General features: G+C 68.5%; 47 protein-coding genes and 1 pseudogene (1 of these 48 only partly in view). 29 read left to right on the top strand and 19 right to left on the bottom strand.

Annotated elements, in window-relative coordinates; translation table 11 throughout:
• Window positions 1-82 precede the first annotated feature (82 nt).
• The 9 genes from MX659_RS00540 to MX659_RS00500 all read left to right on the top strand — a co-directional run bounded on the left by MX659_RS00540 (window position 83) and on the right by MX659_RS00500 (window position 14,892).
• A complete protein-coding gene (locus tag MX659_RS00540; protein ID WP_267191541.1) occupies window positions 83-643 on the top strand; it encodes a hypothetical protein in 561 nt (186 codons plus the stop codon).
• Window positions 636-1,688, top strand: coding sequence for a 1-aminocyclopropane-1-carboxylate deaminase/D-cysteine desulfhydrase (locus MX659_RS00535; protein WP_267191540.1), 1,053 nt, complete (start codon window positions 636-638; stop codon window positions 1,686-1,688). Before MX659_RS00540 ends, MX659_RS00535 begins: the two co-directional genes overlap by 8 nt.
• Before the next feature lie 214 nt (window positions 1,689-1,902).
• Window positions 1,903-5,442: a helicase-related protein gene (locus tag MX659_RS00530; RefSeq protein ID WP_267191539.1), complete on the top strand. Its 3,540-nt coding sequence runs from the start codon at window positions 1,903-1,905 to the stop codon at window positions 5,440-5,442.
• A 17-nt stretch (window positions 5,443-5,459) separates the two neighbouring features.
• The gene (locus MX659_RS00525) at window positions 5,460-7,301 is read left to right on the top strand and encodes a GmrSD restriction endonuclease domain-containing protein (RefSeq protein ID WP_267191538.1); all 1,842 of its coding nucleotides are present in this window, start codon (window positions 5,460-5,462) and stop codon (window positions 7,299-7,301) included.
• Window positions 7,298-10,093 carry a DUF1156 domain-containing protein gene (locus tag MX659_RS00520; RefSeq protein WP_267191537.1) on the top strand — a complete coding sequence of 932 codons (2,796 nt, stop codon included), beginning with the start codon at window positions 7,298-7,300 and terminating at the stop codon, window positions 10,091-10,093. Before MX659_RS00525 ends, MX659_RS00520 begins: the two co-directional genes overlap by 4 nt.
• An 80-nt stretch (window positions 10,094-10,173) precedes the next feature.
• A complete protein-coding gene (locus tag MX659_RS00515) occupies window positions 10,174-10,479 on the top strand; it encodes a hypothetical protein (protein ID WP_267191536.1) in 306 nt (101 codons plus the stop codon).
• Window positions 10,480-10,501: 22 nt separating this feature from the next.
• Window positions 10,502-11,044, top strand: a complete 543-nt coding sequence (locus tag MX659_RS00510; RefSeq protein ID WP_267191535.1) for a type II toxin-antitoxin system MqsA family antitoxin — start codon at window positions 10,502-10,504, stop codon at window positions 11,042-11,044.
• Window positions 11,016-11,474, top strand: a complete 459-nt coding sequence (locus MX659_RS00505) for a protein-export chaperone SecB (RefSeq protein ID WP_267191534.1) — start codon at window positions 11,016-11,018, stop codon at window positions 11,472-11,474. Before MX659_RS00510 ends, MX659_RS00505 begins: the two co-directional genes overlap by 29 nt.
• Before the next feature lie 52 nt (window positions 11,475-11,526).
• Window positions 11,527-14,892 (top strand): Swt1 family HEPN domain-containing protein, encoded by a 3,366-nt coding sequence (locus MX659_RS00500; RefSeq protein WP_323745434.1) that lies wholly within the window; start codon window positions 11,527-11,529, stop codon window positions 14,890-14,892.
• Between the two features lie 46 nt (window positions 14,893-14,938).
• Here MX659_RS00500 and MX659_RS00495 read toward each other — a convergent pair whose 3' ends face one another.
• Entirely contained in the window at window positions 14,939-15,727 is a 789-nt protein-coding gene (locus MX659_RS00495) for a hypothetical protein (protein ID WP_267191533.1), read from the bottom strand.
• Between the two features lie 53 nt (window positions 15,728-15,780).
• Entirely contained in the window at window positions 15,781-17,445 is a 1,665-nt protein-coding gene (locus tag MX659_RS00490) for a coiled-coil domain-containing protein (RefSeq protein ID WP_267191532.1), read from the bottom strand.
• 268 nt (window positions 17,446-17,713) lie between these two features.
• Here MX659_RS00490 and MX659_RS00485 point away from each other — a divergent pair, with 268 nt between their 5' ends.
• The 10 genes and pseudogenes from MX659_RS00485 (at window position 17,714) to purE (ending at window position 30,093) form a co-directional block, all read left to right on the top strand.
• The gene (locus MX659_RS00485) at window positions 17,714-17,989 is read left to right on the top strand and encodes a hypothetical protein (protein ID WP_267191531.1); all 276 of its coding nucleotides are present in this window, start codon (window positions 17,714-17,716) and stop codon (window positions 17,987-17,989) included.
• A pseudogene (locus MX659_RS09120) lies at window positions 17,990-20,523 on the top strand (multicopper oxidase domain-containing protein); the annotation flags it as partial.
• Window positions 20,499-22,304: a cell wall-binding repeat-containing protein gene (locus tag MX659_RS09115; RefSeq protein WP_456154001.1), complete on the top strand. Its 1,806-nt coding sequence runs from the start codon at window positions 20,499-20,501 to the stop codon at window positions 22,302-22,304. The pseudogene MX659_RS09120 and the gene MX659_RS09115, both read left to right, overlap by 25 nt.
• Before the next feature lie 305 nt (window positions 22,305-22,609).
• Window positions 22,610-23,341 carry a C39 family peptidase gene (locus MX659_RS00475; RefSeq protein ID WP_267191529.1) on the top strand — a complete coding sequence of 244 codons (732 nt, stop codon included), beginning with the start codon at window positions 22,610-22,612 and terminating at the stop codon, window positions 23,339-23,341.
• 62 nt (window positions 23,342-23,403) lie between these two features.
• Window positions 23,404-24,693 carry a hypothetical protein gene (locus tag MX659_RS00470; protein WP_267191528.1) on the top strand — a complete coding sequence of 430 codons (1,290 nt, stop codon included), beginning with the start codon at window positions 23,404-23,406 and terminating at the stop codon, window positions 24,691-24,693.
• Window positions 24,694-24,867: 174 nt separating this feature from the next.
• Window positions 24,868-26,157 carry an adenylosuccinate synthase gene (locus tag MX659_RS00465; protein WP_267191527.1) on the top strand — a complete coding sequence of 430 codons (1,290 nt, stop codon included), beginning with the start codon at window positions 24,868-24,870 and terminating at the stop codon, window positions 26,155-26,157.
• Window positions 26,158-26,404: 247 nt separating this feature from the next.
• Window positions 26,405-27,679: a phosphoribosylamine--glycine ligase gene (gene purD / locus MX659_RS00460; protein ID WP_267191526.1), complete on the top strand. Its 1,275-nt coding sequence runs from the start codon at window positions 26,405-26,407 to the stop codon at window positions 27,677-27,679.
• A gap of 1 nt (window position 27,680) precedes the next feature.
• Window positions 27,681-29,021, top strand: coding sequence for a coproporphyrinogen III oxidase family protein (locus MX659_RS00455; RefSeq protein ID WP_267191525.1), 1,341 nt, complete (start codon window positions 27,681-27,683; stop codon window positions 29,019-29,021).
• Window positions 29,022-29,053: 32 nt separating this feature from the next.
• Window positions 29,054-29,629 (top strand): hypothetical protein, encoded by a 576-nt coding sequence (locus MX659_RS00450; protein WP_267191524.1) that lies wholly within the window; start codon window positions 29,054-29,056, stop codon window positions 29,627-29,629.
• 2 nt (window positions 29,630-29,631) lie between these two features.
• Window positions 29,632-30,093: a 5-(carboxyamino)imidazole ribonucleotide mutase gene (gene purE, locus MX659_RS00445; RefSeq protein WP_267191523.1), complete on the top strand. Its 462-nt coding sequence runs from the start codon at window positions 29,632-29,634 to the stop codon at window positions 30,091-30,093.
• 8 nt (window positions 30,094-30,101) lie between these two features.
• Here purE and MX659_RS00440 read toward each other — a convergent pair whose 3' ends face one another.
• Window positions 30,102-31,604 carry a cell wall-binding repeat-containing protein gene (locus tag MX659_RS00440; protein ID WP_267191522.1) on the bottom strand — a complete coding sequence of 501 codons (1,503 nt, stop codon included), beginning with the start codon at window positions 31,602-31,604 and terminating at the stop codon, window positions 30,102-30,104.
• A gap of 98 nt (window positions 31,605-31,702) precedes the next feature.
• A complete protein-coding gene (locus MX659_RS00435) occupies window positions 31,703-31,915 on the bottom strand; it encodes a DUF3221 domain-containing protein (protein ID WP_267191521.1) in 213 nt (70 codons plus the stop codon).
• A gap of 35 nt (window positions 31,916-31,950) precedes the next feature.
• Here MX659_RS00435 and MX659_RS00430 point away from each other — a divergent pair, with 35 nt between their 5' ends.
• Genes MX659_RS00430 through MX659_RS00415 form a run of 4 tightly spaced genes read left to right on the top strand, consistent with a single transcriptional unit; the run spans window position 31,951 to window position 35,489 of the window.
• The gene (locus MX659_RS00430) at window positions 31,951-33,174 is read left to right on the top strand and encodes an ornithine cyclodeaminase, nickel-pincer nucleotide-dependent (RefSeq protein WP_267191520.1); all 1,224 of its coding nucleotides are present in this window, start codon (window positions 31,951-31,953) and stop codon (window positions 33,172-33,174) included.
• A 30-nt stretch (window positions 33,175-33,204) separates the two neighbouring features.
• On the top strand, window positions 33,205-33,654 hold the full coding sequence (msrB, locus tag MX659_RS00425) for a peptide-methionine (R)-S-oxide reductase MsrB (RefSeq protein WP_407674459.1): 450 nt from the start codon (window positions 33,205-33,207) through the stop codon (window positions 33,652-33,654).
• 27 nt (window positions 33,655-33,681) lie between these two features.
• Window positions 33,682-33,957, top strand: a complete 276-nt coding sequence (locus tag MX659_RS00420; RefSeq protein ID WP_267191518.1) for a hypothetical protein — start codon at window positions 33,682-33,684, stop codon at window positions 33,955-33,957.
• Window positions 33,927-35,489 (top strand): PAS domain-containing sensor histidine kinase, encoded by a 1,563-nt coding sequence (locus MX659_RS00415; protein WP_267191517.1) that lies wholly within the window; start codon window positions 33,927-33,929, stop codon window positions 35,487-35,489. The genes MX659_RS00420 and MX659_RS00415 overlap by 31 nt, the downstream gene beginning before the upstream one ends.
• Here MX659_RS00415 and MX659_RS00410 read toward each other — a convergent pair.
• From MX659_RS00410 to MX659_RS00400, 3 genes are all read right to left on the bottom strand, one after another.
• Window positions 35,467-36,396: a LysR substrate-binding domain-containing protein gene (locus MX659_RS00410; RefSeq protein ID WP_267191516.1), complete on the bottom strand. Its 930-nt coding sequence runs from the start codon at window positions 36,394-36,396 to the stop codon at window positions 35,467-35,469. The genes MX659_RS00415 and MX659_RS00410 overlap by 23 nt on opposite strands.
• Before the next feature lie 233 nt (window positions 36,397-36,629).
• Entirely contained in the window at window positions 36,630-38,942 is a 2,313-nt protein-coding gene (locus MX659_RS00405; RefSeq protein ID WP_267191515.1) for a winged helix DNA-binding domain-containing protein, read from the bottom strand.
• A complete protein-coding gene (locus MX659_RS00400; protein WP_267191514.1) occupies window positions 38,939-39,595 on the bottom strand; it encodes a thermonuclease family protein in 657 nt (218 codons plus the stop codon). The genes MX659_RS00405 and MX659_RS00400 overlap by 4 nt, the downstream gene beginning before the upstream one ends.
• Window positions 39,596-39,686: 91 nt before the next feature.
• On the opposite strand from MX659_RS00400, the gene MX659_RS00395 reads away from it, so the two are divergent.
• Window positions 39,687-40,262 carry a flavin reductase family protein gene (locus MX659_RS00395; protein WP_267191513.1) on the top strand — a complete coding sequence of 192 codons (576 nt, stop codon included), beginning with the start codon at window positions 39,687-39,689 and terminating at the stop codon, window positions 40,260-40,262.
• Window positions 40,263-40,336: 74 nt separating this feature from the next.
• Here MX659_RS00395 and MX659_RS00390 read toward each other — a convergent pair whose 3' ends face one another.
• From MX659_RS00390 to MX659_RS00380, 3 genes are all read right to left on the bottom strand, one after another.
• Window positions 40,337-41,533, bottom strand: a complete 1,197-nt coding sequence (locus MX659_RS00390) for a radical SAM/SPASM domain-containing protein (RefSeq protein ID WP_267191512.1) — start codon at window positions 41,531-41,533, stop codon at window positions 40,337-40,339.
• 111 nt (window positions 41,534-41,644) lie between these two features.
• Window positions 41,645-41,857, bottom strand: a complete 213-nt coding sequence (locus MX659_RS00385) for a YgaP family membrane protein (RefSeq protein WP_267191511.1) — start codon at window positions 41,855-41,857, stop codon at window positions 41,645-41,647.
• On the bottom strand, window positions 41,854-42,411 hold the full coding sequence (locus tag MX659_RS00380; protein ID WP_267191510.1) for an O-acetyl-ADP-ribose deacetylase: 558 nt from the start codon (window positions 42,409-42,411) through the stop codon (window positions 41,854-41,856). The genes MX659_RS00385 and MX659_RS00380 overlap by 4 nt, the downstream gene beginning before the upstream one ends.
• A gap of 63 nt (window positions 42,412-42,474) precedes the next feature.
• Here MX659_RS00380 and MX659_RS00375 point away from each other — a divergent pair, with 63 nt between their 5' ends.
• Together MX659_RS00375 and dusB are read left to right on the top strand one after the other, a co-directional pair.
• A complete protein-coding gene (locus MX659_RS00375; RefSeq protein WP_267191509.1) occupies window positions 42,475-43,635 on the top strand; it encodes an RtcB family protein in 1,161 nt (386 codons plus the stop codon).
• Between the two features lie 17 nt (window positions 43,636-43,652).
• Entirely contained in the window at window positions 43,653-44,651 is a 999-nt protein-coding gene (gene dusB, locus MX659_RS00370) for a tRNA dihydrouridine synthase DusB (protein WP_267191508.1), read from the top strand.
• A gap of 16 nt (window positions 44,652-44,667) precedes the next feature.
• On the opposite strand, the gene MX659_RS00365 is transcribed toward dusB, so the two are convergent.
• The 3 genes from MX659_RS00365 to MX659_RS00355 form a co-directional block, all read right to left on the bottom strand.
• On the bottom strand, window positions 44,668-45,255 hold the full coding sequence (locus MX659_RS00365) for a TetR/AcrR family transcriptional regulator (RefSeq protein ID WP_267191507.1): 588 nt from the start codon (window positions 45,253-45,255) through the stop codon (window positions 44,668-44,670).
• An 87-nt stretch (window positions 45,256-45,342) separates the two neighbouring features.
• The gene (locus tag MX659_RS00360) at window positions 45,343-47,367 is read right to left on the bottom strand and encodes a YhgE/Pip domain-containing protein (protein ID WP_267191506.1); all 2,025 of its coding nucleotides are present in this window, start codon (window positions 47,365-47,367) and stop codon (window positions 45,343-45,345) included.
• A 158-nt stretch (window positions 47,368-47,525) separates the two neighbouring features.
• The gene (locus MX659_RS00355; protein ID WP_456154000.1) at window positions 47,526-49,139 is read right to left on the bottom strand and encodes a SulP family inorganic anion transporter; all 1,614 of its coding nucleotides are present in this window, start codon (window positions 49,137-49,139) and stop codon (window positions 47,526-47,528) included.
• A gap of 154 nt (window positions 49,140-49,293) precedes the next feature.
• On the opposite strand from MX659_RS00355, the gene MX659_RS00350 reads away from it, so the two are divergent.
• The gene (locus MX659_RS00350; RefSeq protein WP_267191504.1) at window positions 49,294-50,442 is read left to right on the top strand and encodes a DUF362 domain-containing protein; all 1,149 of its coding nucleotides are present in this window, start codon (window positions 49,294-49,296) and stop codon (window positions 50,440-50,442) included.
• Window positions 50,443-50,499: 57 nt separating this feature from the next.
• Here MX659_RS00350 and MX659_RS00345 read toward each other — a convergent pair whose 3' ends face one another.
• The 6 genes from MX659_RS00345 to MX659_RS00320 all read right to left on the bottom strand — a co-directional run bounded on the left by MX659_RS00345 (window position 50,500) and on the right by MX659_RS00320 (window position 56,256).
• Complete coding sequence (locus MX659_RS00345) at window positions 50,500-50,985, bottom strand: hypothetical protein (RefSeq protein ID WP_267191503.1); 486 nt, start codon at window positions 50,983-50,985, stop codon at window positions 50,500-50,502.
• Between the two features lie 26 nt (window positions 50,986-51,011).
• The gene (locus MX659_RS00340; protein ID WP_267191502.1) at window positions 51,012-52,232 is read right to left on the bottom strand and encodes an ABC transporter permease; all 1,221 of its coding nucleotides are present in this window, start codon (window positions 52,230-52,232) and stop codon (window positions 51,012-51,014) included.
• Complete coding sequence (locus MX659_RS00335) at window positions 52,229-52,975, bottom strand: ABC transporter ATP-binding protein (protein ID WP_267191501.1); 747 nt, start codon at window positions 52,973-52,975, stop codon at window positions 52,229-52,231. Before MX659_RS00335 ends, MX659_RS00340 begins: the two co-directional genes overlap by 4 nt.
• Complete coding sequence (locus tag MX659_RS00330; protein ID WP_267191500.1) at window positions 52,968-54,254, bottom strand: efflux RND transporter periplasmic adaptor subunit; 1,287 nt, start codon at window positions 54,252-54,254, stop codon at window positions 52,968-52,970. The genes MX659_RS00335 and MX659_RS00330 overlap by 8 nt, the downstream gene beginning before the upstream one ends.
• A 104-nt stretch (window positions 54,255-54,358) precedes the next feature.
• A complete protein-coding gene (locus tag MX659_RS00325; RefSeq protein ID WP_267191499.1) occupies window positions 54,359-55,033 on the bottom strand; it encodes a response regulator in 675 nt (224 codons plus the stop codon).
• Window positions 55,033-56,256 carry a sensor histidine kinase gene (locus MX659_RS00320; protein WP_267191498.1) on the bottom strand — a complete coding sequence of 408 codons (1,224 nt, stop codon included), beginning with the start codon at window positions 56,254-56,256 and terminating at the stop codon, window positions 55,033-55,035. The genes MX659_RS00325 and MX659_RS00320 overlap by 1 nt, the downstream gene beginning before the upstream one ends.
• A 471-nt stretch (window positions 56,257-56,727) precedes the next feature.
• On the opposite strand from MX659_RS00320, the gene MX659_RS00315 reads away from it, so the two are divergent.
• On the top strand, window positions 56,728-57,243 hold the full coding sequence (locus MX659_RS00315) for a flavodoxin domain-containing protein (protein WP_267191497.1): 516 nt from the start codon (window positions 56,728-56,730) through the stop codon (window positions 57,241-57,243).
• Window positions 57,244-57,431: 188 nt separating this feature from the next.
• Window positions 57,432-57,671, top strand: partial view of a PAS domain-containing protein gene (locus tag MX659_RS00310; protein WP_267191496.1) — the 5' portion only. It continues 144 nt past the right edge of the window; only the first 240 of its 384 coding nucleotides appear in the window; it begins with the start codon at window positions 57,432-57,434; the stop codon falls past the right edge of the window.

Raw genomic sequence — 57,671 nt, 5'->3', positions numbered from 1 at the left:
GCGGCGGTCTCCGTCTCTACACCCGCGTGATACCCTCTGCAAAGGAATCCGGGCAGCCGCCGGGCCCGCAGGGAAGGACGCGATGGGCGGCCTTTTCATCGGCATCGCCGCGATCGCCGGCGCGTGCGCGTACCTCGTCGGCTATGCGTTCATCGCGCCGCGTGAGTCCTTCGCGCGGACGCCCGCTGGCGGAGCGGTCGCAGGCGCGTGCGTGCTCGTTGCGCTCCTCGGGCCGCCGTCGGCCGCGGCGCTTGCAGGCGGCGGGCCGTGGTGGTTCCGCCCGGCGTGGATCGGCGCTGAGGCCGTCGGCCTGCTCGCCGGGATGCGGGTGTGGCGGATGCGACCGGGGCTTCTCGGGCGTCGAGGGCTCGCGTTCGACGAGTCGCCGGCGAGCCGCGCCGCGGTGGGGATGCAGCTCGCGGACTCGCTCGACGCCGCACTCGACGTGCTCGCGCGCGAGCGCGTGGGCGTGCGCGACCTCGAGCGGCTCACGCCCGCGCTCAAGCACGTGGCAGCGCGGTTCTGGCACCAGATGCCGGAGCGTCACGGCGACCTGTACGCGCTGGTCGCATCGCACGTGGAACCGAAGGTGGCGGCAATCGTGACAGGGGTGCTGTTGGATGGAGCAGGCCGGCGTGGGTAGGACAGGGCTTGCGAGGGTCTCGCTCGCGTCGCTTCCGACGCCGCTCGAGATGCGGCCGGACCTCGCGCGCGAACTCGGCATCGGCAGCCTGGCGGTGAAGCGGGACGACCTCACGAGCGCGGTGTACGGCGGCAACAAGGTCCGCAAGCTGGAGTTCCTGCTCGGGCAAGCGATCGCCGAGGGGCGCACGGCCGTGGTGACCTTCGGGGCGTACGGCTCGAACCACGCGCTCGCCACGGCCGTCCACGCGCGAGCGCTCGGCCTGGAGCCGCACGCGGTGCTCTCGCCGCAGGCGCCGGGCCCGTTCGCGCGCGCGACGCTCTTGGCGCACGCCGGCCTCGGGACGCAGCTGCACCCGGTGGAGAGCTGGGAGGGCGAGACGGAAGGCGCGCGGGTGGCCGCGATGCTGGCGGAGCGCGACGGCGTCGAGCCGCTCGTCGTCCCGATGGGCGGCACCAACGCGCGCGGCATCGCCGGCTACGTGGAGGCGGCGTTCGAGGTGGCCGAGCAGGTAGAAGCGGGCCTCGCGCCGAAGCCGACCGTCGTCTACGTCGCGGGCGGGACGCTTGGCACCGCGCTCGGGCTTGCCATCGGCTTCGCGGCGCTCGGCTGGCCGACGCGCGTCACGGCGGTGCGCGTCACCCCCGCTGAGATCGCGAACCTGCAGGCGGCCCGCCGGCTCGCCGGCGAGGCCATCGAGCTTTTCGCCCGCTTCGATAGGAGCTTCTCGGGGCTGCGGTTCGAGGACCTCGCGCTCGTGCTGCGCGAGGAGTGGTTCGAGCCGGGCTACGGCGTCGTCACGCCCGAGACGCTGGAGGCGGTGCGCGTGGGCGGCCGCCACGGCCTCAAGCTCGAGACGACCTACACCGGCAAGGCGTTCGCGGCGATGGCGGCGGATGCGGCCCAAGGAGCGCTGCGCGACGAGAGCGTGCTGTTCGTCGACACCTACAGCCTCGCGCCGCCGCCCGACCCGGGCCCGAAAGACGCGCTGCCGCCGGTGCTGCGCGCCTACGTCGACGAGTGCGAGCGGCAGTTCGGCGCTTAGGACGACCGGCGGGGCGCGGCCGCGAGCGGCTTCGAGACGGAGTAGGGCGCCGCACGCCGCGGTGCAGCGCGAGCGCGGCTCCCGCCGCTGGCTACGGGTACTGGAACCCGCCGGAGCCGGGCTCGCAGGTTGCGCGGAGCGGTCCCGATTCGTGTCGCACCCGTCGCATACAATGTGTGCGGGTCGGCGGAACGAGCGCTCTGGAGGAGGACACTTGGGGGCTCGTCTGGAAGATCTCACGCCGGGGACCCTGGTGAGCGGCCTGCTGCCGGGGTCTGCTGTCACTGTCGTCCACGCCGACTGGCACGGCACGAGCGCGCTGACGCTGACGTATCGGCTGTCTGATGGGTCGGTGAGGCAGCAGGTCTTGTACCGCGACGACGAAGCGCGTCTGTCGGTGGACGGCGAGAGCCCGCCGTTCTCGTTCGATGCCGACGGCGGGCTGTTCCGCCTTGGGCTTGAGGCGATGCGCATCCGGCTGGCGTACCTCTTCGATCCGATGGTCGCCGTGCACGCATCGCGAATCGAGCCGCTTCCGCACCAGATCGAGGCGGTCTACGGCACGATGCTGCCTCGGCAGCCGCTCCGCTTCCTGCTGGCTGATGACCCGGGCGCTGGCAAGACCATCATGGCAGGCCTGCTCATCCGCGAGCTCATCATCCGCGGCGACCTCAAGCGGTGTCTGATCGTCGCGCCGGGCAGCCTCGTCGAGCAGTGGCAAGACGAGCTCTCGGACAAGTTCGACCTCGCGTTCGACATCGTAGGCCGTGAGATGATCGAGAACTCGCGCACCGGGAACCCGTTCGCCGAATGGGACCACGTGATCGCCCGGCTCGACCACCTTGCTCGCAACGAGGACCTGCAAGCCAAGCTCGAAGCCACCGAGTGGGACCTCGTGGTGGTCGACGAGGCGCACAAGATGTCCGCGCACTACAGAGGCGACGAGATCACGCGCACCAAGCGCTACCGGCTCGGGCAGAAGCTCGGGCAGATAACGCGCCACCTGCTGCTGATGACCGCCACGCCGCACGCGGGGTCCGACGCGGACTTCCAGCTGTTCATGGCGTTGCTGGACGGCGATCGCTTCGCCGGCAAGCCCCGCGGCGACACGAAGACCGACGTCTCGGACATGATGCGTCGCCTTCTCAAGGAGAACCTGCTCACGTTCGATGGCCGGCCGCTGTTCCCTGAGAGGCGCGCGTACACCGTCCAGTACGAGCTCTCGGATGGCGAAGCGCGGCTGTACGAGGCGGTCACCACATACGTGCGCACGGAGATGAGCCGCGCCGATCGCCTGAAGGAGAGTGGAGATTCCAGGCGCGGCAACGTCGTCGGCTTCGCGCTCACCACCTTGCAGCGGCGGCTGGCTTCCTCGCCTGAGGCCATCCTCCGCTCGTTGGAGCGACGCCGAAAGCGGCTCGAGGAGCACCTCGCAGAAGCCGAGATCAGAAAGCGCGCAATCGCGCTGGAATCATTCGACCTCACCAAGACGGCCTACGAGCTCTCCGAGGAGGACTGGGCCGACATCGACGAGGAGCTCACCGACGCCGAATTCGAGCGGCTGGAAGAGGTCGTCGTCGACGAGGTCACCGCGGCGCAGACGGTCGAGGAGCTCAAAGCCGAGATCGAGAGCCTGAAGCGTCTCGAGGCGCTCGCTCGCGATGTGCGCCGCAGCGGCACAGACACGAAGTGGCAGCGCTTCTCCGAGCTTCTGACTGCCGACGAGGCCATGTTCTGGCCGGACGGCAGCCGCCGCAAGCTCATCGTCTTCACCGAGCACAAGGACACGCTCGAGTACCTTGCGGACCGCATCCAGACCCTGCTCGGCCGCCCTGAAGCGGTGGTGACCATCCACGGCGGGCTCGCGCGCGAGCAGCGTCGCCACGTCCAGGAGCGCTTCACGCAGGACAAGAACGTGTGCGTGCTCGTCGCCACCGACGCGGCCGGCGAGGGCATCAACCTGCAGCGAGCGCACCTGCTCGTCAACTACGACCTGCCGTGGAATCCCAACCGCATCGAACAGCGCTTCGGCCGCGTGCATCGCATCGGCCAGACCGAGGTCTGCCACATGTGGAACCTCGTCGCCAAGGGCACCCGTGAGGGCCTGGTGTTCCAGCGCTTGTTCGAGAAGCTCGAACGGATGCGAGCGGAGCTCGAAGGCCAGGTGTACGACGTGCTCGGCGAGGTGTTCGTGGAAAAGCCGTTGCGCGAACTCATCGTCGAGGCCATCCGCTACGGCGAGCAGCCGGAGGTGCGCGCCCGGCTCGAACAGGTCATCGACGAGGAGCTCCCGGAGAAGGTGCGGGATATCGTGCACGAGCGCGCCCTCGCATCGGACGTGATGACCGTGGAGGACGTGTACCGCGTGCGCGAGCAGATGGAGCTGGCGGAGGCGCGCAAGCTGCAGCCTCACTTCGTGGCCTCGTACTTCAAGGCCGCGTTCGAGCATCTCGGCGGGCGCATCGTGCACCGCGAGACGGGCCGCTTCGAGATCAAGCGCGTCCCCCAGGCCGTGCGTGAGCGCGACCGCCTCATCGGCACGCGCACGCCGATCCTCGCCCGATACGAGCGCGTCACGTTCGACAAGGACCTCGTCGCCGTGCCTGGCAAACCGCCGGCTGAGTTGATCGCGCCAGGCCACCCGCTGCTCGAAGCCGTGAGCGACCTCATCATGCAGCAGACGCGCTCAGCGCTCAAGCAAGGCGCGGTGCTCGTCGACGAGAGCGACCCGGGCGAGGAGCTGCGACTCCTGGTGACCCTCGAGCACAGCGTGCACGACGCGCGCCAGACTCCAAGCGGCGAGCCGAGGCTCGTGTCTCGGAGGCTCCACTTCGTGGAGATCGGCGCCGACGGTGAAGCGCGTGACGCTGGGTACGCGCCGCACCTCGACTACCGGCCGGCGGACGACGAGGAGCGCCGGCTCGTGCGGCCGCTCGTCGAGCGGAGCCCGTTCACGCGCGGCGTCGAGAAGCGTGCGATGGACTGGGCGATCGAACACCTAGCGCCGCAGCACATGGCCGAGGTGCGCGAGCGCACCGTCGAACGTGTCGAGCGGACGATGCAGGCCGTTCGAGAACGGCTCGTTGCCGAGATCATGTACTGGGACAGTCGCGCAGTCGAGCTGAAGGAGATGGAGCTTGCAGGCAAGAAGAGCCGCGGCGGCGTGAATTCAGGCAAAGCACGCGCACGGTGCGAAGAGCTCCAGGCGCGCCTGAAGAGGCGTATGGAGGAGCTCGAGCAGGAGCGCGAGCTCGCCTCTGCGCCGCCCGTCGTGCACGGCGGGGCGCTGGTGGTGCCGCGAGGCCTGCTTGCGACGCTGCGCGGCGAGGCGAGCGCCGAGGAGCCCGACCCGGCCGTCTTCGGCATGACGCGTGCGGAAGTCGAGCGCATCGCGGTCGACGCCGTGCTGGCCGCCGAGCGCGAGCTCGGGCGCATCCCCGAGGAACAGCCGCACGGCAATCCAGGCTTCGACGTGAAGTCGCGCGAACCCGACACCGGCCGGCTGCGCTTCATCGAGGTCAAAGGCCGCGTCGAGGGGGCGTCCACCGTGACGGTCTCCAAGAACGAGATCATCACGGCGCTCAACAAAGGGGACGACTACGTGCTCGCGCTCGTCATCGTATGCGCGGATAGAACCGCTCAGGTACGCTACGTGCAGAACCCGTTCCAGGGCGACCCGACCATCATCTTCGAGAGCGCAAGCGTCAACTACGAGCTGGACAGCCTGCTCGCTCGCTCGAGCGAGCCGAGGTAGCGAACGAAAGGAACCGAATGGGCGCTATCAAGCAGTTCCAAAGCCCGGACTACCTCTTGTCGGACCTCCTGCAGAGGGTCTCCGACGGGCGAATACAGCTGCCGGATTTCCAGCGCGAATGGGTTTGGGACGAAGAGCACATCATCGGGCTTCTCGCGAGCGTCTCGATGTCGTATCCGGTGGGCGCCATCATGATGCTGGAGACGGACGATCACCAGCAGTTCCGCCCTATCGCGCTGGAAGGCGCGATCTTCCCCGAAGGGACCCGGCCTGAGCAGCTCGTCTTGGACGGACAGCAGCGGCTGACCTCGCTGTTCCTGTCCATCAAGTCGGGTCGGCCTGTGCCCACCAAAGACGCGAAGAAGAAGCCCATCCGCCGCTACTACTACTTGGACATCGCGAAGTGTCTCGACGATTCGGTGGATCGCGAAGAGGCGATCTTCGGCGTGCCGGAGGACCGCGTGCTCAGGGACTTCCGCGGCCAGCCGATCGTCGATCTGTCCACCCGCGAAGCGGAGTTCGAGCTGGGCGCGTTCCCAGTATCGGAAGTGTTCGACGTCGCCGCGTGGAGACGCGACTACCAGAAGCATCACGGCTACGATCCTGAGAAGATTCGGCAGTTCGACGAGTTCGAAGCGGAGGTCATCGAGCGGTTCAAGCAGTACCAGGTGCCGGCGATCGTGCTCACGAAGGAGACGCCGAAAGAGGCGGTCTGCCAGGTCTTCGAGAAGGTGAACACCGGCGGCGTCGTGCTCACGGTCTTCGAGCTTCTGACCGCCACCTTCGCAATCGACAACTTCCGGCTGCGCAACGACTGGCAGAAGCGGTTCGGGGAGCTCAAGAAGCACCGTGTGCTGTCGAAGATCGAAGGAACCGACTTCATCCAGAGCATCACGCTGCTCACCTCGTACCACCGACGGAAGGACGCGCTGGCTGCCGGCGTGCCCGAGAACTCGGCTCCAGGCGTCGGCTGCAAGCGCAAGGACATGCTCAAGCTCCGGCTCGACGACTACCAAGCGTGGGCCGACAAGGTGCAGGAAGCGTACGTGCGGTGTGCGCTGTTCATGCACGAGCAGCACATCTACGACGCCCGCGACGTGCCGTACCGCACGCAGTTCGTGCCGATGGCGGCCATCTTCGCCGAGCTAGGCCACGAGGCGGACACCGATGGCGCGCGTCGCAAGATCGCCCGTTGGTTCTGGTCGGGCGTGTTCGGCGAGCTCTATGGCGGCACGATCGAGTCGCGGTTCGCGAAGGACCTGCCGGAGGTCGTCGCCTGGATCCGCGGCGGCGACGAGCCCACGACCGTCAAGGATGCGATGTTCAGCCCCGGGCGCCTTCTCACGATGCGCACGCGTCAGAGCGCTGCGTACAAGGGCTTGTCGGCCTTGCTGCTCGCCGAGGGCTCGCTCGACCTCCGCACCGGTGCCAAGATCGAGCTCCACAGCTACTTCGACGAGAGCGTGGACATCCACCACCTCTTCCCGCAGGCGTGGTGCCGCGCCAACGGCATCGAGCCCGGCGTGTGCGACAGCATCGTGAACAAGGCCGTCCTCACGGCTCGCACGAACCGCATGATCGGCGGCAGCGCACCGAGCGAGTACCTGCCGAGGATGGAGAAGAGCGCGGGAATTCCGTCCGAGCGGATGGACGAGCTGCTCGCCTCGCACCTGGTGGACGCTCGCGCCATGCGGGCAGACGATTTCCACGAGTTCTTCGAAGCGCGCAAGCAGGCGATGCTTTCGCTCATCGAGCGCGCTATCGGGAAGCCGGTGATCCAAGAAGCGGTCGCCGAAGAGCCGAACGGCGTCACTGACTTCGAAGACGAGTCCGAAGCCGAGTTCATGGAGGACCTGTGACCGAACCCGCCTATCGCCGCAAGCTCATCGAGGTCGCTTTGCCGCTGGAGGCGATAAACGCCGAGAGCGCGCGGGAGAAGTCCATCCGCCACGGACACCCCTCCACGCTCCACCTGTGGTGGGCGCGCCGCCCCTTGGCTGCGTGTCGGGCGGTGCTCTTCGCCTCGCTCGTGGACGACCCCTCATCGCACCCGGAGCGCTTCCCCACGGAGGAGGCGCAAGCAGCCGAGCGCGAGCGGCTCTTCCGCATCATCGAGGAGCTCGTGAAGTGGGAGAACTCCGGAAACGAGCGCGTGCTCGCAGCCGCGCGCGAGGAGATCGCCCGCTCCTGCGACGGCGCGCCGCCTCCCGTGCTCGATCCGTTCTGCGGTGGCGGCTCCATCCCGCTCGAGGCGCAGCGTTTAGGGCTCGAGGCGCACGGGAGCGACCTCAACCCGGTGGCGGTGCTCATCACGAAGGCCCTCATCGAGATCCCGGCGCGCTTCGCGGAACGGCCTCCTGTGCATCCTGAAGCGCACGCTGGGCGGCTGGACACCGGGCAGTGGCGCGGCGCAGCGGGGCTTGCCGAGGACGTGCGATGCTACGGAGCGTGGATGCGCGACGAGGCCGCCGCGCGCATCGGGCACCTGTACCCGAAAATCTCGCTGCCGCCCGAGCACGGCGGCGGCGAAGCGACCGTCATCGCCTGGCTCTGGGCGCGGACGGTGCGCTGCCCGAACCCCGCGTGCGGCGCCGAGATGCCGCTCGCGCGCTCGTTCTGGCTTTCGAAGAAGAAAGGCAAGCAGGCGTGGGTGGAGCCCATCGTCGACCGCGCAGCCAAGACCGTGCGCTTCGAGGTGAGGACAGGCGAGGGGGTGCCGCAGGACGGGACGGTCGACCGCCGCGGCGCGCGCTGCATCGTGTGCGGCTCTCCGGTCCCCTTCGACCACGTGCGTGCGGAGGGCCGTGCGGGGCGCATGGGTGCTGCGCTTATGGCCATCGTCGCTGAAGGCTCGAGGGGGCGCATCTACCTGCCGCCGAGCGAGGAGCACGCGCGCATCGCGAGGAGCGCGCAGCCGACGTGGCGGCCGGACGCTCCCTTGCCCGACAACCCTCGAAACTTCAACACGCCGAATTACGGCCTCGACAACTACGGCAAACTCTTCACCCCGCGGCAGCTTGTGGCGCTCACGACGTTTTCTCACCTCGTGGGCGAGGCGCGCGAGCGCGTGCGTGCGGACGCCATCGCAGCCGGCATGCCCGACGACGGTGTGGGCCTTGAGGCCGGCGGCTCCGGCGCCACCGCCTACGCGGATGCGGTGGCGACGTACCTGGGGTTTGCGGTGGACAGGTGCGCCGACGGGTGGTCGAGTCTCACCAGCTGGAGGCACAGTGTTGAGGCTACGCGTGGTACCTTTGCGCGACAAGCATTGCCTATGGTGTGGGATTACGCAGAGGCAAATCCGTTCAGTAGTTCGTGCGGAAACTGGTCGGGTGCCGGCGTTGATTGGGTCGGAGAAGCAATCGGGATGACTCCGGCGACATCTGCTGGCTTCTCCCGTCAGCTCGACGCGACGGCCGCCATCGACGGCGTCGAGCGTCCCCTCATCTCCACCGACCCGCCCTACTACGACAACATCGGCTACGCCGACCTCGCGGACTTCTTCTACGTGTGGCTCCGCCGCTCGATCGGGGATGTCTACCCGCAGCTCATGAGCACGCTCCTTGTCCCGAAGGCCCAGGAGCTCGTGGCCACCCCGTACCGGTTCGACGGTGACAAGCGGAAGGCCAAGGAGTTCTTCGAGAAAGGGCTCGGCCAGGCGTTCGCGCGCATGCGCGAGGCGCACGACGCGCGCTTCCCGCTCACCGTCTACTACGCCTTCAAGCAGTCCGAGGAGGGCGACGGCGACGCGGGCGCCGCCTCCACCGGCTGGGAGACGATGCTCGAAGGGCTCATCCGGGCCGGCTTCTCCGTCCTCGGCACCTGGCCCATGCGGAGCGAGCGCGAGGGTCGAACGATATCGGTAGGCACCAACGCCCTCGCCTCCTCGATCGTGCTCGTCTGCCGGCCGAAGCCCGAGGGCGCCCCCATCGCCACGCGCGGCGAGTTCGTCTCGGCTCTCAAGCGCGAGCTTCCCGAGGCGCTCAAGCGCTTGCAGGAGGGCAGCATCGCGCCTGTGGACCTCGCGCAGGCGGCCATCGGCCCGGGCATGGCCGTGTTCACGCGCTACGCCAAGGTCGTCGAGTCGGACGGCACCGCCATGCGCGTGCGCGACGCGCTCGCACTCATCAACCAGGTCCTCGACGAGGTCTTGGCCGAGCAGGACGCCGATTACGACCCTGCCACCCGGTTCGCGGTCGCCTGGTTCGAGCAGCGCGGCTTCGACGAAGGCCCCTTCGGCGAGGCCGAGGTGCTCGCCAAGGCCAAGGGCGTGTCAGTCGACGCGCTCGCGCGCGACGGCTTCCTTCAGGCCGCTGCCGGTAAGGTCCGCCTGCTGCGCCGCGCGGAGCTTCCGGACGACTGGGACCCGGCCACCGACAAGCGGCTCACGGTGTGGGAAGTGGCCTCGTACCTCGTGCGCGCGTACGAGGAGGGCGGCGAGAGGGCCGCGGCCGACCTGCTCGCTCGCGTGGGCGCAGCCTACGGCCAGACCGCGCGCGAGCTCGCGTACCGCTTGTTCGCGGTGTGCGAGAAGAAGGGCTGGAGCTCAGAGGCGCTGCCGTTCAACGCGTTTATCGTGGCGTGGCCGGAGATCTCGAGCCTGGCGGCGTCGAGCGGAGGCGGGGCGGTGCAAGAGGAGCTCGAAGTCTGAGGGGTGGAGGGCGCACACACAGGACGAGTGTTGCGCCGATGGTAGCATCGTGCTACCTTACGTGAGTGGCGGGAGTACGGATGGCGGCTCGCTACGATCCAAGGGAGGTCGTTCGGCTTGCGCGCGAAGGCAAGGTCACGGCCACCAAGCACGTCGTCCGATGGCTCGCGAATCACGACTATGACGTGAAAGAGACGCTCGTCGAAGTGCTTTCGAGCCTTGAGTCGGCTGGCCGTTACGTGAAGTCGTGCGTGCTGAAGAATGACGAGACTGCCGATGTCTACCTGGTCGAGCTCGAGGAGGAGTGGTACTTGAAGTTCTGGGTCGACGAGGACCAGCTTGTGGTTGACGTCTGGTCGTGTTGTTGGGACGGCGCCGTCCATTAGACGGTATAGAGAGGCGAGTGCGATGTATCCGAAGAAGTGTGCTGAGTGTGGCGGGGAGGTCGTCCTCTCCACGGCACCTATCGAGATCGAGGTGCGCGGCGAGCTCGTGCGCGTGCCTGGCATCGAGCACGCCGTGTGCGCTTCGTGCGGCGAAGAGTACCTGTCGCTCGATGCGGCCGAGCTGCTCCAGAAGGAGGCGGTTCGTCGAGTCAGGACGACGCGAGGGCTGCTCACGCCTGAAGAGATCCGGTCTCTTCGTCACTCGCTGGCGCTCTCTCAGGCAGACTTGGAGAAGCTGCTCGGCGTCGGCCCCAAGACGGTGGTGCGGTGGGAGAAAGGCACGGTGTTCCAAAGCGCTACCGCCGACCGTCTCATGCGTCTGATCGCGGCGCATCCCGAGCTCGTCGCCGAGCTTCGAAGCGGAGCGCTGTACGACGCGGGTAGTGGCGCGTCTTCATGGCGGGGCGATGATCCTCTCGGCGGGGATTGGGAGCGTCAGCCAGTACGGGGCGCTCATCTGAGGGTGGTGACGACGGGTGGCCACGACTGCGCCGCTGCGGCTTGATGTCTTCCTCATCGACCGGCTCGAAGTCGTCGCAATCGCTGGCTTCAGGCGCAAGCGCGGGGACATCGATGTCGACATAGACGTACAACCGCAGTACTTGAGGAAGATCGACGACGATCGACATCACCAGATCGTCCTCGACGTCCGCTTCAAGCCGGCGAAGGCCAATTCTGCGCCGTACAAGGGCCGCATCGTTGGGCGCGGCTTGTTCACTATCACCGAGAGTCTTGATGAAGCAGATGTCGCCCGCTATGTGCTCCACAACGGCTCTGCGATCTTGCTGGGTCTATTGCGGGCGCAGGTCGCGCAAACGACCGCTCTCGCCCGTTGGGGGCAGTTCCTCATCCCCCCGATAAACCTCGTGGACACGTTCGCCAAGGCGGCCGCTTCATCGGAGGACGCAAGCAAGCACGCCGGCGGGCAGCAGTGACAAGCCGGTGACCGTCTGCGGCGCGCCGATGAGGGCGGCTATGGATCGATAGGTGCGGGGCCGCATTTCTGGGATGCTGGAAGGAGTCGAAGTCGAGATGGCGCTTTCGAACCGCGACAGGGTAGGCAGGGGGCTTGAGCTCCTGGCGCAGGGACTGCGCCCGTTCTTCTTGCGCGAGATGTCAGCGACGGCGGGCCCTGACTGGTACGACCGCATCGACGTGCAGGGCAAAGAAGGCTCCTCCGAAGCCGAATTCCGGGATGCGTACGTCTTGCTGAAGGCGATGTGGGACTACTGGAATCCGGTTTTCGGCAAGGTGCTCGGCCACGCCGAACGTTCGCTCGTGAGCGAGCTTCGGGACGTGCGCAACCGCTGGGCCCACAACGAGGCCTTCTCCACGGACGATGCCTACCGCGCGCTCGACAGCATGCAGCGGCTCTTGGCGGCGGTCTCCGCTCCGGAGCAGGCCGAACTCGATCGGATGAAGCAGGAGGTGCTCCGCCTCCGTTACGAAGAGCAGGCGCGTCGCGAGAAGCAGAAGGCGGTGCAGACGGCGATCGAGGGCATGCCTGCCGCCGGTCTCACCTCATGGCGCCTCGTCGTCAAGCCGCACCACGACGTCGCCACCGGTCGGTATCAGTCTGCGGAGTTCGCCGCCGATCTCGCGCAGGTCCATCGCGGCGAAGGGGCGGACGAGTACCGCGACCCCGTCGAGTTCTTCCGCCGCACGTACCTCACCGAGGGGCTCAAGTCGCTGCTCGTCCGCGCGGCGGAGCGCCTGTCCGGCACCGGCGGCGACCCGATCATCGAGCTGCAGACGAACTTCGGCGGCGGCAAGACGCACTCGTTGCTCGCACTGTACCACCTGTTCTCGGACGCGCCAGTGGAAAAGCTGCTCGGCGTGCACGAGCTGCTCGGAGAGAAGGGGATCGAACGGCCGGCGGGCGTGCGCCGAGCGGTCATCGTCGGCACAGCCATCTCGCCGGGCCAGCCGTCCACGAAGCCCGACGGCACCGTCGTGCGCACGCTGTGGGGCGAGATCGCCTGGCAGCTGGGCGGCGCTGAGGGGTACGCGATGGTTGCCGAAGCCGATTTGACCGCCACGAACCCCGGGGTCGCGCTTACGGAGGTGCTCAGGCGGTATGCGCCGTGCGTGATCCTCATCGATGAGTGGGTCGCGTACGCTCGTCAGTTGTACGGCAACGCGAGTCTGCCCGCGGGCACGTTCGACACGCACTTCACCTTCGCCCAGGCGCTCACCGAAGCGGTGAAGGCGACGCCCGGCGCGCTGCTGGTGGTATCCATCCCGGCTTCAGATGCTGTGCGTGACGTGGAGGGCGTGTCCTCGGCAAGCGCTGCCGAGATCGGCGGCGAAGGCGGCTACGAGGCGCTCAGGCGGCTCAAGAACGTGGTCGGGCGGACGCAGTCGCCGTGGCGACCTGCCACCGCGGAAGAGAGCTTCGAGATCGTCCGCCGGCGCCTGTTCGAGGACATGACCGACCCCGAAGCGTTCAAGAAGCGGGATGCCGTGATCGGCGCGTTCATGGACCTGTACGCGGCGCAACGCGACGAATTCCCGAGCGAGTGCCGGGAGGCCGAGTACCGCCGGCGCATGGAGATCGCGTACCCGATCCACCCCGAGCTGTTCGATCGGCTGTACTCGGACTGGTCGTCGCTCGAACGCTTCCAGCGCACCCGTGGCGTGTTGCGCCTCATGGCGGCGGTGGTGCATGCGCTCTGGGTCGGCGAGGACTCCAGCCTCCTCGTGATGCCGGGGACGGTGCCGATCCACGTCGAAAGCGTGCTCAACGAGCTCACGCGCTACCTGGAAGACAACTGGAAGCCGATCATCGAGCGAGACGTGGACGGCCCCAACGCGCTGCCGGTGAAGCTCGACCAGGAGAACCCGGGTCTTGGGCGCTTTTCGGCCTGTCGCCGGGTCGCGCGCACCATATACCTCGGCTCGGCGCCGACGGTGGGGACGAAGCATCCCGGCCTGGACGACAAGCGCGTCAAGCTCGGCTGCGTCCAGCCGGGCGAGAGCCCTGCCGTCTTCGGCGATGCTCTGCGTCGTCTTGCGGACAAGGCGATGTATCTGGCGACCGACGGGTCCCGGTACTACTTCACAGTCCGGCCGACGCTGAACCGGCTCGCGCAGGATCGCGCCGAGGCGCTCAAGCCCGCGGACGTCCAGGCCGCGATCATCAAGGAGCTCAAGAGCGTGTTCGCTCAGCGAGGCGACTTCCACGGCGTGCACGTCGCTCCCGAGTCGACGGGCGACGTCCCGGACGAAACCGACGTGCGTCTGGTGGTGCTGGGCCCAGCGCATCCTCATTCGGCGAAGACCGAGTCTTCGGAGGCGCGCGCTCGCGCTATGGAAATCCTCGCGAATCGCGGCACCTCACCCAGACGCTACCGCAACGTGCTTGTGTTCGCCGCTCCCGACCGCTCGCTTCTTGAGCCCGTTGAGTCGGCCGTTCGGCTGCGGCTGGCATGGGAGGCTATCCAGCAGGATGCGGAGGAGTTGAACCTGGGGGCCGCAGAGCTGCGGCAGGTGGAATCGCGTACGAGAGAGCTCGCTGAGACGGTGCGGCATCAACTCGTTGAAGCGTGGCAATGGGTGCTCGTGCCGACTCAGCCGGACCCGCGTGGCGACATCGAGTGGCAGCAGATCAAGGTGTCAGGCGATGGTCCGATGGCGCAGCGGATCTCAGACAAGCTCGCGCGCGAGGAGCAGCTGGTGACGCGCATGGCGGGCACGGTGCTTCGCATGTGGCTCGACCGGATCCCGCTGTGGAAGGGCGACGGCATCCAGGTGCGAGAACTCGCAGAGCTCTTCGCTCAGTACCTCTACCTCCCGAGGCTGCGAGACCGGAACGTTCTGTTCGAAGCGGTGCAAGACGGCGTGCGATCGCTGAACTGGGCGAACGAGACCTTCGCGTACGCCGAGGCGTTCGACGAGACAAGTGGCGACTACCGGGGCGTTCATGCAAGCGAGACCGTGAGCATCATGGACAGCGGACACGTCGTGAAGCCGGAAGTGGCTGCGCGGATCGGCCGAGGCATCGAGGTGCCGTTGGTGAGCCAGCCGGGTGCCGGCGAGCAAGACGCTCTTTGGGGTTCTGGCACAGCGACGGCGCCCGCCGACGAAAGCAGGCCCGGGGCGCCCGCAAGTGCGCCGTTGCCCAGGCGGTTCCACGCGACGGTCTCGATCGATCCCCTCACGCCGGCTGGCAGTGTGTCCACGGTGGCGGATCACGTGCTCAAACACCTGACAACCCTGCCAGGAGCCGTGGCGCGCGTCGAGCTGGACATCGAGGTCGAGGTGCCGGGAGGGATACCCGAAGACGTGCAGCGCACGGTCTCCGAGAACGCGAACACGCTCAAGTTCAGCGATCACGGCTTCGAGACGGAGTAGGGTGCCGCACGCCGCGGTGCAGCGCGAGCGTGGCTCCCGCCGCTGGCTACGGGTACTGGAACCCGCCGGAGCCGGGCTCCATCACGCCTGAGGAGCCTGCCGCGCCGGAGCCGTCCTTCGCGCTGATCCAGTAGTTCTCGAGGAGCGGCGAGCCCGTCGTCGCGAGCGCCATCTCGATGAGCGAGGCGCGTACGTCGCCGTTCCACGACGGCAGCGACGTGGTGACGACCAGGCGCGTGCCGCCGGAGCCCGTGTCCACCGAGATCGACTCGATGGCGTCGTACCAGTCCTCGTCGGGCCCCAGCTTCACAAGGCCGCCGGGGCCGTAGACCTTCGCGAGCCACGCCTTCATCCCTTCGGGCGTGGTGGGCGCGGGCGGCAGCGCGAACGCCTCGGCCATCGTCTTGCCGCCGCTGCTGTACAGTGGGGTCAGGGTCTTGTCGCCGTCCAGCAGCGCCACGTTCGGTGCGGGCTTGAAGCTGTCGTACGCGCCCAGTGCCTCGTTGATCGCCTGCTGCTTCCGGTTCGCCTCGTCGAAGACTGCGGGGTCGGTCTGCCCGATCAGCTTCCAGCCGGTGTGGATGACGAAGACCGGGGCCCCGAGGTAGGTCTCGAGCGTGACGTCGGTGATGTTGCCGAGCCAGTCAGCGCCCGGATTGTCGCGTTCGAGCGCCGCCTTCAGCCCCTCGGGCGAGTCGATCTCCTTGTAGTCGCCGGCGCTGGAGCCCCCAGGCGAGCTCGTGCCTGCGCCGCTGCCACCACCCCCGCACGCAGCGGTCAGCGCCAGGACGACAGCGAGGGAGAGAAGCACGGAAGCGACGCGCGTGGCCCGCATGGCGGCCTCCTCTTGTCCGAGGGCTCTGCGAGACAAGCGTACCACGGGGCCCGCTACTGCGTGCGGTCGATCGCCTCCATGTATTCGACGAACCTCTCGATCTCGATGGTGGCGACAAGGGCGTCCCGAGACACGCGCGCGACCTGCGCGTCTCGCCACACGTGCTTGTAGTCGGTGCTGACGACCAGGTAGCGCGCCTGCGGGTTCCCCTCCTCGATGATCCGGGCGATGGCCCCGTCCGCGCCGCCGTTCGTCGTATGGCAGTACCGCACGACGAGGTTCGGGCTGTGGGGCTCGACGCTGTCCCCGTGCTTGCTGTCGAAGCACAGGATGACGCGCGTGTCCGGATTGAGCTCCCCCAGCCGTCGCGCGAGGCGTTCTGCAGACTGCACGAGGAGGGGCCGCTGCTCTGGCTCTTCGTGCTTCTCGAACCGCCGGCGGATCATGTTGTGCCCGTCAATCACCACGACGTCCGCGACCTCCTTCCCGAAGATCGCTTGCTCCAACTCCTCGAGGCGTTGGCGTTCTCGCTCGCGCCACGCGGCCTCCATCTCCTCTTGCTTCCGGCGCGCGGCAGCGGCTTGCTGCTTGCGTTCCTCGATCTCGCGCAGCGCCTCGTTCCGCCGCTCTTCTTCCTCGCGCTTGCGCTCCTGGTATGCCGCGACGCCGCGCTTGAGCCGGTCGAGCGTCGATATCGTCCGCTCCAGCGACGACAGCTCCTCCAACAGCACGGAAAGCCCGGTCTCCTCAACGAGCGCCTCGATCTGCTCACGCCGTGACCGCTCGTCGCGAAGCTCCGCCTCGAGAGCGTCGGCCCGCGCCTCGCTTGCTCGCGCGGCGTCTTCCGACGCGGAGAGACGCTCCAGCAGCACAGCGCGCTCCTCTTCGAAGAGGGCGGCCTGGCTCTTCAGCTTCTCCTCGAGCGTCGTCTTGCCCCGTTTGAGCTCCTCAAGCTGTCGTTTGAGCTCCCGGTTCTCGACGCGGGCTTCGGCGTGCGGCGACGAGACCTCGCGCAGCTTCTCGGAAAGGTCCGCCGCCAGCCTCTCGGCGTCGGCCTTCTTCGCAGTGAGGTCTTCGGCTTTGCGCGTGAGCGAAGCCACCTGCTTCTTGGCTCGCTCGAGCTCCCTTCGCACGAGCTTCAGCTCATGCGTGGCGGCTTTCATCTTTTGGCGGAGCTGCTCGAGCCCGTCGCCAGATGCAGTCGCGCCCTGCTGATCCGCGGTCTGCTGTTCGCCGAAGGAGTCCATCAGCGCACACAGCGCGAGGTCGAACGCCTTCTTGCTGCGGCACTCGCCCTTCGCGTACGCCTCGTACGTCCTGAGGAAGGCGGGAATGGGACCGACAGCGCCCAGCATCGCGCGCACGTCGGCGACACCCACACGCGGGTGAGCCGCTCGGATCTGGCCGAGGTCGGGGCTCGCCGCGGCCAGGACGACCAAGGCGGTGCCGTTCTCGCACGCTTCGAGGAAGGAGTCCCGAAGCTTCTTGTTCTTCCAGAATCGATCCGGCGGCGTCCCGTGCAGCCCGAGCAGCTCGAGCGCCAATGCTCCGAGCGGCGCCCGCCACGCGGCGTCCGCTCGCGCCGCTGCGAGCAATCGCTCGCATGCCTCTCGCGGGACCGGCGGCGCCTTGAGCGGCGGCTTCGCCGTCTCCGGCTCGACCGCCCGACCGTTGTCGCGGCCGGCCGGCTTTCTACGAACGCGGCGTCGTGCACCCACGGAGTCCCCCTTCCCGGTCGTCGGGCCTGCAATACGATGATTGCACACGGGACTGACACGGAGCGCGTCTCAGTCGAGCAGGCCGTTCGGACGCTCTCGCCCGCCGTTCAGCGAGAACGGGTCGTCTGAAGGCGCGGCCCCGTTACTCCCCGGCCCGAACCTGGGTATGAACACGCAACCGCAGCGGCATCGCCGCGTGGGTGCAAGCCAGGATCGTTCGAAAGGCGGTGCCGGTATGCGCAACCCCTCCCGTCAGCGACGCAGCCTCGTGTTCCTTCTCTTGGTCTTCGCGATCCTTGCCTCGTTCACGGCGAGCGCCTGGGCGGCCGTAGACCGCGGAGTCCCCGTCTCGCCGTACACGACGAAGGCGTTGCGGGTTCGCCAGGCGATGGACCGTCGCTTCAGCCAGGCAGAGCGAGAAGCGGCGGCCGAGCGGCTGAAGCAGATGGCTGCCTCCCGCGGCCTGAAACCGTCTGACATGATGCCGATGCCCGGTCCGGGCGATCCGCCGGACTACTTCGGCATGACGCCGAACTGGGCGTAGTCGCCGCCGCTCAGGAAGTTCGTCGACGGCCTTCCGGGCCTCGGCCCCGAGAACGCCAACAACCTGGGGCAGTACCTCCCCGTGGCGAAGCCCGACACCATCACCTACCCGGGCTGCGACTACTACGAGATCGAGCTTCGCCAGTACACAGAGCAGCTGCACTCCGACCTCCCGCCGACGACGTTGCGCGGATACGTGCAGGTCAACAAGGGGACGGACGAGCACGGGCGCAACCATCGAGCCGGACCCGATCCACTACTTCGGTCCCATCATCTTCGCGCGGAAGGACCGTCCGGTCCGCGTGAAGTTCACCAACAAGCTCCCCACGGGCGAGGGCGGCGACCTGTTCATCCCGGTGGACACCACGTACATGGGCGCAGGCTACGGGCCGCTCGGCATGATGCCCGGAGACCCGATGTACACGCAGAACCGCGCGTCGCTCCACCTGCACGGCGGGAAGACGGTGTGGATCTCGGACGGCACGCCGCATCAGTGGGTCACGCCCGCCGACGAGAACACCCCATATCCGAAGGGCGTGAGCGTGTACAACGTCCCGGACATGCCTGATCCCGGGGACGGGTCGATCACGTTCTTCTACAGCAACCAGCAGAGCGCCCGGATGCTGTGGCTGCACGACCACTCGTACGGCATCACGCGGCTGAACGTCCTGGCAGGCGAAGCGGCCGGTTACTTCCTGACCGACGAGGTCGAGCAGGATCTCATCGAGCGAGGGCTCATACCCGAGACCCAGATCCCGCTGGTGATCCAGGACAAGACCTTCGTCGACGCGAGCACCATCGCGACGACGGACCCGACGTGGGCATGGGGGTCGACGCCGGGCACCCCGCACACCGGCGACCTGTGGTTCCCGCACGTGTACATGCCCGCGCAGAACCCCGCGATGCCTGACGGCGTGAACCCGATGGGCCGCTGGCACTACGGCCCGTGGTTCTGGCCGCCCACAGTCAACATCCCGCATCCGCCGGTCCCCAACCCGTACTACGACCCAGTAAACGCGCCGTGGGAGTACGAGTTGATGCCGGGAGTCCCGTACGTCTCGAGCGGCATGGAGGCGTTCAACGATACGCCGATCGTCAATGGGACCGCCTACCCCGTGCTCGAGGTGGATCCGAAGGCGTACCGGTTCCGCATCCTGAATGCGGCGAGCGACCGGTTCTGGAACCTGCAGCTCTACCTCGCCGACCCGAACACGATCTCGTGCGACGGGCGGCGCAAGACCGAAGTGAAGATGGTGCCCGCGAAGCCCACGCCGGGGTGGCCCGCTAACTGGCCGACCGACGGGCGCGAAGGCGGCGTGCCGGACCCGGCCACCGCTGGTCCTGACTGGATACAGATCGGCACGGAGGGCGGTTTCCTGCCCAAGGTGGCGGTGGTTCCGCAGCAGCCGATCACCTGGGTGACCGACGTGACGCTCTTCAACGCCGGCAATGTCGACAAGCACTCGCTGCTGCTCGCGCCCGCAGAAAGAGCGGACGTCATCGTCGACTTCTCGAAGTACGCGGGCAAGACGCTCATCCTCTACAACGACGCGCCTGCAGCGTTCCCCGCCGGCGATCCGCGCTACGACTACTACACGGGAGCACCGGACCTGCGCGACACCGGTGGCCACGACACACCGCGGGTCGGGTTCGGCCCGAACACGCGCACGATCATGCAGATCAAGGTACGTCCTGAAGCGCCGGCTCCGGAATTCGATCTGGCTGCCCTTGAGGACGCGTTCAGGCACACGGACGATCACGACAGCGTCTTCGAGCGCGATCAGAACAAGATCATCATCCCTGACGCACGCTACAACGAGACGTACGGGCGGTCGTTCCCGACAGACCAGTACGTGCGTATCTACCAGACGACGCACAAGTTCAAGAACCTTGACGGCGTTGAGACGACCTTCGCGCTCCAGCCGAAGGCCATCCAAGACGAGCAAGGCGAGACGTTCGATGAGTACGGCCGCATGCGCGGCAACCTCGGCCTCGAGCGGCCGACGGGGGTCCCGGGCGCTCCGAACTTCATCCTGTACGGGTTCATCGATCCGCCCACCGAGGTCGAGCAGGCCGTCGACGTCACCATGGAGGCGCTCACGCCGATCGCCGGTGACGGGACGCAGATCTGGAAGATCACGCACAACGGCGTGGACACCCATCCGATGCACTTCCACCTGTACGACGTCCAGCTCATCAACCGCGTAGGATGGGACGGCTTCCTGCGGTATCCGGACGACACCGAGCTGGGATGGAAAGACACGGTCCGCGTCTCGCCGCTGGAAGACACGATCGTCGCGCTGCGGCCGGTCGCGCCGCGCATCCCGTTCGGGGTGCCCGACAGCAGGCGTCCGCTCGATCCCACGCAGCCGATAGGCGGCATGATGGGGTTCTCGACGGTCGATCCGGTGACGGGGCAGCCGTACGAGATGCCGGTCCAGAACGAGGTCCGTGACTTCGACTGGGAGTACGTGTGGCACTGCCACATCCTCAGCCACGAAGAGATGGACATGATGAGGCCTGTCACGGTGGCCGTGAAAACGTCGCTCCCAGAGACCCCGACGATCGACTCGACTGCCGTGGTCTCGCCAGGGGCCGTGCGGCTCACGTGGCTCGATGCGACGCCGCCTGATCTCGAATCGACGTGGGGCAATCCCGCGAACGAGATCGGGTTCCGCGTGGAGCGGGCGCCGGTGGACGCGTCCGGCACGGTGGGCACGTTCGAGGAGATCGGGCGGTCGCTCGCCAACCATCCCGCCTTCTCCGATCCGGGCGTGTCGGTCGGCAACACCTACGCGTACCGCGTCATCGCGTTCAACGAGTCGGGAGAGACGACGTCCGAGCCGGTGACGATCGGTCCTGTGGTCGACGACACGACGCCGCTCACGACGTCGAACGTGGACGACCTGTGGCACCCCGGCCCGTTCTCGGTGTCGCTCGAGGCCACCGACACGCTGACGGGCGTCGCGGCCACCTACCTGGCCGTCGACGGCGCCGCTCCGCAAGCGTACGTCGCGCCTGTGGACGTGAGCGGGGAGGGCACGCACACCGTCGAGTTCTGGTCGGAGGACGCGTCTGGGAACGTCGAGGCCACGAACACCGTTGCGCTGCTGATCGACGACACGCCGCCGACGACGGTCGATGATGCGAGCAGCGCGTACGTCGGGGAGGCCGTCGTGCACCTCAGCGGCGCTGACGCGCTCTCTGGCGTCGCGTCGACGTGGTGGCGGCTCGACGGCGGCGCGGCGTCGAAGGGCGGATCCGTGGAGACGGAGGCCAAGGGCGCTCACCTGCTCGAGTATTGGTCGGTCGACGCGGCCGGCAACGTCGAGCCGACGCGGACGGCGTCCTTCACGGTCTTGCCGGCACCGACTGCGTACACAGCGTTGGAGGGCCCGCGCCGTGTCGAAACGGCACTGGCGGTCTCAAGGTCCTCCTTCCCGACCGGCTCGGTCGACACCGTCGTGGTGGCCAGCAGCTATGCCTGGTCCGACGCTCTCGTTGGCTCCTCCCTCGCGGGCGCGTACGAATCGCCGATACTGCTGACCTCGCCCTTTGCGCTGTCTCCCGGCGTCGCCGAGGAGATCGCTCGGCTCGGGGCCTCGCACGCCGTGCTCCTCGGCGGCCCCGGTGCGGTCAGCCCCGCAGCGGAGAGCGCGCTCAAGGCGGTTCTGGGCGACGCGAACGTGCGGCGCATCGGTGGCGTCGACCGGTACGAGACGGCACGCTTGATAGCTGCCGAGACCCTGTCGTTCTACGGGTGTGCGTGGGACGGCACGGCGATCGTGACCACCGGAGGGAACTTCCCGGACGCGCTGTCTGCGGCCCCGCTTGCGGCGGGCAAAGGGTGGCCGATATTCCTGGCCTCGCCGACAGGGCTCCGGTCTGCTGACCTGCACGCGATGCAGGCGGCAGGCGTCGACACCGCCATCATCATCGGCGGCACCGGAGCCGTGCCAGCGAGCGTGGCGTCTGCGCTCCAGGGAACGCTCGGAGCGGCCGTGACGCGGCTCGGCGGCGCTGACCGCTACGAGACGTCCGCGCTGGTGGCGGGGCACGCCGTTTCAAACGGGTGGCTTTCGTGGCGGCGCCTTGGTATCGCCACGGGAGAGAACTTCCCTGACGGGATATCGGGCGGCGCTGCGCAGGGGCGTCTGGGCTCGGTTCTGCTGCTCACCCCGTCTACGAGCGTCCGTCCGGCGACGCGCGACGCGCTGATCGCGAACAAAGACGCGATCGAGGAGGTCCGCTTCTTCGGAGGCGCGGGCGCGTTGAGTCCGGCCGTTCGGACGACGATCCAGGGACTTCTCCACTAGACGTCCACAATCGCGGTGGCACGCGCGGGTCCGTTCGATGCGAGCGGGCCCGCGCTGCATCGCGCGGGTCGGCGATCCGGCGGGCCGCCCCGGAGCACAGCCGGCGCAGCGTCGCCGTCACTGCTGCGGGCGTTGAGTTCGCGGCAAGGTCGCGTTAATGCCTCCCTGGTAGCGTCGCCTCGGGCTCGGTGCGCGTGAGGGGCGTGCCGAGCGCAGGGGAACCTCGACGGGCCCTCGAGCGAGCCGGGCGCTCCTCGTCGGCGACGCCTCGGGAAGCAGGATCACCGAGACCGAAGGGGGACACGATGAGACTCAACAAAGCTGCGGTCGCAGCGGCCGTTGCCATCGCGCTTCTGGCGCATCCGGCGCTCGCGCTCGCGGACACCGGCGATGGGCGGACGGACACGAAGAACGTCGTCAGCGCGGCAGATGTCGCGATCGAGCAGCAGTACCAGGCGTGGCTGCGGCGCACAGGCGGGAAGACCGCCTCGGCCGTTCAGCCGACCGTGATCGATGCTCCGTACCGCTACTTCTGGACGCCGAGCCACCGGCAGGAGACCAACTACTACTGCGGCCCTGCGACCGTGCAGATCATCGCAGACTACTGGGGCGACTGCCCGTCGCAGGACGACATCGCGAGGTTCCTGGGCACCGACGTCAACAAGGCCACGGACTTCTCGCTCGTGGACGACGCGCTCAGGTACTTCACGGGACGCCCGTACACGTACGTCACCTGCACCAGCCTGAGCGACGTGTACACCCGCATCGCCTACGGGATGCAAGTACGTGGCAATCCGGAGGCCACGGACGTGCGGATCGACGCAGACGTGTGGCCCAACTACGTGTATGACCACGCAGGGCACATCATCCCGCTCGAGGCGTTCGACTGGCGGAGCTACACGGTGCGCGTGAACGATCCATACGACGAGCGGTACTATCGTCCGGGCGGCGGGGACACCTACGGACACAAGACGTATCAGCGGAGCGTCGTCGGGTCGGGCATCATGGCGCATCCGAGGCACGCGATCGTCTACTGACGGCAATCGGGTGGGTCGCTGGGCTCCAGCGGCCCACCCCGACACGAGGGGAGAACGAGGGGATGGAAGCAGGAGCCGGGCGTTCGTGCAGGAAGGCGAGCACGCGTCGGCGGAGCGCGGTCGGCATTGCGGCGGCCGTCGCGCTGGCGGTGCTGGTGGGCGCGGCAGGGTGCGCGAAGGGGACGGCGGCATCGAGTCCACCGACGAAGCCGAACGCGAGCGCGACGCAAGCGGCGGCCGAAGCCGAGCGCCCCATCGAGACATCAGAGGTTGCGCCGCCGCCGATGTCGGTGAAGGACTGGCCGATGCCGGGCCGCTGGAACCTCTGCGGGCTCAGCGACCGGTTCGCGGCGTTCACGGGAACGGAGACGACGCTGTTCGGCGACGCGCCGATCCTGCTGCTCGACCTGCAGACCGGGAGGCGCGCTGTGGTCCGCGCGCACGCGGTGAACCGGGAGAAGCTGTACGGCGTCGTGGGGCTGCGGTGCTCGGATCGATGGATCGTGTGGGAGGAGCTGCGCGGCAACGAGCAGAAGGAGCCGTACGATTGCCAGTGGAAGCTGTACGCCGCCAAGATCCAAGACGGCGGCGCGGCCGTGAGCGAGCCCGTCCTTCTGGATGAGAGCATCACGTCCATCCAGAACCGTCCCCTGTTCGCAGTCATCGGCGACGAGGTGTTCTGGATGACGAACAGCGCCCCGAGCGGTCACCAGGACGGGACGCTCTGGGGCTCGCGCATCAAGGCCCGGCGGCTGCCGGACGGCGAGGTGCGCACGGTCTTCGAGTCCGACACGAACATCGCGACGATGTCGGAGAGCGAGGGGCGCCTCGTCATCAGCCAGCACGTGGACAACAAGGGAGAGGCGGTCGTCGTCAAAGTCATCGATCCGGCGAACGGAGCCGTGCTTCGCGAGTACGATCCCCGCAACGGCTCGTCGCGCATCGCGCACTTCCCGAAAGTGCACGGGAGCGCTCTGACGTGGGCGGTGCTCGATGAGCCCGACTCGGACCAGACCACGCTGCTCTACGCGGACGAGACGACCCGCGGGGTGCTCGAGGGCGACGGCATCGACCCGGTGATGGTCGGACCGTACGTGTTCTACGAGACGCTTCGCGTCGAGCGGACCGCCGGCGGCGAGCCCCGCGAGATCCAGCGCATCCGTGGGTTCGACCCGGCGCACAAGACGTGCTTCACGCTGTACGAATCGAGGCCGGCGACGGACGGCACTTGGCAGATATGGCTGGCTCAGGGGTATGACGCCAAGCGGTTCGTGATGGTGAACGACACATCGGGTGCCGAGGCGGGAGCAGGTGACAAGACGATCGTGCGAGTGTGCGAGGTCGAGCAGTAAGCGTGTGCGTGGCGCGCCGGCACGGCGCGCCACTAGCGCTCAACCGCCCCTGCTGGCATACTTGCCACGCGCCCGCCACAGGTGGGCGAAGCGGTCCGTCGGGTGGGCGTGGCCGCACGGCCTGGGAGCGGCTAGGGTGTCCGCGGGGCCGAGCACGCACGGGAGTTACCACGCATGCCAGGCATCGTGCTCGTCGGCGCTCAGTGGGGCGACGAAGGCAAGGGCAAGATCACGGATCTCCTCGCTGACGACTTCGACTACGTCGTCCGTTTCCAGGGCGGCAACAACGCGGGGCACACCGTCATCCACGCAGGCCGCACGCTCAAGCTGCACCTCATCCCGAGCGGCATCATGTACCCGCACATCACGCCCGTCATTGGCAACGGCTGCGTCATCGACCCGAAGGTGCTGCTCGAAGAGATGGACCGCCTCGAGGCCGACGGCATCTCCACGCACCGGCTGCTCGTATCGTGCAACGCGCACCTCATCATGCCGTACCATCGCGACCTCGACGGTGCGAGCGAGCGCCGGCTCGGCAAGCTGGAGATCGGCACGACGCGCCGCGGCATCGGTCCTGCGTACCAGGACAAGGCCTCCCGCATGGGGCTCCGCGTGCAGGACCTGCAAGACCCGCACATCTTCGTGAAGAAGCTCGAGGCGGCGCTGCCGGAGAAGAACGACATCCTCGAGAAGGTCTACGGGCTGCCGACCTACACGGTCGAGCAGATCGCCGAGGAGTACCTCGCGTACGCAAAGCGCATCAAGCCGCACATCGCAGAGACGAGCACGGTCATCAACCGCGCGCTTCGCGCCGGACAGTGGGTGCTCTTCGAAGGCGCGCAGGGAACGCTCCTCGACCTCGACCACGGCACCTACCCGTTCGTGACCTCGTCGAGCCCGACGGCAGGCGGCGCGTGCACGGGCACCGGCGTCGGCCCGAAGGCGATCGACCGGGTGCTCGGCATCGCCAAGGCGTACATCACGCGCGTCGGCTCCGGGCCGTTCCCCACCGAGCTGCACGACGAGACGGGCGAGCTTCTGACGCGCGTCGGCGGCGAGTACGGCACCACCACCGGCCGGCAACGCCGCTGCGGGTGGTACGACGCGGTGATCGTGCGGTACGCCGTGCAGGTGAACGGCCTTACAGACCTCGCGATCACGAAGCTCGACGTGCTCTCCGGGCTCAAGACCATAAAGGTGTGCGTGGCGTACGAGCACGACGGGCGCCGCTACAACGACCTGCCGTGCCACCAGTCGATCTTCCATCACGCGCGACCCATCTACGAGGAGCTGCCCGGCTGGGACGAGGACATCTCCGGCTGCCGCACGTTCGAAGAGCTGCCGAAGGCCGCGCGCGACTACATCACCTTCCTCGAAGACCTCGCCGAGGTGCCCATCTCGATCATCGCCGTCGGTCCGAGCCGCGAGCAGACCATCATGCGTCGCTGGGAAGGGCGCATGTAGGGCCGGGGCGTAGGGTCGGGGGCGGGGTCCGCCGCGAGTTCCGCAGCCGGGGGAGAACGACAGGCGGCGTCGTGGTGACGCCGCATGTCGTCCGAGGGGCCCCGGCGAGGACTGTCTGAGCGCCGGATCCCCCGCCCCCGCCCCCGCTCGCCGCTGACGACCGCGGGTGCGTCGCGTGCTCTGCTAAGATACCCGTACCGCGCGGCGCACGGTGCCGTGCGAGCCGTGGTCTTCCAAGGAGGTCCCCATGCGCGTCCTCGTCGTTGGCGGAGGCGGTCGCGAACATGCGATCGTCAGAGCGCTTGCCGAATCGCGTCACGCCCCTGAGCTCTTCTGCGCCCCAGGAAACGGCGGCACGGCCGAGATCGCGATGAACGTGCCGGTCGACCTCGAAGACCCCGGCAACGTGCTCGAGGTCGTGAACCGCATCGGCGGCGTCGATCTCGTGGTCGTCGGACCAGAGGCCCCGCTCGTCAGCGGGCTCGCGAACCTGCTGGCCGCATCCGGCGTCCCGTGCTTCGGGCCGAAGGCGTCAGCGGCCGAGCTGGAAGGCTCGAAGTGGTTCGCCAAGCGGCTGATGCTCGAGCACGGGATCCCCACCGCGCCGGCCGAGATGTTCGAGAACCGCGAGGACGCGGGCGCGTACCTCGCGGAGCACGGCGCGCCGATCGTCGTGAAGGCCGACGGGCTCGCCGCCGGCAAGGGCGTGACCGTCGCGCGCGACCTCGAGACGGCGATGCACGCCATCGAGGAGTGCTTCTCGGGAGCGTTCGGCGATGCTGGAGAGGTCGTGGTCCTCGAAGACCTGCTCGAAGGCCAGGAGTGCTCCTTGCTCGCGTTCACGGACGGCACGACGGTGGTGCCGATGGTGCCCGCGCAGGACCACAAGCGCGTGCGCGACAACGACGAGGGGCCGAACACCGGTGGCATGGGAGCGTACTCCCCGGTGCCGACCGTCGATGACGCCACGCTTGCCGAGATGACCTCCATCCTCGAGCGCACCGTGGCGGCGCTCCGCGAGCAGGGCATCGTGTACCAGGGGGTGCTGTACGGCGGATTCATGCTCACCGACGACGGCCCCAAGGTGCTCGAGTTCAACGTGCGGTTCGGCGACCCCGAAGCGCAGGTGGTCCTGCCGCGGCTGAAGACCGACCTGCTTGACGTCATGCTCGCGGTCGCCTCAGGGACGCTTGCCGACGTCCCGATCGAGTGGCGCGACGAAGCGGCGCTCACGGTGGTGCTCGCGAGCGGCGGCTACCCGGGCTCGTACGAGAAGGGCAAGCCGATATCGGGAATCGACGCGGCCCAAACGGTCCCGGGCGTCACCGTGTACCACGCAGGCACGAAGCGCGGGGACAACGGCACCATCTACACCGACGGCGGCCGGGTGCTCGACGTGACGGCCGTGGCTCCGACGCTCGCCGAGGCGCGCGAGCGCGCCTACGAGGCGGTCGCGAAGATCTCGTTCGAGGGCATGCAGTACCGCACCGACATCGGCGCACGCGCGCTTGCGGAGGCGTGACGTGCTCGCTGAGAGGCTGCTCACGCGCGCAGTCGAGTACGCGCAAGGGGCGTACTTCGCCGCTCGGCCCACGCCGGTGCCGTCGCTCCCTGAGCCGCGCCCCGGGCTGACGTACCTGCTCTACGCGCACGTGCCGTTCTGCGAGCGGCTGTGCCCGTACTGCTCGTTCAATCGCTTCCCGTTCGAGGAAGACCGCGCTCGCCGGTACTTCCGCAACCTGCGTGACGAGATGCGCATGGTGGCGGACCTCGGGTACGACTTCGCCGCGCTGTACGTGGGCGGCGGGACGCCCACCATCCTCATCGACGAGCTCACCCAGACGATCGACCTCGCGCGCGAGCTGTTCTCGATTCGCGAGGTCTCCACGGAGACGAACCCGAACCACCTCGTCCCGGAGAAGCTCGAGCCGCTGCGCGAGCGGGTCCAGCGCTTCAGCGTCGGCGTCCAGTCCTTCGACGACGGGCTGCTGAAGCAGATGGAGCGCTACGACAAGTACGGTTCGGGCGAGGAGATCCTGGCGCGGTTGCAGTCGATCGAGGGGTACTTCCACTCGCTCAACGTCGACATGATCTTCAACTTCCCGAGCCAGACAGAAGCGCACCTGCTGAGCGACGTCGAGATGCTGAAAGAGAGCGGCTGCAACCAGACGACCTTCTACCCGCTCATGGCGTCGCGTTCCGTGGAGGTGGCGCTGCGCCGGACGGTCGGCATGGTCGACTACTCGCGCGAGGCGCGCTACTACGCGCTTTTGTCCGAGGCGCTTTCCGACACCTTCGAGCACGCAACGGCGTGGACGTTCTCGCGGACGGGCGGCGGGATGATCGACGAGTACATCGTCGATTACGAGGACTACGTGGGCATCGGCTCGGGCGCGTTCTCGTACCTCGACGGTCGCATCTACGTGAACACCTTCTCGCTTCGCGACTACGACGAGGCGATCAGCGCCGGGCATCAGGCGGTGTCGCTCGGCTGCCGGCGCGCGACCCTCAAGGACCGCATGCGGTACCGGTTCTTGATGGAGCTGTTCGGGCTTGCGCTCGACAAGCGCGCGTTCGCGCGCGACTTCGGGGTGAGCGTGGAGCGCGGTCTGCCGCTCGAGATGGCGTTCTTCCGGGCGGTCGGCGCGTTCGAGCGCGACGACGACGAGGTGCTGACGCTTACGCCGAAGGGCCGCTATTTCACGGTGGCGATGATGCGCACGATGTTCGCGAATCTGAACAGCCTGCGCGACCGCGCGCGGGCCGCGCTCGCGCCAGACGAGCGCCAGCTGCTGTTCGGCGACGGCGCGCCAGCGTGCCCGGCGGGCGGCACGGACGAGACGCTCGGCACGCCGGCGCCATGAGCGCTGCAAGGGGATCGTACGGAAGGGAAGCGGTGAGAAAGCTCGTCACACTCGTAGTCGCGCTCGTGACGCTGATCGTGGCGGCCTCCGGCTGCGTCGATCAGACGCGCGCGGCGAACGAGGCGATCGCCCGCGCGAACGCGAAGGCAAGCGAGTACGCAGCGATCGACAGCGAGGTCACGAGGCTTCTCGACGAGGCGTCGTCGGTCGACTTCACGCCAGAAGGCGTCACGCCTGCGCTCGCGAAGCTCGACGAGGTGCGCGCGAAGATCGAGCAGCGCCAGAAGGTCGTGAGCGCGATGCGCGCGGAGTTCGCTTCCATCTCCTCGCTTCGCGTGAGCGACGAGGTGAAGCGGTACGCGACGATGCAGGTCGCCATCACCGACCTGCTCGCGCAGGCCGACGAGCAGGCGCTCGACCTCATCGACGCCACCAAGGCGTTCTATGAGCGCATCGCCTCCAAGACCGCTGACACCGAGGAGGGCGCGGCGCTCGCCGAGCGGCTTACGCAGGCAAGCGAGAAGATCGAGCAGCTGAGCAAGACGATCGCGCAGAAGCGCGCGGAGGCGGACGCGTACTTCGAGGAGCACCTGGCGGGAGGGAGATGATCATGAGCGAAACGCCGCTTGTCGGGATCGTCATGGGCTCGCAGTCGGACATGGCGGTGATGGAGGCGTGCGCGGCGCAGCTCGCGGAGTTCGGCGTGCCGCACGAGGTCGTCGTCGCTTCGGCGCACCGGCAGCCGGAGAAGGTCCGCGCGTGGGCTTCATCGGCCGTCGAGCGCGGGCTTCGCGTCATCATCGCTGCGGCCGGCAAGTCCGCGCACCTCGGCGGGGTCATCGCCGCGCACACGCCGCTTCCCGTCATCACTGTGCCGATGAAGACGAGCGACCTCGGCGGGATCGACTCGCTTTTGTCGATGGTGCAGATGCCCACCGGCGTTCCGGTCGCCTGCGTGGCCATCGACGGCGCCCGCAACGCCGCGATCCTCGCCACGCAGATCCTCGGAACGGGGATGCCGGAGTACCGCGAGCGCATCGCGGCGTACAAGGCGGCGCTCGCAGAAGGCTAGCCGAGCGGCTACTGCGGCGGGCGCACGGGCTCGAGCGCGAGTGCGATCGCGGTGCGCACGGTCGGCGTGAGCGCTGCGTCGCCGCCGAGCGTGAGCGGCGTGCCGATCTCAGCGCTGGTCTTCGCGAGCAGTGTCCACAGCTTGGGATACATCCGGTTCGTCGGCGTGAGCAGGAGCACGCCGTTGCGCGCCCCGGCCATCGCGCCGCCGGCGAGCGCGTCCGGGAATGTCTGGCCGGTGGCGATCGCGGGAGCCGCGTACGAAAGCCCGCACCGCTGCACTCCGAGCGCCGCCACGCGAAGCGCGGTGTCGTAGCGGTCGGGGCCTGCCACGCGCGTGACCGGGACGGCCAGATCGAGCGCCTCGGCGGCCGCGGCGGCCGTCTGCGTGGCGACGACGGCCTCGCCGCCGAGGACGTACACGCGCTGCGGGCGTGCCGTGACGAGCGTCGCCGACGCCTCTTCGGACAGCGCGTCCGGCCGGGTCAGCACAATCGGCCACCGGCTCGCATACGCGAGGGGAGAGGCCGAGAGCGCGTCGGGGAAGTCCTCGCCGGTGCACAGGAACGCCGCAGCCGGAGCTCCTGCCAGGCGCACGGTCTCGGCGGCGACGGCCTGCGCGGTCGCGTACCGGTCGCGTCCCGCGATGCGGCGGACGGACGTGACGCCTGGAACGGCGTTGAGGGCCTCGACGACGCTCGTCGCGACAGCGGACGGGCCGCCCACGACGACGACGCTGCGCGCGCCGAGCCGCTCGATCTCGCCGGCGACAGACGCCGGCAGCCGGGTGCTCGCTGACAGCAGCACCGGCCCTTCGAGCGCCCCTGCGAGCGCCGATGCGCTGAGCGCGTCAGGCCAGGTCTCGCCGCTTGCGACGACGACGACGCGCGCGCCGGCCGGGAACGCAGCTTTCGACGCAGCAACGGCCGTGTCGTACCGGTTGGCGCCCTCCACGCGCTGGATGTACGGCTCGTAGTCGATGCTGCCGGTGACGCCGTTGCGGCGGTACGGCACGTACGGCTGGTCGGCCGGCCAGCTCCAGTACGGGTACGGGGTCACGCGGACGACGGTTCCATCAGGCGTCGGCGTGGAGTTGCGGGACGCTGAGGAGCTCATCTCGTACGCGTAGTACAGCGTGCGCTCGGCGTTCGCCCACCCCCCGAAGAGCACGGCGTGGTTGTCGTAGCTCACGAGGGCATCGCCGGGCTGGAGCAGCTCGCGAGGCACGGCCGTCGAGATCAGGTGCAGCGTGCGCGTCGACATGCCCGGATGCGAGGTGAGCCAGGTCATCGACACGAAGCCGGAGCAGTCGCACCGCCAGCCCGTCGAAGCGGTGGCGGTCGCTCCGTTGTCGTCACGGTAGAAGGTCTGGCTGTAGGGGATCGCGAGACCGACCCACCGGCGCGCGCGGGCCATGACGTCGCTGCGCGAAAGCGCGGATGCTGGCGCGGGCGCAACCAGGGTTGCTGCGAATGCCACGGCGACACAGGCCGCGAGGGTTCTCCGATTCATGCTGCGTCTCCTCGCTTCGCTCAGGGACACAGCATACTCTATCGGCACGCGCCGGGCGGGGCTTCAGCCGGCGGTGACCGCCGTCACACGGCAGGCGCTCACTTCGCGGTGCGGATGACGACCGCGGTGGCCCACGCCTGCAACGGGTACGATTCGGCGACTTGGCCCGTCGTCCACACGTCGAGCGTCTGTCCGACGGCGATGTCCGAGAAGGCGGCTCGCTCGTAGGCGCCGCCGACCTCCCGCACTTTGAGACGCGCTTCGGGTGACGAAGGTTCGTGCGCTAGCCAGGAGACGTCGCCTTCCTGCATGATGGTACCCGCTCACTGCATAGGGAGGACGCGAGATGCCGCACAGACCGTATGAAGACGTGCACGTCGAGGGCCACCTCATCGACTCCGGGATCATGTCGCAGATCATGGACGCCATCGTCGCGCTGGGCGGGGAGTTCGAGACCCTGTCGTTCGAGGTCGGACGCACCAACGAGGACGTATCGCGCGCGGAGCTCCGGATCTCGGCGGCAAGCCAAGCTGAGCTCGACGAGATCATCACGGCGGTGCAGCCGTTCGGCGTCGAGCCGCTCCACCCGACAGACGCGGCGTTGGCTCCGGCGCCGAACGACGGCGTCTTCCCCGACGGTTTCTACGCCACCACGAACTTGGAGACCGCGGTGCGCGTGGGCGGACGCTGGATCCGCGTCGAGCATCCCGAGATGGACATGGGCATCAAGGTCGATCCGGGCCTGCCCCACGCCGAGACGGTCGCGCTTTCTGACGTCCGGGAAGGCGACCTCATCGTCGTCGGCCACGACGGCATCCGCGTCCGGCCGCTCGAGCGGCCGCGCTCAGGGCAGGTCTTCGAGTTCATGAACTCGGCGGTGTCGTCCGAGAAACCGAAAGCGCAGGTCATCGCCGAGATCGCACGGCTGCTCGACGAGGTGCGTGCGCAGGGGAGGGACGTGATCGCCGTCGTCGGGCCGGCCGTCGTGCACACCGGTGCGGTGGAGCACCTGGCGCGGCTCGTCCGTTCGGGACACGTCACGGTGCTGTTCGGGGGCAACGCGGTGGCGGTGCACGACATCGAGGCCGCGCTCTTCGGCACCTCGCTCGGTGTCTCGCTGAAAGACGGCGTTCCTGCCGTGGGCGGCCACGACCATCACCTTCGGGCCATCAACACGATCCGGGCGCTTGGCGGCATCCGCCAGGCGGTGGAAGCGGGCGTGCTCAGAAGCGGCCTCATGCACACGCTCGTCACCACAGGAACGCCGTTCGTGCTCGCGGGGTCCATCCGCGACGACGGGCCGCTTCCCGACGTCATCACCGACACGGTCGAGGCGCAGCGGGCGATGCGCGCGCACTGCCAGAAGGCCGGCGCGTGCATCATGCTCTCGACGATGCTGCACTCCATCGCTACGGGCAACATGCTTCCGGCGAGCACGACGACGATCTGCGTCGACATCAACCCCGCCGTCGTCACCAAGCTCTCCGACCGCGGAAGCTTCCAGACCATCGGCGTGGTGACCGACGTCGGGCTGTTCTTGGAGCAGTTGGCAGACGACCTCGGCGCGTGACCCCGAAGTGGGTATGTAGCCCGTATGGACATGTCATCGTGGCGCCCAAGCCGGCGCAACCAGGATCGCGACGAGATCGTCGAGCGCACCGAAGACGAGTGGCGGAAGCTCCTTTCGCCCGAGGAGTACCGTGTGCTCAGGGAGGCCGGCACCGAGCCGCCCTTCTCTGGCGAGTACGTGGATCTCGACGCCGAGGGAACCTACCGGTGCCGCGCCTGCGGCAACCCGCTCTTCTCCTCGCAGGCGAAGTACCACTCCGGTTCTGGCTGGCCGAGCTTCTTCGAAACGCTCTCGCCAGACGCGGTGCGCCTTCGCAAGGACACGAGCCACGGGATGACGCGCACCGAGGTGCTGTGCGCCCGGTGCGGGTCCCACCTGGGGCACCTGTTCACCGACGGACCCAGGCCGACCGGCCTCAGGTACTGCATGAACTCGCTTTCACTTTCCTTCGAGCCCGCGGAAGCCGACAATACGGAGTGATGCGGTCGCCGTCGGAGGGGACGTAGCGTGGCTCAGCCGAGCGAAGTCGTCGACCTCGTGGTCGCGCTGTTCTTGGCGCCCATCATCATCTCGGGTCTTCGGGGGTTGTCCTCCCCGGCCCGCGGGCTGATCGTCGCGTTCGTGTGCTGCCTGCTCGTGGCGCTGACCGCGACCATCGCGGAGGGCTTCGTGCTGTACGACGTCTTCAACACCCTCGAGCACGCGATGTACGCGGCCGCGGGTCTCATCGCTGCGGCTATCATGATCGTCGCGTGGCGATCTCCGGGGGCGTGGCGGGAGTGAGCGCAGAGCCCGTCATCGTCGCGTGCGACGTCGTGGCGTTCTTGGGGTTCTTCGCGGCGTTCGCCGCCGCTTCGCGCATGCCCGTCCCAGACGTCGACGTGCGCGCGGCCCGCGTCATCCGCGGCCTTGTGCTCGCAGCGCTCGGCGTCTACGCGTTCACGGCCGTCTCGAACGTCTTGGAGCACGCCCGCATCACGGCCGCGCTCGATCCGTACGAGGACTACATCGAGATCCTGGTATTCCCGCTCATCGCGTACGCGCTGCACGAGGCGCAGGTCGCAGTCGAGGCGTTCCGCCGCACGCAGGCGGAGGAGAGCCTGGAACGAGAGCACGCGTTTCTCAGCACGGTCATGCGGATCTCGCCGGTGGGCGCCATGATCGTGGATCGCGACGGCAGGATCACCTTCGCCAACCAGACCGCCCAGGACCTGCTCGCGCTGCGGCAGCTCGATGACGGGACATTCGGATTCGAGGCGGAGATGCGGTGCGCACCGATGCGGCCCGGACAGGCGCATGCGCTCGACCTCGTCTCGCTGGGCACAGGAGCGGTACTGAACGCAGTGCTCTGCGCGATCGATGTGGGAAGCCGGCACCTGGTGGTCTCCGTCTCCTCGACGCCTGTCCCGCCGACGGGTCGGGAAGGGTCGGCTTCCCCAGGCACGCTCGTGCTGGTTGAAGACGTGACGGAGCGCGAGACGGCGCGCCAGGAGCTGTTCGACGCGCAGGTGCGCTACGCCGAGGCGCTCGAAAGCGCCGTTGACGCGCGGACCGGCGAGCTGCTGAAGGCCAACGAGGAGCTGCGCGAAGCGGCACGGGCCAAAGAGTGTCTGCTGGCGAACGTCAGCCACGAGCTCAAGACGCCGCTCAACGCCGTGATCGGGTTCTCTGACGTGCTCGCAAGCGGGCTTGCAGGACCGCTCACTGAGGAGCAGTCCAAACAGGTCGCGATGATCCAGGAGGCCGGTCGACAGCTCCTGGATCTCGTGGAAGAGCTTCTGGAGGCCCAGCGGCTGGAGTCGAGCGAGGCGATCATCGAGGCCGTGCCCACAGACGTGGCGTCGCTTGCGCGGTCGACGGCCGAGATGCTCATGCAGTTCGCGTCAGCGAAAGGGCTCGAGCTGCGCGTGGAGGCGCCCGAGCGCCTGGAGGCGACGACCGATGGGCGTCTGGTGGGGCAGGTGCTGCGGAACCTCGTCTCGAACGCCATAAAGTTCACGAACCACGGCAGCGTCATCGTCCGCGTCGAGGACGCAGGCGACCGCGTCCGCATCGTCGTCGAGGACACCGGCATCGGCATCCCCGAGGCCGCGTTGCCGCGCATCTTCGACGCGTTCGTGCAGGTGCCTGGCTCGCGCGGGGAGAAACCGGAAGGTACCGGGCTCGGCCTTGCCATCTGCAAGCGCATCGCCGAGGCGCTGGGCGGCACGATCGTGGTCGAGAGCAGTCCCGGCGCCGGCTCCACCTTCACGGTCGAGCTGCCGAAAGGCCCCGGAGGGAGGGCTGCGAGCTTCACGCCGTCCCAGAACGCGTGAGATCGCACGCAAGGTTGGCCGCCGCGCTGCGAAGCGCTTCGAGGGCGGCCGAGATCGCAGGGCGCTCGGCGCTGCCGTTCCGGACGACGGCGTGCACGTGGCGGCGCATCGGCACGTCGACCGGCTCGCGGACGACGACGCCAGGGTAGTCCGCGAACAGCGCGGTGGGAACCACGATCGCGACGCCGAGACCCGCTTGGACTGCGGCGAGGATGACCTGGTAGTCGTTGCTGTGGAGGTCGACTCGGGGGTCGAAGCCTGCGTCGTTGCAGATGCGGACGACGACCTCCAGGAACGACGAGCCGTCGTGGCCGACGATCCACTGCTCCTGCGAGAGGTCGGCCACGCGCAAGTCGCCTGCGGTGCGCGGGTGGTCCGCTGGCAGCGCGATCGAGATCGGCTCGCTGAAGAGCAAGAAGCGCTCGGTGGCAGGATCGAGGCGCTCTGGCAGCCGGTCGAAGCTGTAGGTCACGACGACGTCGAGCTCACCTGCCTTGAGCATCGGCAGGCTTTGCTCGGGCTCGAGGTCCACCATGGACACGGCGAGGTCGGGGTGTTCGGCCTTGAGCTTCGCCAGCGCTGGCACCAGCACCGCACGCGCAGCGGTGGGGAAGGCGCAGGTCCGCAAGGGACCGAGAAGCCCGTGCGCGTAGGCGTCGAGGTGCGCTTCTGCGCGCTCGATCTCCGCGAAGATGCGCTCGGCGTCCTCGACGAGCGCTCGACCCGCGGGCGTGAGCTGCACCCGCCGGCCGACCCGCTCGAGGAGCGGCACCTTCGCTTCGCGCTCCAGCAGCGCGAGCTGCTGCGAGACCGCGGACGGCGTCAGGAACAGCGCGTCGGCCGCCGCGGCGATGGTGCCGCGGGCCGCGACTTCGCGCAAGAGGCGGAGGCGGTTGACGTTCAGCATCGTAAGTGCATCTTACGATAAAGCACACAAAGAGTGAATGGAATTCATGCTTGCTCCGTCCGATACTACGCAGTGAAGCGTTCTTCGAACGCGACGTGTGCGGGCGTCCCTCCCCTCCCCCCACCCCGCGCCTGCACACGGCTTGCGCGCGGCACCGCCTGAGAACCTGCCGTGCGATGCGCAGCACCCGGCCCCTCCCGGGTGCTGCATCGTTTCTGCGGGCATGCGAGCGTTCACGTGGAAAGCGGGTGCGCAAGCACGTGGAGGGGAGCGTCGCGGACCTCAGGAGCGTCCGACGTCCAGCTCGGGGCGCCATTCGCACCGAACGCCAGCGTGAGCGCTTCGGCGCGCGCTTCCACCGCGCGGCGCTCCGCTTTGCTGAGCGCAGAAGCAGCGTGCAGAAGCAGGGCGCCGTCAACCGCGAGGTCCCAGACTCCGCGCACGGTGCCGTCGACGAGGATCGCAGGAGCCGAGCGTCCGCGTGCGTCGAACACGAAGCGACGCACGGCGTCCGGTACGAAGAGCGATCGCTGCCTGCGCGAGGCGAGGAGGGCGTCGCCTGCCGGGAGAAGCGCGACAGCGGGGCGTGCGGCGATGGCTGCCGATTCGAGCTCGTCGGCGTCGGCGAGGTGGACGAACGCGGGCTGGTCGAAGCCCTCGACGCTGACGAGAACGAGCTCGTCGCCGAGGTCGTGCAGCGCTTGGGCCGCGCGTCGAGGCCCGAGGCCGGTCCACCACGCGACGTCGGCCTCGGTGACGGGCGCGTACGCTCGGACGTACGCCCGCACCAGGTCTCGGGCGGCCGCGTCTTCGTCGAGCGCGTCCAGGCGCACGCCAGGAAGCGCGTGGTCGAAGCGCACGTACCGGGTCCGATGCCCGAACGGACCGTCCTCGGGCAGGTCGCGCAACGCGAGCCCCTCGTTGCACATATGCGCGAGCACGGCCGACAGGTCGACGTGCGGGCGCAGCCGTTCGCGGATCGCGCGCACGCTGAGCGACCCTTCTGCGAGCGCGTCGAGCACCTGACCCGCGACGATTTCGTAGTGGCGGGCGCTCACGCCGCGCGATCCTAAGAAGCGCGCCGAGTGGTGGCGGACCGCACGCCCGGTCGCCGCAGCGACCACGGGGAGCGCATCGCTCCTGACGACGTGCAGGACGCCGCGCATGCAGCGGAACAACACGAGCGAGCGGCGGTCGTACAGCGCCTCCACGGTCTGGTCCAGTGCTCGGATGCCGAGACGGTCGGTGGCAGCGATGTACGGCCCCCGCGGTTCGAGGACGGGAATCGCCACGGTGTCTGCCACGAGCGTCTCGGGGGTCGCCTGGATCCACGGCGTGCCGATGTGCTGCCGCTGGAGCTGCCGAGCGATGACGGAGGCCGAGGGGTACGCGGGGCGATGTGCGAGCACGGCACACGCGAATCGGTCGCGCTCGGACGCAGACTCGCGCGCGGGCGCCTTCGACTCGACGACCTCGGCGGCGGCGATCTCGTCCGCGAGCTCCATGAGGGGTTCGAGAGCCGCTCGCACGAGGGCGCTTGCGAGCGGGGAGGGCTCGCCCTTCCTGCCGATCGACAGGTCGCGGAAACCCGGCGTGACGCGCACGGGCACGACGCGGCCGCTGCTGTCGGTGTTCGCGTCGATCAGCGCGGCGGCGAGCTCGACCACGGCCTGGCGGCTCGCAGGGTCGCCGGCTCGAGCCGACCAGACGTCCGAGAACGGCGCGACGGCCTCGATCACGCCGAGCGCGTCGTACCACAGGTGCGGCCAGCGGACGGTCACGAACTGGTAGCCGTGTCCGAAGCCGCTGGGACGCGCCTCGGCGCGCCGACGCCACGCTGCCAGGAGCGAGCGTGCGGCATCTTCGGCGAGCGCAGGCCGCTCGGATGCAGGAAGCGCGGCGAGCGCGCGAAGCGCAAGGACGGTGGCGTGCGGGCACATCTCGCAGTCGCGCGAGCTGAACAGCCGCAGGCGTCCTGCACGCGCCTCGCAGCACCATGCGCGCCCGAAGTCCGATCGGCGCATGTCGATGAGCATCTGCTCGAGGGCGCGCTCGACGCGCGCGTCATCGCGAAGACCGAACCGCAGCGCGACTTCGATCGCGGAATGCGATTCGCACAGCGCCGGGGCAGGCACCGCTCGGGCGCTGTCTGCAGGCCGGACACTGACGAGGCGGCCATGCCGGTCACGGTGCGCGATAAGGCTCTCCAGAGCAGCGTCCACGCCGGGGAAATCGCCTGTCCGCACGCCAAGATCGTGCAGCACGCGAAGCGCGTTGGGCAGGTAGCGCACCGAGTCGCGGCGGTCGAACGCGTCGGTTGCCCAACCAGGGAGCGTCGCGACAAGCTCGTGCACGATCCGCGTCGCGATGCTCGCCTGCCGGTCGGCTGCGGCATCAGGGGAATCTTCCGGCTCATGGAGGATGCGGGTCCTCGCGACGAAACGCGCCGCCGGCTCGTCGGAATCGAGGATCCACGCGACGAGGTCGGCTCCGAGAAGCCCGGCTGCTCTCGCCGCGCGCGCAGAGGCGGCGTCCGGGGCGGTCATCGCGGCTCGATCCCCCACAGGCCGCGTCCTGCCGAACGCGCTTCTTCGACGCACGCGGCGAACACGTGGGCGTAGCGCACGTTCGGCGGGACGGTCATCTGCGTGGCGTACCCGTCCAGCGCGAGCCGCGCGTTCAGCATCTTGCTGCGCGCTTCGCGGGCCGGGTCGCCGGTCGGCAGCGCAAGCCAGACGTAGGCGAGGAGACGGCCGTAGCGGTCGCGCAGGCCGGCGTCGGTCTCGAGCCACACGCGGCGCCCCCGCGGAAGGAGCCGCTTCGTGTATGCCGACGCTTCGGCGCCGTACGGCTCGTGCTCGATCGTCGATTCAGGCGTGTCGACCCCGATGAAGCGCACCTTCTCCTGGCGCCCGTCTGCGAGCCGGAACACGGCAGTGTCGCCGTCGACGACGCGAACGACGACCGCCTCGGTCGCTTCTACGGCAGCGATCCCGGCATCGCCGCCGTCCCCTGTGTACGCGGGAAGGGACGGCTCGTCGCTTGCGGTCGCAACCGCAGCGGCAGGCGGCGTCGCGGCCGCTGAGCCTCCGCTCGGTTCGGGCGACCAGACCGCCTGCGGCTCGCATCCCGCGAGCGCGAGCGCGACGACGAGCAGCGCGGCCGCTGCGGCGGCCCGGCCGCGCATGCGTGTGAGCAACCTGCTATCCTTCTGCACCACGCCTCCAGGCGACAGGTCCTGCGGCGTCAGCATACACCGTGTGTCTGACGCCAGGAGAAGGGAGCCTTCGGTGAAAAAGCGTCTCGGCCCGCGCGAGCTGCTCTACCCGATGCCGGCCGTGTTCGTGGCAAGCGCGGCGGACGGCGAGGTCGACGTCATGGCGGTCGCCTGGATCGCCATAGCTGGCTCCAAGCCGCCGAGCGTGATGCTGTCCGTCAGACCCACGCGGCGGACCTTCGAGCTCATCGAGCGCTCCGGCGAGTTCACGGTGAACACGCCGCGCGCCGACATGGCCGCCGAGCTCGACTTCGCCGGCATCGTGAGCGGCCGGACGGTCCCCGACAAGCTCAAGGAGGCCGGGCTCACGCCGCTCCCGGGCTCGGTGGTGAGCGCCCCCATCATCGCCGAGTGCCCGCACAACCTGGAGTGCACGGTGATGCGCATGCTCGAGCACGGCGATCACGTCATCGTCATCGGCGAGATCGTGGAGACGCACGTCGACGCGGACGTCTTGGACGAGACCGGCGCCAAGCCGCTTGCGGACCGCATCGACCCGCTCGTCTACGTCCCGACCGTGCGGGAGTACCGGCGGCTCGGGGAGAAGGTCGCCGACGCGTACTCGGTGGGGAAGCGCTACACCGGCTGAGACGGGAGTCGCAGCGGTCTGGGGCCACGGGCTGAGTCACTGGCCGCAACCGCCAGGAGCCACGCGCTGAGTCGCTAGCCGCAACCGCCCGGAGCCATGCACGGGGCTGCGGGGCTCGGACGCGGCTCGCGCATGACGTCGTGCGAGGAAAGCGTGCGCTCCTTGTCGCGCCGCAGGATGCAGGTCGTGTCCTCGGCGAACGGATCGCCGAACTGCTGCCACGCCTTCGTGCGGCAGCCGCGGCAGATGCGCGTGTACTCGCATTCCTCCGGCGAGCACGCCCCTTTCGATTCGGTGAGGTCGAGCCGGTAGAGGGCCTGAACGGCCTCAGTAAGCGACATCTCGCGGACGTTGCCGACCACCCAGTCCTGGGCGAACTGGCACGGCATGATGCCGCCTTCAGAGTTGATGTTCATGTGGCCCTTGCCGACCGGGCAGGCGCTCATCGTCTTCAGGCGCTCGAGGCCCTTCGTGACGTCGACGCCGCGCTCGAGCAGGCGTTCGGCCATGTACGGGATGATGGAAGGCAGCGCCCCGATGTCGTACTCGAGCTTCTGGTCCGGATCGAGCACGTCTTCGATGATCCAGTCGGCGAGCTCGCGCCACTGGTCGTCGCTCACGCGCGCGTCCTCCTCGCCTTCGGACCGGCCGCTGGTGATGAGGTCGCAGATGTAGATGAGGCCGCAGTCCAGGTCCTTCGCGGTCTGGATGAGGTCGTAGATGTAGGGCCAGGTGTCCTTGGAAAGCGCCGTCTTCAAGACGACCCCCACGCCTTCTTCGCGCAGGATCCTGATGGCTTCGATGACGCGTCTGCGCGTGCCCGGCACGCGCACCATGGCATCGTGGAACTCGTCCGGGCCGTACAGCGAGGTCGCGATCCAGCGCACGCCGTTCTCTTTGAGCCGGCGGGCCGCGTCGCGGTCGATGAGCGTGCAGTTCGTGGAGATCGTCGGCCGGATGCCCTGCCGGTGCGCTTCTTCGAGGATGTCCCAGAAGTTCGGCCGCACCATCGGCTCGCCGCCTGACAGGAAGAGCATCGGCACGCCGACCTCGCCCATCTGCTTGACGAGCGCGATGGCCTCGTCGTCAGACAGCTCGTTCGGCCTGCGGTGGCCGTCGGCCGCCATGTAGCAGTGCTCGCAGAGCAGGTTGCAGCGGTTCGTGATGTTCCAGATGATGTCGGACGGCCGCCCGAGGGAAGCGGCTTTGAATGCCTTATCTTCGATCTCGGACAGCGGACCGTTGAAGAACAGCGAGCGGACGTGCGCCATGGCTGGTGCCTCCTGAGCTTTGTCGGCGCCCCGTGCCGGCGAGGCGGAAATCGTGCAGTGTGCACTCTACCGCGTCAGCACGGGCCGTGCCAGGGGAGGCCGAGCCGCTCGCTACTTCTCGCAGCCTTTCGCCATCTTGCAGGTGTCGATGCCGAAGACCTTATAGAGCAGGCAGAACCCCGTGGCTGCGGTGACCGCCATGACGATTGCGAGCACGTACAGGACGATCGAGAGCGCGCCCGTCGTGCTGTAGCCGCCAAAGGCGAATGCCACGGCAAGCACGAGCCTGACGATCCGGTCAGCAGTGGATTCGTTGCGCTTCATGTCCTCCTCCGTTCTTCTCGGGCACTCTCTTCTTCCCGTTCCAGCCGCTCGCGGTAGAGGTGGGCGTCCTCGTCGTCGTAGCAGCAGAAGATGACGTGGCGAGGGAGCTCATGCTCGTCCAGCCACTCGCTCACGGCCTCGACCGCCGCGTCGCAGGCTGCTGCCTTCGGGTACCCGTACGCTCCGGTCGAGATGGCAGGGAACGCGACGGTCTCGGTGCCGCGGCTCGCCGCGAGTGCAAGGGAGTTGCGGTAGCACGCTTCGAGGAGCTCGCGTTCGCCGTGCGTGCCGCCGCGCCACACCGGTCCGACGGTGTGGATGACGTAGCGTGCTTTCAGGCGGTGGCCGCCGGTGATGCGCGCCTCGCCCGTCGGGCACCCGCCGATCAGGCGGCACTCCTCCAGAAGCCCCGGGCCGGCGGCGCGGTGTATAGCCCCATCGACGCCGCCGCCCCCGAGAAGGGTGCTGTTGGCGGCGTTGACGATGGCGTCGACGTCGAGCTCCGTGATGTCGCCGACCACGACCGTCATCCTGTCCAGCGTCGCTCGCTTCATGCGTCCTCCCAGTCGCACGCCTGTGGGTAGATACTTACCCGCGGTCCGACCAGGAGGTGCACGGTGCGCACCATCACGACCGAACGCGTCCCCATCTACGTGTGGGGCGAGATCGACGATCCCGACACGCTTGCGCAGGCGCGCAACATCGCGAACCTGCCGTTCGCGCACCACCACGTGGCGCTCATGCCTGACGCGCACGTGGGCTTCGGCATGCCGATCGGCGGCGTGTTCGCGGCCGCCGGGCAGGTGGTGCCGCACGCGGTGGGCCTGGACATCGGCTGCGGGGTGCGCGCGTTCAAGACGGACCTGCAGCGCGACGACGTGGAGCCAGTGCTCGACGACGTGCTCCACGCCATCATGCGCGACGTTCCCCAGGGTTTCGATTGGCACCACGAGAGCCAAGCGCACCGCACCGACGTGTTCGACGAGGTGCCCGACTCGCCCGTGCTGCGCGCTGAGAAGGCGAGGGCCGAGCGGCAGGCCGGGACGCTGGGCGGCGGCAACCACTTCATCGAGCTGCAACAGGACGCCGACGGGTTCGTGTGGGTGATGATCCACTGCGGGTCGCGCAACGTCGGCAAGCAGGTGGCCGAGCACTACGATGCAATCGCGCGCGATCTGAATCGCCGGGAAGGCTCGCCTGTGCCGCCGCAGTGGGGTCTCGCGCACCTCGACGTGCGAAGCGCGGTCGGCAGCGAGTATCTAGCGGCGATGGGGTGGTGCCTGCGGTTCGCCAAGGAGAACCGGCGCCTCATCGCAGAATCGGTGCGAGACGTCCTGCGACGTCGCTTCGGCAGCGTCTCGTTCGCGCCGGACGTGGATGTGCACCACAACTACGCGTCGACGGAGACGCACTTCGGACGCGACGTGATCGTGCACCGGAAGGGTGCCGTGCACGCGCGCGGGACGGTGGTCGTCCCGGGCTCGATGGGGACGGCGAGCTACATCGCGGAAGGTCTCGCGAACCCGGACTCCTTCGAGTCGTGCAGCCACGGTGCAGGGCGCGCGCTCGGCAGGCGGGAGGCGATGCGTCGCCTGAAGCGCGACGAGGTGCTGCGCGACCTCGAGCGTCGCGGCGTGCACCTCGCCAAGGGCCGCCAGCACGACGTCGCCGAGGAGGCGCCGCAGGCGTACAAGGACATAGAGTCCGTGATGGCCTGGCAGCGCGATCTCGTCAGGCCGCTCGTCCGGCTCACCCCGCTCGGCGTCGTCAAGGGATGAGGGGCTATCATTGCCCCATGCGACCTCGACGCGACCTCGTCCCCGTCCTCCGCGAAGCGCTCGTCGTGCTCGGTCCGATGGCCGGCGTGACCGAGGCGCCCTTCCGCGCGATCTGCAAGCGCATGGGAGCTGGCCTCACCTACACCGAGATGGTGAGCGCCAAGGGGCTGCACTACAACCCGCAGGCAGCCGCTGCGCGGGCGCTCTTGTCCTTCGCGCCCGATGAGACGCCGGTGGCTGTGCAGCTCTTCGGGTCTGAGCCGGAGATGATGGCCGAGCAGGCCGCACGGCTCGTCGAGCGGTACGGCGAGGCGATCGCATTCATCGACATCAACATGGGCTGTCCGGTCGGGAAGGTCGTCCGCAAAGGCGAGGGGTGCGCGCTCATGCGCGATGTCCATCGCGCCGCCGCCATCGTCAAGGCGGTGAGCACGGCGGTGCCGGTCCCGGTCACCGCCAAGTTCCGGAAGGGGTGGTCGGAGAGCGAAGCCAACGCGGTCGAGTTCGCGCAGGCGCTCGAAGAGGCGGGCGCGGCCGCGCTCGCGGTGCACGGGCGGACGCGCGAGCAGTTCTACTCCGGGCGCGCCGATTGGGATGTCATCGCCGCGGTGAAGCAAGCGGTCGGCGTCCCTGTGATAGGGTCTGGCGACGTGTTCACGGCAGACGACGCGCTCGAGATGCTCGACCGCACCGGCGTCGATGCCGTCATGATCGCCCGCGGCGCGCAAGGCAACCCGTGGATCTTCTCGCAAGCGCGGGCGCTCATCGAGCGCGGCGAGCGCGTCTGCGGTCCTGGTTGGCTCGAACGCATCGACCTGGCGGCCGAGCACGCTGAAGCGCTCGTGGCGTTCGCAGGCGAGCGCGCCTTCACGCGGATGCGCAAGCACGTGGCGTGGTACGTGCGCGAGATGCCGGGCGCCGCGCGTTTCCGCGAGCTCGTGAACCACGCGCGGAGCCACGCCGAGCTGATGGCGCTGCTCGCCGAGTACCGGGAGTGGATCGCGCGCCTGGCCTGACGCTGCGCTTGCCCGCCTACGGCCGCACGGCCGCTGAGGCGAGCGAGTCGATCTGCGAGGCCACGAACTCGAGCGGTCGCTCGGGGTAGAACACGAGCCAGTCCAGCGCCACCGTGACGGTCATCCCGAACAGGGCAGACGCGGTGAAGTCCGGGTCGAGGTCGTCCCGGAACGCGCCGTTCGAGATGCCGTCGGCGACGGCGTCTCGCAGGCAACCGAGGATGGACCTGCGGAGCATCACGAGCGAGTCGCGCCACACGCGCTCCTCACGCCACAGCTCCGTCACCAGGATCTTCGCGAACTCGCGGTTGTCGCGGATCCATCCGAGCTCCGCGCGCACGAGGGCGGCGATCCGGGAGCTCGGGGAGCCTCCGCCCTTCGCGATTGCACGGAAGTCCTCGGCGAGCGGGGTGAGCTGCGACTCGATCATCGCTTCGACGAGCTCGGACTTGCCGGAGGGGAAGTGGTAGTAGACGGTGCCCTTGGCCACGCCCGCCCGTTCCACGATCTCGTCGACCGTGGTCGCGCTCACGCCTTTCTCGGCGATGAGCTCGAGTGCGGCGCGGAACATCCGCTCCCGCGTGCTTGGCGACCCTGCTCGCACGGTTGCTCCTCTCGTGATCGCGTCTCGATTCTACTCGACAATCGCGGCGCGGGTGCGCGCGACCGCACGCACCCGCACTCCTTCTTCCTAGAGCTCGAGCGCCGGATGCAGCCGCTCGGCGTCCCAGCTCCGTGCTCGCCACGCGGTGATCGCCGTGAGGAGCAGGCCGAGCACGAGGAACACCCCGAGCATGCGCGCGTTGGCGGCGAGGGCGCTCGCGTCTGCGTCGGAGATCGCCTGCCGCAGGCCGGCGACCACGTACGTCATCGGCAGGTACGGGTTGATGGCCTGGAAGAACGGCGGCACTACCTCAAGCGGGAAGGTGCCTGCCGACGAGGTGAGCTGGAGCATCAGCAGCACGATGGACGCGAACTTGCCCACCGGTCCGAACGCCGCGCTCAACCACTGGATGATCGCGAGGAACGTGAGCGACGACAGCACCGCGAAGGCGTACAGCGCGACCACGTGGCGAGGATGCAGCCCGAGCGCGCCCCTGAGCACGGCCAGCATGACCGTGGTCTGCGCGACGCCCATGAGCGCGGCAGGCCAGAAGCCCGCGAGCGCGGCAACCAGCGGATTGCGCCGCTCCTCGATGGCGCGTGCAGGGAGCGGGTGCGCCACGAAGAACGCCATGAGCGCGCCGACCCAGAGCGCAAGCGGGATGAAGTACGGCGAGAACCCCGTGCCGTAGTTCGGCACCGGGTCGATCCGCTCCGTCTCGAGGCGGACGGGATCGGCCATGAGCGTCGCCTTCTCTTCGCGCGACCGCTCGTCGTAGGCGGGCATCTCTGACGCGCCGTCTGCGAGGCGGTCGGCCAGCTCGGCCGAGCCGTCCACCGCAGGCGTCAGCCCGGATGCGAGGGAGTGCGTGCCCGCGCTCAGGCGCGATAGCCCTGCTGTGAGGTCGCGCGCGCCTGATGCGGCGGCGCCGCTCCCGCCGGCAAGCTTGACTGCGCCTGCGTCCAGCGCAGCGGCGGCAGACGCGGCCTTGTCCATGCCAGCGGCCAGCGCGCTCGTTCCGGCAGCGAGGTCTGACGCGCCTGACGCGAGGTCGTGCGCGCCGGCTGCAAGCGCAGGGATCTGCGTGGCTGCCTGACCGAGGCCCTCGGCGAGCGATGCCGCTCCGGCAGAGGTGGCCTTGGCGGTGCCGAGCGCCTGCGCGAAGGCCGGGTCGGATGCCGCGTCAGGATGGGTCTCGGCGTACGCCTGCAGCAGCGCGACCGTCCCGGCCGCGCCCTGGGAGACCTGCTTCGCACCGTCGATGGCAGGGGCGAGCTGCCCGGTGGCCTGCTCGACGCCGGCCGAGAGCGCGGCCGTCCCGTCGCGAAGCGCCTGTGCGCCCGCGTCGACCTGGCGCGCTCCTGCTTCGAGCTGCGCGAGCGCCTGGGAAAGCTCGCCCGCGCCGCGGGCGAGCTTGTCGGTGCCGTCCGCAAGCGCCGCAAGGCCGCCGTGCAGACGCTCGGCGCCTTTTCGCGCCGAGTCCGCTCCAGAGGCGAGCTTCCGCGCCCCGTCTGTCGCCTCGACCAGGCCGTCAGAGAGCCGGCGAGCGCCGGAGGCAGCGTCGTCGAGCCCGTCTTTCACGTCAGAGAAGGCGACGAAGATCTGCTCGAGGTACGAACGCGAAGCGCTGGCGCTCGCTGAGGCCCGGACCTCCTGGAACACGCGGTCGCCGATCTGGGCGGCGAGCAGGTTCGCCGACTCGTGTGCCTGCACGGTGAGCGTAGCGGGAGACGACTCGCTTCCCTCCACCGAGGCGAGGCGCTCGCTGAAGTCCCCCGGGATCGTGAGCGACAGGTAGTACCGGCCGTCGGCGAGCCCCTCGTGCGCTTCTTCGGCAGACACGACGTGCCAATCGAAGGTCTTGCGCTTGAGAAGCTCACGCACGAGGTCGTTGCCGGCGCTGATCACGCGGTCGTCGGCGCGGGCCGGCCGATCGAGGTTCACGAGCGCGACGGGCAGCGAGTCGAGCCTGTCGTATGGGTCCCAGAACGCCCAGAGGTACAACGCGCCGTACAGAAGCGGCACGAGCGCGATCACCAGTGTGGCGAGCCGAACCTTCCTGTCGGTGAGCGCGCGCTTGACCTCAGCACGCGCGATTGCGAGCGATTGCATGGCGAACTCCTTCCTAGCCGTCCATGAGCGCAACAAGACTGACTAGTCAGTATAGTACCAGACCATACGGATGCAAGCCCCGGTGTTGCCGTGGGTTCAGGCGGACGGTTCAGGAAGCGGTGCTCGCGAGTTGGGGAGGGGGCGCAGCCAGCGCGACGCTACGCGCGGTTGGAAGCGGGCGTGCCGGCACGAGGGCCATCGCCGGCGACGTACGCCAGTGCCTCCGTAAGCGACGCCGTTGCGGGAAGCTCGATCCCGGCGAGCACGCCTGCGCGCTCGATGCGTTCGGCCACGGCCGGCGAGGCCTCTGCGATGGCGATGCGCACGTGGTGCTTCTGGAGCCTCGTGAGCGCCTCCTTCAGCGCCACCAGCGCCGTGAGGTCGACGAACGGGACGTTCGTCATGCTGATGATGACGCCGCGAGGCTCGGTGTTGGTGTGCAGCAAGGCCGCCTCGAACTGCTCGATGGCGCCGAAGAAGAACGGGCCGTCGATCGTGTACACGATCACGTCCTCGGGGACGTCCAGCTGCCCAGGGATCTCGCAGGCAAGCGCCGCCTCCACCGCGCTCACGTCGACCGCCTGCGTCATGCGCCGGAAGAAGTTGAGGAGCGCGAGCACCACGCCGACTTCGACGGCGGTCACGAGGTCCGTGAAGACGGCAAGGACGAGCGTTATGAGCATCACGCCGGCATCGGAGGCCGGCGCCGTGCGAGCGACGCGAACGACGCGGCCCAAGTCGCTCATGTTGTAGGCGACGACGAAGAGGATGGCGGCCAGAGCGGACAGCGGGACCCACGAAGCCAGCGGAGCCAAGACGAGCAACACCATCGCTACGGTCGCAGCGTGCACCATCCCCGCGAGCGGGCTGTTTCCGCCATGTCTCACGCTGGTAGCGGTTCTCGCGAGCGCGCCTGTCGCTGGGATCCCGCCGACGAGGCCAGCCAGGACGTTGCCGATGCCCTGGCCGATGAGCTCCTGGTTGGGGTCGTGCCTCGTGTGGGCCATGCCATCGGCCACGGTCGCCGAGAGCAGCGATTCGATAGCGCCGAGAAGCGCGATGGCGAAAGCCGGCCGGATGAGCTCCGTGACTTCAGCGAGGCTCAGCTTCGGCAAGGTCACAGAGGGCAGGCCGCGCGGGATGCCGCCGAACGCGCTACCGATCGTCGCGACGCTCTCGGGCCGAGCGATCGCCACGAAGACGGTCGCACCCACGAGCGCCACCAGGGGGCTTGGAATCACATTGAGCTTCGGTGTGCGCGGCCAGAGCACCACGACCGCGAGGGACGCGAGGCCGAGCAGCGTCGTTGCAGGGTCGAGCTGCGAAAGGTGCGCCGCCAAGAAGGCGAGCTTCTCGAGGAAGCGGTCGCCTGCCGGTGCAGGCAGGCCGAAGAAGTTCGACCACTGGCCGACGAAGATCACCACGGCGATGCCTGCAGTGAAGCCCATGATCACGGACTCAGGGACGTAGCGGATGACGCCGCCCAATCGCGCAGTGCCGAACAGGATCAGCAGCAGGCCAGCGATGATGGCCGAGATCGCCAGGCCGGCGGTTCCGTAGCGAGCGGACACGCCAGCGAGCAGCACGACGAACGCTCCCGTGGGGCCAGCGATCTGCACGCGGCTCCCGCCGAACAGCGTGACTGCAATGCCCGCGAACACGGCGGTGTACAGCCCCTGCTCGGGCCGGGCGCCGCTTGCTATCGCAAAGGCCATCGCGAGCGGTATCGCGACGATTCCCACGATGATGCCCGCGATCACGTTGCGTGCGATGAGGTCCTTTCGAAACAGGTGCGCGCGGACGGCCTCGACGATCGCTGGCACGGGTCTCCTTCGGGCGGGGGTCGGGAAGCCGATTCTAGCACCTGCCCCGAGCGTGCTGCGTTACGATTGGGTAGCACGCACCCTGCGATGGATGGGAGTCGAGATGACGTCGCGCGTCGCGCTCGTTCGCTGCGGGTCGTACGACGAAGCCGAGGTGCAAGAGGCCGTCGACAGGGCTCTTGCGCTGCTCGGCGGTGCTGGAAGCTTCGTGCGAAGCGGGGAGCGCATCCTGCTCAAGCCGAACCTGCTCGTCGGCGCGGCTCCGTCAGATGCGGTGACCACCCATCCGGCCGTGTTCGCGGCGGTGACCCGGGCGCTCAAGGATGCGGGCGCGACACTGAGTTATGGCGACTCTCCCGGGTTCGGCTCGACAGCGGGAGCCGCGAAGAAGGCGGGGATCGCGGAGGTCGCGGAACGCCTCGGGATCGAGCTCGCCGACTTCTCCGACGGGCGGCAGGTCTCATTCAAGGACGGCCGCTTCATCAAGCAGTTCTTCCTCGCCAACGGCGTGCTCGATGCAGACGGCGTCGTGTCGCTGCCGAAGTTCAAGACCCACGGGCTCACGCGCATCACCGGCGCGGTGAAGAACCAGTTCGGATGTGTGGTGGGGATGCGCAAGGGGGAGTGGCACGCGCGGATGCCCGACGTCGACCGGTTCTGCCAGATGCTCGTCGATCTCAACCGCGCGATCGCGCCTCGGCTGTTCGTCTGCGACGCCGTCGTCGCGATGGAGGGCAACGGCCCGCGCTCAGGCGACCCGCGCCAGGTCGGCGCGATCATCGCCTCCGAAGACCCCGTGGCGCTCGATGCGACGCTCGCGCGCATCGCTGCGCTCGACCCCGGGCTCGTCGGCACTGTCCGGTACGGCGAGGAGTTCGGGCTCGGCACGGCGAGCGACGTCGAGATCGTCGGGGACGCGCTCGAGGCGTTCGTGCTCGCTGACTTCAAGGTCAACCGCAGCCCCGCCAAGACGACCGGCTCGGACAAGGGGCCGGTCAAGCTCATCCGACGCTTTGCGGTGCCTCGCCCCGTGATTCGGCCCGAGCGCTGCACGGCGTGCGGGACCTGCGTCTCGGTGTGCCCGGTCGACCCGAAGGCGGTGGACTGGGCGACGCCCGGGGGCGCTTCGGCCAAGCGCCCGCCGCGCCATGACTACTCCAGGTGTATCCGGTGCTACTGCTGCCAGGAGATGTGCCCCGAGGGCGCCATCGAGGTCGAGGTGCCCCCGCTCGGCCGGCTCATCCACCGGTGAGGGTCGAGAGCGAGCCCGAAGCGGGCCTTTGCCGGGCCGCTCGCCGGGCATCGGCGGCTACTTCGCGAGCACGACGACGAGCTTGGCGGTAGCGACATCGCCCGAGGAGTCCGGCTGCGCGAGCACCATCACGTGCGACCCGGCTTGGAGCGTCTGGGCGCCCTTCTGGTACGCGACGACGGTCGTGCTGTCGGTGTACAAGGTCTGCGAGCCGCCTGCTGTCGTCTTGAGTGTGATCGAGCCGCCGTCGGTCTCGATCACGGTCCCCTCGGTCGTTCCGCCGCGCGGGCCGCGGAAGGCCCCGTCCGTTCCGAGCGCAGGCATGGTGCTGCCGAACTTCTGCTCGAAGAACTGCTGACGCTCTTCGTCCGTCATCGTTCGCAGCTTCGCGCGCTCTTCGTCGGTGAGCTGGGCCATCGGCCCGTCCGACCGGGCTTGGGACTCCGCAGAGGACGGCTTGAGGACCCAAGCGGCTGCGAATCCGGCTCCTGCGCTGAGGACGAGAACGAGGGCAATCACGGCGGCGAGCTTCTTGGCGGGCATCAGGTGCGCTCCTTCCGGTCGTGGCATCACTGGTAACGCAAGGCTTCGATCGGGCTCAGTCGCGCTGCCCGTCGTGCGGGGTAGTAGCCGAACGCGACGCCGATGAAGGCGCACACGCCTGCCGCGAGCAACACTGCGTCGACCGTGACGATCGCGGTGATCCCGAGGAAGCGGCCGGCGATTGCGCCGATGCCCCAGCCTGCGAGGATCCCGATGACGCCCCCAGCGAACGTCAGCGCGATCGACTCGGCAAGGAACTGCGCGGAGATCGCTCCACTGTCCGCGCCGAGGGCCTTCCGAAGGCCGATCTCGCGCGTCCGCTCCGTCACAGTCGTCAGCATCATGTTCATGATGCCGACGCCGCCGACCACGAGGGATATGCCGGCGATAGCGGCGAGCAGCGCGGTCATGATCCCGGTGACGCTGGAGGCCGTCTGCAAGATGTCCTGCATCGACATGATGCGGAAGTCTGCAGCGCTCGAATCGGTGATGCCGTGGCGCGAGAGCAGGAGCGCTTCGATTGCTGCTTTGGCGGCGTCCACATCTCCCTGGCTGGTGGCACGCACGATGATCGAGCCAACGTGCTCGTCGCTCGTGACGTAACGCTGCAGCGTCGAGAATGGGACGATCATCGAGGAGTCCACGTTCGAGAACCCGGAGGCGCCCTTCTCCTCGAGCACCCCGATGATCGTGAGGATCATCGAGCCGCTGCGTATCGTGCGGCCCACCGGGTCCACGCCCTCGCCGAACAGGTCGGTGGCGAGCGTCGAGCCGAGGACGGCCACCTGCGATGCGCGTCGCTCGTTCTGCTCGGCGAGGAACGACCCCGAGGCCACGACGAGGTTCTGCGCCTCCGCGTACGCCGGCGTCGTACCGATGAGCGTGGCGTTCGCGTTGGTCTTGCCCGCGATGACTTGCCCCTGGCTCTGCGCCACCGGCGCGACGATGCGGACGGGCGCGAGCGACGCGATCGCTTCGGCGTCCTCGATCGTGAGTGACTTGACGGAGCTCGCGGACATGCGGGCGCCGGGGGCGAAGCCGCCGCCTGCCGCCGGCATGACGGTGAGCAGGTCGGCGCCTACCGAGCTGATGCTCGCGGTGATGGACGCCTGGCTGCCCCTGCCGATCGAGAGCATGCCGATGACAGACGCGATGCCGACGACGATGCCGAGGACGGTGAGCGCGCTGCGGACCTTGTTGGCGGCGATTGCGTGCAACGTTTCGGCGATGAGGTCCGTAAGACTCATTTCGACGCACCTCCTGGAATCGCATCCTCGTATCGGCGCACGTTCGCGGCGTCCGAGGCGGCGTCCTCCACGATCCTGCCGTCGAGCATCCGCACGATGCGGCGGGTCTTGGCGGCGATGTCCGGTTCGTGCGTGATGAGCACGACGGTCCTGCCTTGCCTGTTGAGCTCAGCGAACAGCGCCATCACCGCGTCCCCGGAAGCAGTGTCGAGGTTGCCGGTGGGCTCGTCGGCGAGCAGCAGCAGGGGGTCGTTCACCAGCGCCCGGGCGATCGCGACGCGCTGCATCTGGCCGCCAGAGAGCTGGTTCGACGTGTGGGTCCACAAGGACTCGTCGTCGAGCCCCACGCAGCGGAGCGCCGCTGCTGCGCGGTCCTCGCGCTCGTCGCGCGGCACACGCGTGTAGATCATCGGCAGCATGACGTTGCGCAGGACGCTTGCGCGGGCAAGCAGGTTGAATGACTGGAACACGAACCCGATCTGCTTTCTCCTGACCTCGGCGAGCTCGTAGTCGTCGAGCGTCAAGACGTCGGTGCCGGCGAGCCGGTAGCTGCCCGAGGTGGGGACGTCGAGGCAGCCCAAGATGTGCATGAGGGTGGACTTGCCGGATCCCGAGGGCCCCATCACGGCCACGAACTCCCCGGATGCGACGCGAAAGCTCACACCGCGCAACGCAACCGTCTCGGCTCCCGAGCTGTCGTAGACCTTGACGAGGTCACGGGCGTCGATGAGCGGATCAGTCACGCGGACTGCCTCCGCCCATGCCGGGCATCATGAAGCCGCCCGAACGGTTCTGGGTGGCGCTCGAGTTCGACGTGCTGCTGTCGATCGTCTGCGTCACGATGGCGTCTCCCACGTTCAGCCCCGACAGGATCTGCGTGTAGCTGTCATTCGCAAGGCCGGTGGTTACGGTCACCTGCTCGGGCTCGTGCGACCCGGCGCGCAGGACGAGGACGTACGACGCACCGTCAGGCGCGCTCTTCACGGCGGCGTTCGGCACCAAGAGCGCGTTACGGGCGATGTCGGTCACGATCTTCGCCGTGGCCGACATGCCTTCTCTCAAGCGCGGGTCGGCGATGTCAAGCGAGACCCACACATCGAAGGTGACCACCCCGGACGTCGAACTGCCCGTATCCGCGATCTTGTAGACCTTGCCGGTTGCTGTCACCTCCGGCAACGCATCGAAGGCGATCTGGGCGCGCTGCCCGATCCGGAGCGACGGCACGTCGGCCTCGCTCACGAGGAGGTGCACCGCGAGGGGCTGGCTCGGAGCGATGACGACGGGAGCGCCAGACTCTGAGGAGGAGGCGCCGGCGGTTGCGGACTGCCCGGAGGAGGCGAAGCCTGAGGACGCCGCCGCCGAGCCGCCGCCGGTCGACTGCGAGACCGCGTCGCCTGCCGAGACGTTCAGCTCCCACACGATGCCCGAGCACGGCGCCTTCACGAGGAGCTTCCCCTCGGCGGCCCGGGCGTTGTCGTACTCGATCGCGGCGGTGGAACGCGACGCCTTGGCCGCCGCGAGCTGCGCTTTGGCGGCTGCGAGCTTGGCTTCGGCGAGTGCGACGTCCTCCGACGTGACCGTCGAGGAAGGCAGCTCGCTTCTATCCTCGAGCGCAGCGAGTTCGTTGCCGGCCTGCGTGACCTGCAGCGAGGCCTGCGCGACCTGCTGCTCGGCTTGTCTGAGCGACGCGAGCGCCTTGGCCGTGGCGGCTTTCGCGGTGCTGGCGTCCAGGCGGAAGAGCACCGTTCCGGTCGTCACCTTGTCGCCGTGCTCGACGGCCACAGAGGCCACGGTGCCCGACGTCGCCGGGTACACCTCCACCGCGCCGTCGACCTCGAGGTTGCCGGTTCCCGAGACCGTCACCGACAGCGTGCCTTTCGTCGCGGTCGCGGTGGTGTACGAGACGGTATCGGCTTTGGGACGTGAGCTGGCATATGCCAAGTACGCACCGGCTCCGACCACGAGGAGCGCGCTGAGCGCGATCCATCCCTTGTGGCGTCGCAGCCTCTTCGAAAGCGCCATGCCGCACCTCCCGTGTGCTTGGTGTCCCACGAAGAAGCGTAGGGCGGTCGCGCGGCGCCGTCATCCGCCGTGAGGAGCGATTGCAGATACTCCTGCGGGAGTACTCAGTCTTCGTGCGACGCAGGCACGACGAGGCCGCACTCGTACGCGATCACGACCAGTTGTGCACGGTCGTGCGCATCGAGCTTCGTCATGATGCGCGACACGTGCGTCTTGGCGGTGGCGGGGCTGATGTGAAGTCGGCCCGCGATCTCATCGTTCGAGAGCCCTTGCGCCACCAGGGCCAGGATCTCGCGCTCGCGTTCGGTCAAGGCGTCGAGCTCCTCCGGCCGCGCACGTCTGACCTCAGGGCGCGAAGCGAACTCGCGGATGAGCCGCCGCGTGACACCAGGCGACAGCAGCGCGTCGCCTGAGGCGATCACGCGCACAGCGTGCGCGAGCTGCTCGGGCTCGATGTCTTTCAGGATGAACCCGCTTGCGCCGGCCCGTATGGCTTCGTACACGTACTCGTCCGCATCGAAGGTGGTGAGCATCAGCACGCGCGACGGGTGCGGCTGCGCGCTTGCGAGGATGTGATGGGCTGCCTCGAGGCCGTCCATGACGGGCATCCGGATGTCCATGAGCACGACGTCGGGGGCCAGATCGGAGGCGAGCTCGACCGCGCGTTCGCCGTCCTCGGCTTCCCCGACGACCTCGATGTCTTCGTACGACTCGAGCAGCACCCGGAAGCCTGCGCGCACGAGCGCCTGGTCGTCGACGATGAGGACCCGGATGGCCATCACTCGCTCCTGACGAACGGGATGGACGCGAAGACCCGGAACCCGCCGTCGATACGGGGTCCCGCCTCGAACACGCCACCGAGCGCCTCGGCCCGCTCCCGCATACCGCGGATGCCGTGCCCGGGTTCGAACGGAGCGGCGGCTCCGGTGCCGCCGTCGACCACCTCAACCGTGACCTCATTGGGTGTGACCATCACTGTCACAGCCGCTGCGCTCGCGTGAGCGTGCCGTACGACGTTGGTGAGCGACTCCTGTGCGATGCGGTACGCGGAGACCGACGCGAACGCGGGGACGCGCACCGTGTCTCCGGCCACCCGGAGGTCCACCGCCAGGCCGGCTGCGCGCACGCGCTCAACCAGGTGATCGAGGGCGGCGAGGCCTTGGGCGGGCTCGAGCGGCGCGTTCGGCTCTCCCGTCCGCAGCACCCCGAGCGTGGAGCGGAGCTCCGAGAGCGCTTGCTTGCTCGCGCTTCGAACGTGGTCGATTGACTCACGCGCCCTGGCCGGATCTTTGTCGAGCATCGCTGAGGCCGCGCTCGCCTGCACGGCGATAATCGACAGCGAGTGCGCGACCGCGTCGTGAATCTCGCGAGCAATCCGCACGCGCTCCTCATCGACCCGGCGCAGCGCTTCCTCCTCGCGGGTCCGCTCGGCGAGCTCAGCGCGCCGCTCGACCTCTGCGATGTACTTGCGCCGGTTGCGTTCGGCCTCACCGAGCAGCGCCGCTGCCGCGAGCATCACGAACGTCCCGGCCGCCTCTGCCACCCAGCGGACGCTCGATGAGAACGCGAAGGCGACGACCGCCAACAGTGTTCCTGCGACGAGCAGCGCGATCAGGCTTCCGCGGCGCCGGGAGGTGTAGGCGGCGTATGAATACATGGCGAGCATCGGTCCGAACGTGACCGGTGCGGGCGCAAGGCCGCGGGTGAGCTGGTAGGCGAGTGCACCACCGGTGCTGAGCACGAGCGCGAGCCACGGAACCGTGCGGCGGGCGGCGAGCGGCATGAACGTGAGCGCCGCGAGCGCGTAGGCCACGAAAGCGGGCGGCCGGGCTTGTTCGGGGCTCAACGCGAAGTTCGGCACCGGAGGCAGGTGCTGTGGGCGCGCGTGCGAGAAGAACGCGATGACGAGCCACACCGACACGGTTAGGGCGGTCGCGACCGTCGCGTCGACAAGGAGCGGGTCGGCGCGCCGGAGGCGCCCACTGATGGAGGCTGCGTCCATGAGCACATCATATCGTCGCCCGCCGTGCCCGCGAAAGCGACGGGCGGGGTATCTGCGCATACCACCTGAAGCGTACGCCGTGACGCCCGCTCCGGCAGGCGGGTGCCGCCGGCACGAAAGGCGCTCGACTTAGCGATTATCGTGCCGCTGGCTCTCGTCGCCGCAGCGTTGCTGTGGCGGCGTAGCCCGGCAGGCTACCTGCTCGTGCCGGTGCTCTCGACGAAGGGCTCCACCATGGCCCAGGCCATCTGCGCGATACTCATCAGCGCCCGGCGCACCGAAGGCATCCTGGAGGTTGCGCCTCTCGTGGCGTTCGGCATCATTGCCGTCGTGTCTGGTGCCCCCGATCGGCCGGCTCATCCACCGGTAAGGGAGGCGGCAGCTTCCGCAGGCGCGAAGGGCGAAAGCTCCTACGCTCCTCAAGGTTGCCGACCGGCGCAGAAGCGTGCGTCTCGATGAGGAAGGTGCGACATGGGCGAACAGAAGCGCTGTCTCGTGGTGTACGCGACCGGCTCAGGCTGTACGGAGGACGTGGCGAGATGGATCGCCGAGGAGCTGGAAGCGAACGGCGTGACGGCAGACGTCCGTCCAGCCGACGATGATCCAGCGTGCGCAGGCTACGACGCGGCGATCGTCGGCAGCGGGGTACGCGCCGGCGCCTGGCACAAGCAGGCCAGGCGGTGGGTCGTGCGGAACGCCGAGGCCCTGCGCACGATGCCCGTGGCCTTCTTCACCGTCGGTCTGAAGATGGCCGAATCGGAGAAGAACGCTGCCGAGGTGCGCGGGTACACTGACGCCCTCATCCAGCAGATCGGCCTGTCGCCCGTCGAGATCGGGCTGTTTGCCGGCTGGAGCCAGATGAAGCGCTTCACGCTCCCCGAGCGGCTCGTGCTCAAAGCGCTCAAAGCGCCGGACGGCGACTTCCGCGACGAGGCCGCGGTGCGTGCGTGGACATCCGGGCTGCTTGATCGCTTAGGGATGCTCTGAGCCCTCGGCGCTTCTAGGAGACGGCCTCGGTTTCGCCGGAGGCGATGAAGAACAGGGCCGCGCTCGACAGCGAGACGGGGGGAGCCCGCGCAACCACAGTCCGAGAGAAGAAGCGCTCGCATGATGACTGGGTGTTATCATGTGTGAACGACTCACGAGCGAGACCCGCGACAGTTCGGAGGGCGCACATGCGCGACTACAGCCCGATAGACGCGATCTCCGAGATCCTCGCTGACGTTCCTGACCTCGTGTTCGTCTTCACACCGGATGGCCGCTACCTGTACGTGAACAACGCGGCGGCCGCGTTCCTCGGCGACGACCCCGTCCAAGTCATCGGCAGCCACTGGCGGGACCTCGCGTATCCCGCCGAGGTGATGGAACCGCTCCAGGCGTGGATCGAACAGGTGGCACAGACGTGCGAAGCCGCG

The sequence above is a fragment of the Parvivirga hydrogeniphila genome (assembly GCF_023371205.1).
Lineage (GTDB): Bacteria > Actinomycetota > Coriobacteriia > Anaerosomatales > Anaerosomataceae > Parvivirga > Parvivirga hydrogeniphila.
Note: the sequence above shows the minus strand (reverse complement) of the source record. Positions and strands in the feature narration are given on the sequence as shown.

What these genes read in the sequence shown, in the direction of transcription:
- MX659_RS00430 (WP_267191520.1), top strand. Translation starts at nt 31,951, where the DNA reads ATGCCGCACAGACCGTATGAAGACGTGCACGTCGAGGGCCACCTCATC.
- MX659_RS00315 (WP_267191497.1), top strand. Translation starts at nt 56,728, where the DNA reads ATGGGCGAACAGAAGCGCTGTCTCGTGGTGTACGCGACCGGCTCAGGC.
- MX659_RS00350 (WP_267191504.1), top strand. Translation starts at nt 49,294, where the DNA reads ATGACGTCGCGCGTCGCGCTCGTTCGCTGCGGGTCGTACGACGAAGCC.
- MX659_RS00345 (WP_267191503.1), bottom strand. Translation starts at nt 50,985, where the DNA reads ATGCCCGCCAAGAAGCTCGCCGCCGTGATTGCCCTCGTTCTCGTCCTC.
- dusB (WP_267191508.1), top strand. Translation starts at nt 43,653, where the DNA reads ATGCGACCTCGACGCGACCTCGTCCCCGTCCTCCGCGAAGCGCTCGTC.
- MX659_RS00330 (WP_267191500.1), bottom strand. Translation starts at nt 54,254, where the DNA reads ATGGCGCTTTCGAAGAGGCTGCGACGCCACAAGGGATGGATCGCGCTC.
- MX659_RS00510 (WP_267191535.1), top strand. Translation starts at nt 10,502, where the DNA reads ATGTATCCGAAGAAGTGTGCTGAGTGTGGCGGGGAGGTCGTCCTCTCC.
- MX659_RS00385 (WP_267191511.1), bottom strand. Translation starts at nt 41,857, where the DNA reads ATGAAGCGCAACGAATCCACTGCTGACCGGATCGTCAGGCTCGTGCTT.
- MX659_RS00410 (WP_267191516.1), bottom strand. Translation starts at nt 36,396, where the DNA reads ATGCTGAACGTCAACCGCCTCCGCCTCTTGCGCGAAGTCGCGGCCCGC.
- purE (WP_267191523.1), top strand. Translation starts at nt 29,632, where the DNA reads ATGAGCGAAACGCCGCTTGTCGGGATCGTCATGGGCTCGCAGTCGGAC.
- MX659_RS00340 (WP_267191502.1), bottom strand. Translation starts at nt 52,232, where the DNA reads ATGAGTCTTACGGACCTCATCGCCGAAACGTTGCACGCAATCGCCGCC.
- MX659_RS00475 (WP_267191529.1), top strand. Translation starts at nt 22,610, where the DNA reads ATGAGACTCAACAAAGCTGCGGTCGCAGCGGCCGTTGCCATCGCGCTT.
- MX659_RS00435 (WP_267191521.1), bottom strand. Translation starts at nt 31,915, where the DNA reads ATGCAGGAAGGCGACGTCTCCTGGCTAGCGCACGAACCTTCGTCACCC.
- MX659_RS09115 (WP_456154001.1), top strand. Translation starts at nt 20,499, where the DNA reads ATGATGAGGCCTGTCACGGTGGCCGTGAAAACGTCGCTCCCAGAGACC.
- MX659_RS00525 (WP_267191538.1), top strand. Translation starts at nt 5,460, where the DNA reads ATGGGCGCTATCAAGCAGTTCCAAAGCCCGGACTACCTCTTGTCGGAC.
- MX659_RS00465 (WP_267191527.1), top strand. Translation starts at nt 24,868, where the DNA reads ATGCCAGGCATCGTGCTCGTCGGCGCTCAGTGGGGCGACGAAGGCAAG.
- MX659_RS00320 (WP_267191498.1), bottom strand. Translation starts at nt 56,256, where the DNA reads ATGGACGCAGCCTCCATCAGTGGGCGCCTCCGGCGCGCCGACCCGCTC.
- MX659_RS00360 (WP_267191506.1), bottom strand. Translation starts at nt 47,367, where the DNA reads ATGCAATCGCTCGCAATCGCGCGTGCTGAGGTCAAGCGCGCGCTCACC.
- msrB (WP_407674459.1), top strand. Translation starts at nt 33,205, where the DNA reads ATGTCATCGTGGCGCCCAAGCCGGCGCAACCAGGATCGCGACGAGATC.
- MX659_RS00405 (WP_267191515.1), bottom strand. Translation starts at nt 38,942, where the DNA reads ATGACCGCCCCGGACGCCGCCTCTGCGCGCGCGGCGAGAGCAGCCGGG.
- MX659_RS00515 (WP_267191536.1), top strand. Translation starts at nt 10,174, where the DNA reads ATGGCGGCTCGCTACGATCCAAGGGAGGTCGTTCGGCTTGCGCGCGAA.
- MX659_RS00470 (WP_267191528.1), top strand. Translation starts at nt 23,404, where the DNA reads ATGGAAGCAGGAGCCGGGCGTTCGTGCAGGAAGGCGAGCACGCGTCGG.
- MX659_RS00440 (WP_267191522.1), bottom strand. Translation starts at nt 31,604, where the DNA reads ATGAATCGGAGAACCCTCGCGGCCTGTGTCGCCGTGGCATTCGCAGCA.
- MX659_RS00380 (WP_267191510.1), bottom strand. Translation starts at nt 42,411, where the DNA reads ATGAAGCGAGCGACGCTGGACAGGATGACGGTCGTGGTCGGCGACATC.
- MX659_RS00540 (WP_267191541.1), top strand. Translation starts at nt 83, where the DNA reads ATGGGCGGCCTTTTCATCGGCATCGCCGCGATCGCCGGCGCGTGCGCG.
- MX659_RS00325 (WP_267191499.1), bottom strand. Translation starts at nt 55,033, where the DNA reads ATGGCCATCCGGGTCCTCATCGTCGACGACCAGGCGCTCGTGCGCGCA.
- MX659_RS00495 (WP_267191533.1), bottom strand. Translation starts at nt 15,727, where the DNA reads ATGCGGGCCACGCGCGTCGCTTCCGTGCTTCTCTCCCTCGCTGTCGTC.
- MX659_RS00390 (WP_267191512.1), bottom strand. Translation starts at nt 41,533, where the DNA reads ATGGCGCACGTCCGCTCGCTGTTCTTCAACGGTCCGCTGTCCGAGATC.
- purD (WP_267191526.1), top strand. Translation starts at nt 26,405, where the DNA reads ATGCGCGTCCTCGTCGTTGGCGGAGGCGGTCGCGAACATGCGATCGTC.